Raw genomic sequence first — 55,030 nt, 5'->3', positions numbered from 1 at the left:
ATGCGTTGATGGATACGCCGTCGCCTCCCGGGCGGCTGCCCGAAGTACCCCGGGGCATTGTGCTGGTGTGGCCGAGGTAAAGGATGGCGGCTGTCGGGCGCGACGGTGGACTACGGCCGGGAACTGTGGCGTGGGTGTGGTCGTCGTGTTGCGAGTCGTCGAGGTCGCTGTGGTGGGCGCTTTCGCTGCGGAGCCAGTGCCCGAGTACCTCCACAGTGGGTGTGCCGGAGGAGCGCTCGCGAAAGCCTCTCTGTCAACCGTTGCACGGAGTCGTGGAAGTGAGCGAAAGCGACGTCCTGCTCGGAACGGAAGTGCAGCGTCACGGTACGGGGTGCCACCTCGGCTTCGGTTGCAATGTCGGCGATCGACGTCGCGCCGTAGCCTCGTTCGGCGAACAGACGGTATGCATCTCGGGTAATCACGTCCTTGCGTCCATGCCGACGACCTACCGCAGTTGCACGCCCTCACTGACCGACTCGAACACGACGGTTATGCCCTCCTGGTCTGCCTCGCCGTGTCGGCGGCCCGGTCGAAACCTTGGCTGAGTCCAACGAGAAGCCGGCTTCGTCCTGGTAGGGAGCCAGGTGCCGAGAGCCACCGCGTAACTCGGCCCCGGTGCCGCCGCCCCAGACCTCTTCCCAGGGTGTTCAGGGCGGCGGCGCCGGGATTCTTTCAGATGACGGTTCGGCCTCCGTCGAGGGCCAGGACGGAACCGGTGGCGTAGCTGGCCCTGTCCGACGCAAGGTAGAGGACCGCCTCGGCGACCTCGTCGGGTCCGACGGTGCGGCCCAGGGGGATCGACTTCCCGATCTCTCGGAGACCCGCTTCGCCGGCGTTACGGATCATCTTGGGGCCGTGCATGGGCCCTGGAGCGACGGCGTTGACGCGGACGTTGTGCGGGGCGAACTCCACCGCCCAGGACCGCGTGAGCGACTCGAGTGCGGCTTTGGTCGAGGCGTAGGCGGCGCGCCCGGCAGTTCCGAGCTTGGCTCCGATGGAACTGATGTTGATGATCTGTCCTTGGCCAGCGGCAATCATTCCGGGAACGAGTGCCCCGGTGAGGATGTGCGGCGCACGGATGTTCACCGCATACATTTCATCGAGACCATGCACGTCCAGTTCGGAGGTCGGCCCGGCTGCGATTGCGGCAGCGTTGTTCACGAGAATGCTGACAGCTCCCGAACTGGCGGCCAGTGCCTGCGCGGACTTCGGGTCTCGAAGGTCGGCCTGGATGAATGAAACACGTGTGCCGGTGGGATCAAGGAGCCTGGCGATGTCCTGGCCTCGCTCCTCCTGGCGACCGGAGGTGATGACAGTTGCATCGTTGGCTGCGAAGATCTTGGCGATCTCGAATCCCAGGCTTCCTTCGTCGCCCACGCCGGTTACCAATGCGACCTGCCCTGTTAGCTGCATAGCTATGCAATCTCCTTGTATCGACATGAGTAATGTGGCGGCTTGCATTCAAAGGTGGTTCGGGTGTGCGGTGAATGGCTAATTCGTGCCTCTGGATATGGCCCAAAGACCCCCACGGTTCAGCCCGGTGGCCTCGGCTGGGACGCCGGGGCTGATGTCGCGTAGCCGCCACGAAGAATGAACTGACGCTCGACAGCGGTCAGTACGTCATCTCGGCCGAAGTTCGCCGGGCATGCCGTACCGTCGACTGTACACGTTAATGACAGGTCGGTACAGAAACTCTGTGGCGGGGTGGCCGCGCCGGTCTGTCCGCTTCTTCGTCGCAGTCTTGAACCCTCTGTGGGTCACCTTCCAGGCTGTTGCACGGGATCGGCCGCCTTGGAATCAACGCGACAGCCGACTTCGGTCCTCGGCCCAGTTGGACTGCATTCCAGCGGAGTAGTGGCCCCGGAGCTTGGTCGCGCAGGCGTATGGGTCGTGTGGGGACACCTGGCAGGTCCGTTGAGTCGACTCGACATCGCTGGCTCCAGCTCGGTTGCGGTCGGGGGAACTGCGTCGGGCAGGGGCGCAAGTTGGGTAAGTGGTGACGCTTGGTTGGGCGCGCGGCCTCCTTTCGTCCCGCGCTGATTGCGGCGTTCGGCGCGCGTGAGGAGAGTGTCGGAGGGACCAGCTGCCAGGCCGGGCGCGAGTCGGTGTGAAGCGGGGAGCCGAAGGTGAAAGGCGTGTACGGCTTTTGAGCGGGTGCCCGGTGCTCATGGACCGGTTGCTGATTGAGCCAGTGGATGTGCCGCTGGGCCGGCCGCGCCGCCCGGGACCGCTCCACTGTTCCGGTGTGCTGAGCTTGGGTTCGGCCGTAGTCGGCGGCCCGAGATTGAATCGCCCCGAACCGACCGGGTCGCGGTGGCTGCGGCTGCCGCTGCCCTCCGAAGAGCGCTGCGGCCGAGGGCGTCAAAGTGCGACTTGGATGTCCAGGGGCGGGTCTGTAGCCCAAGTGCCCACCCGCGGTCGACGGGGAGTCTGTGCGAGGGTGGTTCAGTTCCTCATGTGCCTGACGGGGACGGGGGCAGTCGGTCTGCCTGGCCTGAGTGGCAGAACTCATCGATGAATGCTTCGGCGATGTCCATCATCTCGGTGACGGATGATGTCGTGGTCTGCACGTCGATGAAAGCTTCGTCCGCGCCTGCTTCACAGGCCTTGGCCAGGTACTCGCTGACCTGTGACACCGTACCTGCTGCCCAGTTGTGTGCAGGGTCCCCCGGCTTCTTGGTGATCGTGGGGTTGACTCGCAGGCAGACCCGCAGCTGCGACGGGTCTCGGCCTGCCTGTTCGGCGGCCTGCCGGGCGACATTCCACAAACCCGTCAGCTGCTCCAGGGGCATTGCCAGGCCGATCCATCCGTCCGCCCGCCGGCCAATGCGTTCCAAAGCGGGTGTGGAGAACCCGGCAAGGAGGATCGGGGGCCGTGGTTTTTGGACCGGCTTGGGCAGGATGCGGCTGGGTGGGATGGTCCACAGTGGCCCCTCGTGCCGGACGGTTTCGCAAGTCCAGACCGCGTCGAGCACGTCTAGGACTTCCTCCAGGCGCGCGCCGCGCCCACGCCAGGGCACGCCGACAGCCTGGTACTCGTCGCGCAGCCACCCCAGGCCCAGGCCGACGTCGACTCTTCCGTTGCTGATCAAGTCCAGCGAGGCCAGGGTTCGCGCCAGCAGTACTGGTGGCTGGAACATCGCGTTGAGGGTGCTGGTACCGAGCCGGATGTGCTCGGTGTGCGCGGCGGCCACGGTGAGCGCTGACAAAGGATCGATGCTGGTGACGAATTCTTCGGGCATCACTCCGTCGCGCGACGGATCCGGATAGGGGTCACTGGGGGAGAGGGGACCCAGTAGCCGGTCGCTGACCCAGAGGCTGTCGTAGCCCATGTCTTCCAGGCGCCGGCTGAGGTCAGCCGTCAGTGCCGGTTTCGCGAACACTCCGAACTGGGGCACTGAGAAACCCAGGCGCATACGGATGATTCTCCGCCCGGAGACGGCCTGCCGCGAACGGAGGTGGCACACCGGACGCGGGGATGGGCTCGGGCGGTGTTGCGCCCTGCCTGTGGCGCACGCCGTGTGGAGCGTGCGACCGTACCGTTTCCTTGAGGCGGCGCGTTCCGCGAACGCGCCTGCCGTTGGGGACGTAGCTGGCTCGGCGGCACGGGGCGGTGGTCCTGGTCAGGCGGTGGTCTCCTCCTTGTCCGGGATGGCGTTGGGGCCGTCCTGGGCGAAGGCGTCCTTCTTGAACAGCACGTACTCCTCGACGGTCATGGGTGTCTTGTTGCCGACCACATGCACGAGGTTGTTGGCTCCCGCGAAGATTCCGGCCTGGTAGTCCTGGGCGACCGCCGCCAAGTGCTGGATGACGTGGGGCTGCCATTCCTTGTCGGTGAGACCTTGCCGGAACTCTTCGATGGAAATGGGTTCGTACGTCACCGGGATGCCCAGTGCGCGGGACACGGCCTCGGCGATCTCGTAGTGATTCATCTCGACCGGTCCGGTCAGCGGGTAGATCTGGCGGTCATGCGGCTGCGGGTTCTGGAGAATGGCCGCGATGACATAGGCCTGGTCGCGGCCGGCGATGGGAGCGTGGCGACCGTCGCCGAAGGGGAGGCGGAGCACGCCCTGCTCGCCGCGGCGGGCCCAGAACCAATCGATCCACTCGGCGAAGAACGTGGGCCGCAGATGCGCGGTGAGCATGGTCGTGCGATCCAGGAGGCGTTCGCCGAGCCAGTGCTGTCGCGCGGCGTTACTGGCTGCTTCGCGTCGTGCGGAGATCTGCGACATGTTGACGACGGACCTGACGCCGGCCTCGCTCGCTGCCTGTGCGAAGTTCGCGGTGGCCTCGAGGAGCCCTGGGACGATCGGGTAGCAGAAGTATGCCGACGTCACCCCGTGCATCGTGTCACTGAGCGAGCGGAAGTCCAGCAGATCCGCCTTGGCGATCTCGGCGCCCGCCTGCTCCAGGGCCTCGGAGCGGGCGTCCTCGCGCCGGACCAGAGCCCGGACCCGGTATCCCCGGTCCAGCAGGATTTCCGCGGTGGAGGTACCGGTGTTCCCGGTTGATCCAGTGATCAAGATGAGCTTTTCCTCGGTAGTCGGCATCTGCACTCCAGCCATTCGGAAAAGTGAGTCTCAGCCGGCGGGGTTCGTGACGGTTGACGGGCTGGGGCCGGCCCCACTCCGCGCGCCGGGGATGAGCCGACCTGGACGGGTGGGCCGTTGACGGCGCGAGCGGTCGCTTTCCGCCCCAAAGTCCAATGGGCGAAGGTGACAGTGAGTAGAAGACCATCGTCACATTGCCTCGCAGGCCCCACCACCGGTGATGACACGGTGAACGCGGCATTCGTTCACCGTGCGGGGCGCCTGGCTGGCCCTGCTCCGCAGCACGGCATGACGGGCAGCGTGGCAGGAAGGCGGTGACGGCCGGAGGGTCTTGCCACCGTCGGGTGAGGCAGATCGCCGGACCGGGAGTCATCTGGACCGTAAGTTCCCTGAGCCGGAAGACAGGAGCCCTCCGTCGGGCTGCGCGCGCGGCGCTCCGGGAAGAAATTGTGTACTACTTTGGCTTAAATCTTTGTTCTGTACTGGACTGTCCGTACGAAGTAGGGTGAAGAAATGGCCAGGCCACGAAGCTTTGATGAGCAGGCTGTAGTAGGTGCGGCGGTCCTGCAGTTCCGTAAGACCGGCTACGCGGGCACCACCATGGACGATCTGTCGGATGCCACCGGCTTGGGGCGGGGAAGCCTGTACGCATCGTTCGGAGACAAGCACGTACTGTTCATCCGGGCTCTGCTGGAGTACGTTCGCGAGGCACTGGCCGGCACCGAGCGTGCGCTGGTCGGCCCCGATGAGACCGCGATCGACCGGTTGCGGGGCTTCCTGGCCAGCGGTGCCCGGTTCGTGGTGGACGACAAGGATCAGCTGGGGTGCATGGCCGGCAAGTTCTCCCACGAGCTGGGCGCACGGGACGAGGAAGCCCGCAAGGTCATCCATGAGGTCTTCACCAAGCAGCACCAGCTCCTTGCGGACTGCGTGCAAGCGGCCCAGCGCCATGGTGACCTGGATCCGGGCGCGGACCCCCTGGTCGTCGGCTGCACGATCTTGAGCATCAATCGCGGCTTTGACGTCATGGCCAAGGCCGGCATCGACCCGGCGCTCCTGGAGGCCGCAGCCGACCAGGCGTTCCACGGCCTTCCCCTCACCTTTGCGCACCGCTGACCCCCCAAGCCGCACTGGGAGTGCCGTGCGGCGGTGGTCCTCCTGGCGTCGTGCCTGAATGGCCGAGAATCCGTGCCATGAGCGCGGTCAGGTCGTGCCCACGGCCCCTTTTGCGGCATCGGTCAGTCGGCGGAGGCGCTTGTGGCTTCCTCGGCTTCTGCGGCAGCAGGTGAGTAATAGATGGATTTGCCCTGCCTGATGCGATGGATGAGGCCCTTGGCCACCTGGCCCTCCAGCGTTGCGCGAACAACCGTAGCCTTGGCCTTGCGTTCGGGGTGGTCGTGGGCGAGGGCTGTGGTGACTTCGGCGGCGGAACGTGGCTCGGCCTCGCGTGTGAGGTATTCACGGATGAGGTCGCCGAGCGTACGCAACCTGGTGCCCTTGGGCTCTCCACCGCTGCGCTTCGGCGCGGCCGCCTGAGTGCGTCGCGCGGTGGTCTTCTGGGGGCGCGTCTTCCGCGTCGTGGTGGTACGCGAAGGCGTTTCAGTTTTGGTGTCGGTGAGAGCCGTCGGTGCTTGCGTGCCCACCACGGTGCCGCCTAGAGCGTCCAGCATGCCGGCCAGCAGCGTACGGTTGCCCTTGAGCACATCCAACTGGTCCTGCAGGGAGCGGATTTCGGCAACGATGCGCTCTTGTTCCCTGGTATTTTGCTCGAGGTCGGCGCCAAGCCGAGCGGCGTACTCCGCTTTCAGACCCGCGGCCTCCCGCGGCGTGCTGGACATGGGTGTTCCTTTCGGACTGGTAGCGCTGTAGGCGGCGAATGCTACTCACTTCGGCTTGTACGGCGCCGTACGCATCCCCAGTCTTACGCCGCACCCGCGGTTCATGCCCCTGAAGTGGGCTGGGCGGAGTGAGTCACCCACCACCCAGCCCATGGGCACGGCGTGTCATGCGTGCCGGGTCGGGGCTGCGTACTGCCCGTACCGGCCGACCTGGCAGGAAAGCGGCTGCGGTCTTCCCGCCAGAGTCGGTTCGTATGCGAGGTCAGCGGCCCGCCCCCGGTGCTCGACCCATGTCCCTTGGCGCGCCGTGTGGCTTGTCGGGAGCCTGCCCAGTTGACGGGTTACCGCTGGTTACTGAGGGTTTCGGAATGAGGTTCCTAGGCATCTCAAGCAGATGATGCCGCAGGCGACCTGGAGTAGTGCGAGGTGGAGGTCGGCGCGCATCTCGTCGCGGATGTAGAGTCGTTTGAACCGGTGGAGCCAGGCGAGGATCCGCTCGACGACCCACCGTGTCATGCCCAGGCCGGATTCGTGCGGGGTGGCGCGGCGGGCGAACCTCGGTGTGATGCCGCGGGCTCGGAGCAACCGGCGGTAGGTGTCGTAGTCGTAGCCGCGGTCGGCGAACAGGCGGCGGGGCCGGTGACATGGCCGTCCACGGACCCCGCGGATGCGGGGGATCGCGTCCAGCCGAGCCATGAGCTGGGTGACATCGCGACGATTTCCGCTGGTCAGCGAGACGACTAGGGGAGTGTAGTGCCGGTCGGCGATCAGCTGGTGCTTGCTGCCGGGCCGGGCCCGGTCCACCGGCGAAGGTCCGGTGTGAGCCGCCTTTCGAGGCTCGGATGTGTGAGCCGTCGATCGCAGAGTCGTCCATGTCGAGCAGGCCAGCGGCCCGCAGGTCCGTCAGCAGCACCTCGTGCAGCTGCGGCCAGACGACTGCCTCGGTCCAGTCCAGAAGACGACGCCAGGCCGTCGCGTCGCTGCAGTCGACCTGTTCCGCAGGCACGTCCTGCCAGTTCTTCCGCCGGGCCGATGGGATGAGGGCCGGTGCGGGAGAACGCCTCCTTGTGTGCTTCGACGTACTCCTCCACGCTCAGGGGCGTGTGATTCCCGATGACCTCGACCAGTTGTTGGTCCCTGTGAAGATGCCGTTTTGGTAGTCGACGACGTTCTGCGGATGCTCGGTGACGTGGGCGGGGAAGCCGACCCGATCAAGGCCCTCACCGAACTCGTCGATACCGATGGGCTTGTAGCTGGCGGGTCTGCCCAGTGTGCTGGAGACGGCCTCGGCGATGCCGTGGTGGTCCATTTCCTTGGGCCCGTGCAGGAAACAGACCTGGCGGTCAAGGGCGGTGGGGTTCTCGAGGATGGCCGCGATCACGTCTGCCTGATCCTGGCCGGCGATCGGGGCGTGCCGGCCGTCGCCCACGGGGAGCCGAAGCCGGCCCTGGTCGTCCTTGCGGATGAAGTACCAGCCGATCCACTCGGCGAAGAACGTAGGGCGAAAGTGCGTGGTGATGAGGCTCGTGCGGTCCAGCAGCCGCCTGGCGAGCCAGTGCTGACGGGCCGAATTGCTAGCCGCCTCACGGCGCGCCGAGATCTGGGACATGTTCATGACGGCCCTGGCATTGGCCTCGACGGCAGCCGTAGGCCCTCGTGGCGATGCCGGACGGTGTCAGTGAGAGCATCCAAATTATTGACTACATAGTACAAAAGTAGGCCAAGGTCATCGGAGCCGCCACGGAAGATCATTAGGATACGTTTTCACGAAGCAGTACAGATGTGGGCTCACGTTGATCCTCAGGGCGCGCACATACGCTGGCCAGATTGCCGTGGCCCCGACCGCCCCCCGTATCGGGGCCACGGGCATGCCCTGCTACCGGCTGATCGCCGACAGGTACAGTGGGCCCATGGCTCGGCCCCGGCAGTTCGACGAAGAAGAGGTTGTGCAAGCGGCCCGCGACCAGTTCTGGTCGGTCGGGTACAACGGCACCTCTATGGATGACCTCAGCGCGGTGACAGGCCTGGGCCGGGGAAGCCTGTACGGGGCCTTCGGGGGCAAACACGACCTCTTCCTGCGTGCTCTCGACAGCTACAACAGCGACGCGCTGGGGGCATGGCGTACGGCGCTGGGAGGCCCCGGTCCTGCCCTGCCCAAGCTGGAGCGGCACGTACGCAACGTCGCCGAGGGTGTCACCTGGGACGTGGAGCGCCGCGGGTGCATGCTGGCCAAGAGCGCTGCCGAGCTGTCATCCGTTGACGACGACGTCGTGGAGCGGACCTCTGCGGTGATTCGCGGTCTGCACAACGCACTGCAGGGCTGCATCACACAGGCCCAGGCCGAAGGCTCCCTGAGTGCAGAGGCGGATGCGGACACCATGGCAAGCCTGCTGCTGGCCATGCTCCGCGGGCTCGATGCGTTGGGCAAGGCGGGAGCTGCCCCGGAGGTCATCAACGGTGCAGCAGAACAGGCCCTGGCACTCCTTCCCCGCCGTTCCCCGCAACGGGACGCAACTAATTCGACCCGCCACGGTGCCGTCGCGCAGTAATTTTCGCGGGCGCGTCCGCAAGTGACCGGCCTGCCGGACCCGTTGAGTGCGTGGGTACAGGTGGTTGTTGCGGGATAGGCAATCCCCCGGCCTCATCGATGCGATTGTGAGAAGGGGGACCTTCGTCAGTCTGACGCTGGGCATGGACCCTGGCGATGCCGTGCGGCCGCCCCAGAGCATGGCCGCAGCGACCATGACCGCGCATGTCAGCGGCGTCCTGAATGCCTACGGCAACCTGCACAAAAGCGGCGACAACGTCGTCATCGGGTCGGACGCCGGTATCGGGCCCTGGAAGCCTCATGACGTTTCTCCCCACGGCGCGGCAGACCCCGCACAGTTGGGCGTCACGTCGCTGGAGGCACTGATCTCCATGACCAGCCGTGCAGCCCGCCTGTGCCGTATGAAGGGCCGCAAGGGCAGGATCGCCCGCGGTGCCGACGCCGACCTGCTGATCGTCGACGGCGACGTCGAACACGACTCCGCAGCTGTCCTGGACGTACAGGCGGTCTTCCGCGCCGGCGTCCCAGTGCGCTGAACCAGGTACGGCAACTGGTGCGAGGGCGGCCGCGGAGAACCAGCCTCAACTCCCGGCCGGATGCGGTGGATGCCGCGTCCGGCGTTGGCTGCGGAGCGCGCCCGGGGGTCACCACGCTGTCCAGGGATCTGGCTGCGGACGAGGGCAGAGGCGTTCCACGTCTCAGGTGAGCGTGCCTTGAACGTGGTGACGTCGCCAGGGCCGACGGCTGCGACGCGCGTGAGGAAGGCGATGGTCGAGTGATGGGCGAGCGGAGCTGTCCCTCTGGGATGTGCGCTCTTCTCGGTCGGCTCGGATCGCTCGGGCGTGAACCAATTCGGGGAATCCGACCTTGCTCAAGAGCCGATACGAGCATTGCTCCTATGCGCCGTCCACGGCGCTTCGAAGGGCGCACTGGCCGGCGGACCAAAGTGCTGGCGCTGGACGGCGGTCCCCTAGGTATCCCAGTGAACCTTTTCGCTGCGGGTGTCATCGAAACCGACGTCCTTCGACACCTTCCACCTCGTCGACGTGGCTCGCCCGTGGGTCAGGAGCAAGATAAGAACACCCGTTCCTAACGTAGTGTACGTTTGTTCTTATGCGTGGAATGGAAACACCCGAAGAGCGAGGCACATCGGGCGGCGAGGGGCGACGTGCACGCCGACACGATCCGCGACGCAGGGAACGCGTCCTCGATGCCGCGCTGGACGTGCTCGTCGAGGACGGCGTCGCGGGAATCACGCACCGCAAAGTCGCCGCTCACGCGGACGTGCCGCTGGGCTCCGTCACCTACCACTTCGCCAGCCTGACCGAACTGTGCACGCAGGCGTTTGCCCGGTACACCGACCAGCGGAGCACCGAGTACGAGGCGCTCTTCACCGACGTGGCCTCGCGCGAGGACCTGATCGATGTTCTCGCGGAGCTGGTCCGGGCGGGGCCGTCCCGGCGCCGCAGCGCGATCCTCGGATTCGAACTGCATCTGGCCGCGTTGCGCGATCCAGCGCTGCGCGTGCTGACCCAGGAATGGACCAGGTCCAGCCGGACGACCCTGGCGCGCTTCACGGGGCCCGAGGCCGCCGCCCGCCTCGACGCCCTTCTGGAAGGGATGATCATGCAAACGCTGGTCTCAACGGAGCGGGAACCGCTTGAGGAGACCCGCGCAGCCATCGCGCAGACGCTCGGCCCGGCTACCGGAACAGGCGCGTGAACATCCACTCCGGAAGCCCCCGCGCGCGCGAGACGATGCGCGCCGTACGGTCGACCCACCTGGTCTTCGCGCTCCTTGGCCTGGCTGGGTCCTCGTGGGCGTCGCGCCTGCCGCAGATCCGGGAACGCATGGACCTGGACACCGCGTCGGTCGGCCTCCTACTCCTGCTCATCGCGGTCGGCGGCCTGGTGGCACTGCCTCTGGCCGGCCCCTTCGTCGCCTGTTTCGGACCGCGTCGCGCCGTCACCGCGGTGGCCGTCCTCGTCGGTGCCGGTCTCGGCGCCGTGGCGTCCGGGTTCGCTCTCTGGCCACCCTTGCTCATAGCCGGCCTCTTCGTGCTGGGCACCGCCACCGGCTTCTGGGACGTCGCGGTGACCGTGCACGCGGCAGCCCTCGAACGACGGCTCGACCGGGCCCTGATGCCCCGCTTCTTCGCGGGATTCAGCCTCGGTACTGTGGCCGGCGCCTGCCTCGGCGCGCTCATGGCTGTCCTGCGCGTACCAGTGAGCCTGCATGTCGGGGCGGTGGCCCTGCTCGTCGCCTTGCTGACACCCGCAGCCGTCCGGCACTTCCTCCCATGGCCCGCACCCATGTCAGCGCCCTCACGAGGCACGGTGCGTGAGTCTGGGGCACACGCCTGGCACGACCCGCGCACGATGCTCCTCGGCCTCGTCGCCCTGGCTTTCGCGCTGGCGGAAGGAGCGGGGAGCAACTGGATCAGCCTCGCCGTCATCGACCGCCACCACACCACGGCGGCCGTCGGCACCCTGGCCTATGCCGCCTTCCTCACGGCCGTCACCTTGGGCCGCTGGCTCGGACCGCTGATCGTCGATCGCCTGGGCAGGCCGGGAGCCCTGCGTGCCGCGGCCTGTGCCGCCTGCCTCGGGAACGTCCTGTTCGCGACCGGGCCCCGCCTCTGGACAGGCTTCGTCGGCGCACTGCTGTGGGGAGCGGGGGCCGCACTCGGCTTCCCCCTCGGCCTGAGCGCCGGTTCGGACGATCCCGGCCACGCGGCCGCTCGGGTCGGGGTGATCACCTCGATCGGGTACTGCGGCTACGTCTGCGGGCCGCCGCTGATCGGAGTCCTCGCCGACCGGACCGGCCTCGCACCGGCCCTGCTGGCGATCGCCGCGGTCATGGCCGCATCCCTCACCCTCACCAGCGCCGTCCGCGTCACGTCGAGGGCCCGTAAGCAGTCCGCGAACGCCGCAGCCGCAACACCCAACCCCATCCCCTGAGTACAAGCGGCAAGGAGCACATCGTGCCAACCACCACCCCCGTCATCGAGGTCAGCGACGCACACCTGGAGGATCTCCGCGCTCGACTGCGTGCCACCCGGTGGCCCGAACCCTGGCCGATCGACGGCTGGGAGGCGGGCACCGACGCGGCGGAACTACGCCGCCTCGTCGCGTACTGGGCCTCAGGCTACGACTGGCGGGCCCACGAAGCCGCCGTCAACGCCCTCCCCTCCCGCTTCGCCGACATCGACGGCACACCGGTGCACTACCTGCGCTATGACGCCGAGCACCCGGACGCCCTGCCGATCGTGCTCACCCACGGCTGGCCGAGCACCGTCCTCGAACTTACGGACCTCGCCGAACGACTGGCCACCCCGTCCCGTTACGGCGGCGACGCCCGGGACGCCTTCACCGTCATCGTCCCCTCACTGCCCGGCTTCGGCTTCTCCGCCCAGCGGCCCGCTCTTACCGGCACCGAGCAGACTCACGATCTCTGGCACCGGCTGATGCACGACCACCTCGGCTTCCGGCACTACGCGGCTCACGGTGGAGACCTGGGTGCCGGTGTCACCTCACGGCTCGCCGAAGCCCATCCCGAGTCCGTCGTCGGCATCCACCTGCTCGCCGCCGCGGCCCCGGTCGAGTACGACCCGGCCTTGCTCACCCCCGAGGAAGACGCGTATCTCGCCTCCGCCGCTACCTGGCAGGCGGAGGAGGGCGGGTACATGCACCAGCAGAACACCCGTCCCCTCACCCTCGCCCCGGCCCTGAACGACTCACCCGCCGGACTGCTCTCGTGGATTCTGGAGAAATACCGGGCGTGGAGCGACTGCGGAGGCGACCTGTCCACACACTTCAGCGACGACTTCCTCCTCACCCAGGCGTCCCTCTACTGGTTCACCGGCACGATCTCCACGTCCTTCCGCCCGTACTACGAGTACGCGCACCACCTGACCCGGCGCGTGCGGCGGGTCGAGGTCCCCACCGCCCTCGCTCTGTTCCCTGCGGACCTGTCCCAACCACCACGCCGCTGGGCTGAGCGCACCTACCACCTCACCCGCTACATTCGTATGCCCCACGGCGGACACTTCGCTGCCCACGAGGAACCCGCCCTGCTCGCGGATGACATCACCGCGTTCTTCCATGAGCTCCGCCTGCCCCACTCCCGGGCCGCCTCACGTCCGGGGGGATAGGCAGGCGGAACGGTGTCGGAGGAAACAGACCGGAACCGCGTCCGTCTGGAAGCCGTCCGCCCAGAGGCCGCCAGGCTGGTACGTCGGCGCTGGGTGGGCAGAGTGGAACGGGTGAAAGTCACCGCCCGTGCCGGCGGCGCGGTCCAGCTCAGCTTTGGAGGACGGCCGGCGCAACGTGTCGCTGGACAAGGTGTTCGCCCTGGCCGACGTGCTGTAGCTCGACGTGGGTGAGCGTTTCCGCGGTCTGAACAGCCTGATCACCCCTTCGCGGCAGCCAGGCGGCCGACACCGCGGCCGGCTGCTGTCAGGTGTCGCCGGTGAACAGGGCTGGCGTGGTGTCGAGTTCGTCGAGGCAGGCCAGGAGGCGGGGCAGGTCGGTGTCGGGCCCGAAGGCGAGGCAGGTGCCGTCCGCGGTCGCGCGTCCGAAAGCATCGGCGAGAGTGGACGGCGGCGGGAGTTGACGTAGCCCATATGCAGGCTGATGCCGCCCTCGCGTGCCCCAAGGGACGGGCGGTGGGCGGCCGGAGAGGTCTTCCACTGAGTGACCGGCATCGATCGATCGGCACAACGGCGTTGCGTCGGGCTGGTGCCTGTTGGTGTCTGGGCCGGATGGACCAGGGCGAGGGAGTGTCACCTCTCCGGCATTACCGCCGAGCCGGTCGAGGCGGTTGCCGGGGATGAACGTGGTTGGCGCGGTGCGTCGTAGCGTGAGCGGTCCTGGCCACCGCGAAGCGGATGCCGAGCTATTGTCACGAGGTCGCGAAAACCGATGTTCCGTGGTCCACCCGCCGGACATCGCTCGTACATCGATGCAGATGGTTCTGATCGGTGAGTGTCTCCTTGCCGAGATCGGGCATTCCGTCCGCTCTTGGCGCTGACCATCGCCGGCGCGTGTCGGCGCAGCAGAGGGGCGCAGCATGCAGAAGAGCATCGCCATTGTTGGAGCAGGACTGGGAGGGCTGACGCTCGCGCGGGTGCTTCAGGCTCACGGCGTCGCCGCGACGATCTACGAGGGTGAGGCTTCGGCGAAGACCCGTGCGCAAGGCGGCCTGCTCGACATCCAGGTAGAAACCGGGCAGGTCGCGCTTCGCGCAGCCGGTCTGTACGACGAGTTCCTCACTCTGGTCCGCCCGGGCGAGGATGCCAAGCGCGTGGTCGACCGCCACGGCACGATCCTGTTCGACATGCCTGCGGACCCCGGTTCGGCCCGTCCAGAAGTGGATCGTGGCGAACTGCGGCGCCTGCTCATCCAGTCGCTGGCGCCCGGAACGATCAGGTGGGGTCACAAGCTCGCCTCGATCCGGCACCGTGTTGAGGGCGGCTACGATCTCACCTTCGCGGAAGGTTCCGCCACGCGCGCCGACATCGTCATCGGCGCGGACGGTGCCTGGTCGAAGGTGCGTCCGCTGCTTACCCCCGCCAGGCCTGTCTACAGCGGAACCTGCTTCATCGAGATCGCCCTCGCCTCAGGCTGCAAGGACTGCCAGGACTATCGGGACTGTCGGGACTGTCGGGCGAGCGTGGCCGCGATCGGCAGCGGCACGCTGATGGCGGTCGCGCCGGGCAAAGGCATCATCGTGCATCGCTACGCCGACGGGCACGTGCGCGGATACGTGGCGCTGAACAAGCCCGAGGAGTGGATGAGGTCGATCGACTTCGGCGACCCGTCCGCCGGCCTCCGTCAACTTGCCGACGAGTTCGATGGCTGGTCGCCGCTGCTCACCGCCTTCGTGACACAGAGCGACGTGGAACCGCGGCTCCGACCCGTCTATGCCCTGCCCGTCGGGCTCGAATGGGACCGGGTGCCCGGCGTGACGCTCGTAGGCGACGCCGCGCATCTGATGTCGCCCTTCGCCGGCGAGGGTGCGAACCTTGCCGTGTACGACGGCGCGGACCTGGCGAGCAAGCTGGTTGAGCAACCCGACATCGAGGTCGCGCTCACCGCCTACGAAGAGCGGCTGTTCCTGCGTAGTGGCGATGCCGCCAGCCGCTCGGCGCAGAACCTGGAGATCTTCTTCGGCCAGGAAGCACCGCAGAGCGTAGTCACTCTGTTCGATCGCTCCTGACACCTCGGTCCGGGTTCGCGATCTTGTCGCGGACCCGGCAGGGAACGGGCACGACCATCGCATGATCATCGGTGATTGTGTCGACTCTGCCCTCCAGGGCCGCGCCAGCTCGCCCTTCGACCAGCCGCCGGTCACGATCGACATACGCCACCAAGACAACCGCCGAGAAGCGCCGGAGATCCGCTGAGTCCTCCGCGACGACGGGGTTACGGCTGCCAAGTGCAGGACGGAAAGATCGCGAAGAAGCCGTCCCAGCCCGCCTCGTCCAAGTTGACCACGCTGACATAGACATCCCGGTTCCCGGAATCGTCATCGGTGCGCAGCCAGTACACGCTGCCAGCCTCACTGTTGTGGTACAGCTGGCCCTTCGCCCAGCAGTAGAAGTAGTTCCGACCGGCGTAGAGCGTTCCCGCGTGCGAGTCGTTCCGCGGGTCCGGAGTCCAGTGCGTCCACTGCGTGATGGTGGTCCACAAGTACTTCTTCTCAAATGCAGCAGCCAATGCCGGCGAAGCACTGCCTGCTTTGCTGAGCCCATCCCGGTGTGGGGCGGCTTGGGCCCCGACGGCACCGATGAGCCCGCTTCCACCGACCAGCATCATCGCGGCCGCCACCCCCAGAGCCCTACGAAACGACTGCCGCTTGAGCAACATCTGTTCCCCCTGTGATGTGGTCGGAGATTCCTCAGGTCTGGGGCTCGCCACCGTCGAACGATCGGCGGCAGCTCGCGCGCCCGGCAGACGAACAGCTCACGTACCGTTCACCTTTGACCTGGTCCCATCTCGATGCTAGGGCCGGGTCCTCCTGGCGCGGATCGACTCGGGGGCCGACCTGGTGCTAGGAACCCAGGAGGACTGAGGGCCGTCCTCCTCCTTGAGGAGGAGACGCGGGCAGTGGGAAACCCTGCCCGTCCTCCCTATGGCTGATGCCGTCATACGGAGCACGTAGGGCGCCTCCAACTTGCAGTCCTCCACGCTTGGTTCCGCGCCCTGCACCTTGGTGAACCTGCGCGCTGAGAGCTGCCGGCCCGGGAGCGGAGGCCCTCGACTTGCCATGCCTGTGGTGCGCGGAGGAGGGGGCCCGAAAGCGAGGATTCCTCGGGCGGCCCCGCGCACGCGCGGGGAGCAGGCATCGGGGGTGTCCTGTGGATCGTGGTGCTCGGCGGCGAGTCCCAGGCCGGTGCCGACGCCACCGTTCAACCGTAGAAGGCGATCGACCGTCACCATGAGTCCGGTTCGGGGCGGCGCGCGCAGCCGCCCCGAACCGGACCAGGACTCAGGCCGGTAAGCCCGTCAGCACGTCTTGCGCACGTACCCACCGCTACCGGCGGGCGAGACGTCCACGTCACGCTGGACGATGCTCAATGTGCTGCCCCACCCCTTGCACGCCTTCGTCCGGCCGGTGGCGGTGTATTCGATCACGATGACGTTGTTGCCGAAGGCGCTGGTGTAGTCGCCGCACTCGTCGTACTGGCCGCACTCCTCGGCCACCGCGAAATCGAGACCGTTGGTGGTGCGGTTGCCGGCGAGTTCCGGGGTGTTCTTCTGGGCGATCGCCAAGTTGTCCGCGTGGGCGCGGGCGGAGAGCAGCTTGATGTAGGCCTGTGAGTCGGCCGCCGCGATCAGCTTGGCGGAACGCGTGTAGCTGTCGTAGTTGTCGGGTTCCACGGCCTGGAAGCCCTTGTCCCGGCAGCCGTCGATCTGAGCACCGATCTGGGCTGCGATTCGCTTCCGCTTGGCGTCCGTGTGGACGTCGAGGAGGGCCTCGCCCCAGTCCTTGTCGTAGACGATCTTGCCTGAGGAGTCGCGCAGCAGCAGGTCCGCGGCCCATTCGCCCTCGGCGCCCGGTTGCACCTGGAAGGCGTTCACGTAGCAGATGTTGTACAGGCCCGCCGCCGGGGAGGCGGTGTGGTCGCGGGTGACGACCTTGACGCCGGCCGGTGGGGTGTAGGCGCCGCCGATCTGGTAGTCGAACCCGGCGTGCGTGGGCGGCAGGGCCACCGCCGCCGCCTGCGTGGATGTCGCCGGTACCAGCAGCGTGGTGACCAGTGCGGCCGCGCCTACGGCGGCCGACATCAGCATGCGGGACGGGCTGTTGAGGTGGCTCATGGATGAGCTCCCGAGATGAAGCGGGCACGTCCCCGCCTCGGACATCAGTACTGTCCTGGCGACTTAGTCCGGGCTCGCGGCGCTTGGCCTGCATACCGGCTGGGCGTGCCTCTCGGCGCGGAGCGTCGCTCCGGCGCTGTTGGGGAGTAAAGCGAGCACCTGTGCGGATGTCAACGCCCCCGCCAACACCCACCTCGTCCGTGGCGAAAGTCGCCGAACTCATGTCTGAGATAAGGCCGTTGTGTCAGACCATTGCACCATCTGCTGCTGCTCGCCCGCGCCGGCATCCCGCCCGGCGAACGGTTTTCCCGTTGTGACACAGCCTCTACACGCCGACGGGCCGGGCCAGGTATCCACCGATCGTCGTGGTGTTCGAGCCCGGCACCCGGCTGGGAGAGCAGGCACTGAAGAACCGCATGAACCGGGTGCCGGACCTGACCCGCGCACACTGGTCGGGCGAGTATCAGAAGCTCAGCGGCTTCGGCGGCGAGCCGGACAGTTACTTCGACTACGGCGACGCCATCCCGGTCCTCTCCACCACCCTGGACCGCATCCAGCACTCCGGCCCGGTGGCTGCGGTGTGGTGGCGCTGCGAACACCGCTACTGGGCAACCCTCCAGGACGCATTGGGCAATCCCATGGACCACAGCGCCTGGTACCGGCGCGAGGACGAACGCAACGCAGTCCGCAAAGAACAGGAAGCCGGGCAGTGGGAAGAAGGATCGGAGCCCGCGGGGGACTGGTCCCAGCGGCGCATACCCGCGCAGCCCGCACCGGTACTCCCGCCCCGCCCTGCGAGACCTGCGGCGGGCCGCTCAGCGGACTGGACGGTGAGGATCCTTCCGCCCCGCCGCCGGACGGCCGCACCTGCGGGGCTTGCCGCAGCACCGAAGCCGCACGGCGACTGCACCCCGTCCCTCGACGGCTCACGCCGCATGCGACCATTCGGCCGGGGTGCCCTGCCCAAGTCAGGGCGCCTCGGGTCGTGCGCAGCCCAACGCCGCACGCGCTGCGGGCCGGTGCCACGATGCCGATGGGTGCCCCGGTGGGCACCGCACCGGGACACCCGACGCCGTGCGGGCCCCTCTCCCTCGACCCGGCCGCGCACGGCTCCCTCGCACGCGCGCATGCCCGCGGTCGCGGAAGCGGGCTGCCGGCCGCCCGCCAGGCTGGTGCGTGTGTCCAGCAGCCGGCCACGGCATGGCGAGAATCCCGGGCCGGCCGGTGCGGGCGCTGCAGTTGCGCAGGCTGCCGACAGGGCTCCAGATCACACTTGCGGGAGCGGACGACAAGCTCGCCCAGATCGACCGGCGGGTTCCGTGAACCGTTGCCCCCCATGCCTACTGCCACGACCGGCACCCGGAGTCGGCTGTCAGGGCCAGGTGAGGGGGTGCGGTCACGAACATGGACGCATTCTGGACCGTCATCGAAACGGCACGCACCGACGCCGCTTCGACCTCCGGAAACCCGGCCCAGGCGTTCGCATCGGCCCTGGTCGAGCGGCTCGCGGCGACCTCGAAGCAGACGATCCTCGAATACCAGCAGTGCTTCGATCAGCTCCACGGGGCGATCTACCGTTGGGACGTGTGGGCTGCCGGCTATCTGATCGGTGGAGGCTGATCCGACGACGCCTTCATTGACGTCCGCGCCGGCCTCATCGCCCAGGGCCGAGAGTGGTACGACCGGGCCGCTACCGCCTCCGATGCTCTCGCCCAGCATCCGGACGTCATCACTGCGGCGGCCGAACTCAGCGACGAGGCGCTGTTCCACGAAACCGTGAACTACGCGGCCTCATACGCCTACGAGCGCATCAACGAAGACGAGGACGACTGCACCTTCTACGACGACCACGATCAGTTCTGCGGCCCCCGGGCCAACCACGAGCCGGCCGACATGGGCGAGAGCTTCGATTTCGACAACGCCTCGGAGATGCATGCCCGCCTTCCCAGGCTGGCCCAGCTCTTCCTTGATCACGGAGACGACTGAGTTCGCGGAGCCTCCTCACCGCCAAGTTCACAGAACGAGACCCCAGACCTCTTCGGCCCGGGGTCTCTCTGCGCTCTGTGGGGATCTCCGGCCGGTTCAACGATCCGTCGGCCAGGAGCGTCACGCCCACTGGACATCGGGTTCCCGCAGAACATGGAAATTCTCCTCGCGAACCGGGCTTTTTAGATACGGCAGTTGAGGCCGTGCTTGTAGCCGGAGCCATCGGCGTTGACCATATGGCCTGCCGTCGAGGGGTCTGGGCCTCGTGGGGCGGGCGGACGCACCTGCGAGGCCTGCCGCATCACCGCAGCAGCACGGCGCCCACCGGACTGTTCAAAGCCCTCTTCGGCCACCAGGACACACAACCCCGTGACGAGCCCCCGGCACGGCTGTGACGGCTGCCAGGACGTGTAGCAAGACACGCAGCACCGGTGCCGTTACGACTGCATCACGAGCCCTGTTTTGGCTGTTCAGAGGGCACATATTCGCAGATTGCCCAGATCGTGGACCCGATCGTCCGAACGGCGGGGTCCGGCACGTGAGCGAGTGGAACGACAGCGAATGGCACGCAGCAGGATGACACGACGTCATGGGTGGGCGATGGTGGCGCTGACGTGCGCGGTGGTGCCGTCGGCGGCGGCCTGTACGGCAGCGCCCGCGAACCCCGCGGCGAGGAAGACGACCGAGGCCGAGACGAAGGCCACCGCGTCCACGCCGTCCTGCGCGGGCGGGGCCGTGCGGTGGACCTCGGTGCACCCGGAGCGACGGCTCACCGAAGTCTCGCCGGTCGTGAACGTCCTCATGAGCGACGGCTGGATCACGTTTCACCCGGGGCTCGTGCGCAACATCGTGGCCCAGGTCGGCACGAGCGACGACCGCGTGTCAGCCCACCAGGTCCTCGCCGCGCTCGCCAAGCGCCTCGAGCGAGGGGACGTTGAGGAACTGGCCATGCCGGGGAAGGAGTCCGCCGATCGCCGGCGCCACCCCGTCAAGGCCGACTTCCTCGGCACGAGGGGCGTTTCGTCGAGGCGGCGGGAGTCCAGGCCGTCGACGCGAGCTTCACCGTGACCTGCCCCGGCCGTGACGTCTACGGCAGTGTGACCACCTGGTCCGGCGACACAGGTGCGTCCCTGGCCTGCGGCGTGAACCCGGGCACCAAGGAGCTTTGGATCCAGGAGGCGTACCGGCTGACGTGCGGTCCGCTCTCACTGTGAGGAGCAGACCCGGCGGGCCGGCTTAATCAATCCACCTGAGGTACGGAAAAATTTGTTTAGCGTCTTCCTGTCAGCCCTCCGCCGGGTTCTTGTACTCAGCGCTTTGGCGGGCGGCCTGGTGAGCCGGGCCGTTCAGATGGCGAATCCTTGGAAGGCGCCCTGAGAGTCGTTCTCGGCCGCTTCCTTGAAATCGCCAAAGGACATATTGGCGATCATCAGGTTCGCGTGCATCTCATGAATGCCGGCGGGGACGGTGCGGAACTCGCCGCCGTCCGCATCGAATTCCTCGTCGCTGTCGCACTCTTCCCTGGCCAGAACCGCCACCGCAAGCAACGTGATGGGTCCGTCGCCCATTGAGTCGCGGTCGGCGAGGAACACCGCGCTCAGTTCCTCATCGGCGGACACCGCGGCGAGGATCTGAGCCGAGGTACATCCCGCCCACTTCGGATCATCGGCTATGTGGACGTACGGCTCGAAGTCCCCGTCACCCCAGGACCTCATCAGCTCCGCTCTCACCGCAGCCCATGCCTGTTCGTCGCTGTAATCGGTCCTGATGATCAGTGCCGCGTCCCGATCACGCCCCGCCAACCACTCCATAAGGTCACTCACGCCGCTGCCCACCCCTTCGCGCAGATCACAGCCCCCGCAATCCGCATGAACGTTACGCGACGCCACTGACACAGCCGTGAGCGCGGCAGTCACAGTTGTCATATGGGCAGGCTTGTTGTCACCTGCGAGGTTTGACGGCCGAAAGGTCGCCTTCGCAGCCGTTGACGGCCTCTGCGATTTGCTGGGCGGTCTGGGCGGGTGTGAGGTGTGTGGTGTCGACGACTTCGGCTTCGGCGTGCAGCCATGTGCGGGCCGCCTCGGCGTAGGGCTCGAGGTATTGGAGCCGAAACGGGGAGTTGGGGCCAAGGACGGTGTCGCCGGCGATGCGCGCGCGGAGGGTGTCCTGGTCGGCATGGAGGACGAAGTGCCGGACCGGAATGGTGTGCTGCGCGAGGCTTGAGCTGATCTCGCGCCAGTACTGCTCGACCAGGACCGTCATGGGCATCACCAGGGTGCCGCCGGTGTAGTCGAGAACGCGTCGGGCGGTCTCGACTACGAGCGGGCGCCATGGCGGCCAGTGCTGGAAGTTGTCCGTCGCGGGCAGCCCTGGTGTGATGTCCATGAGTGTCTCGCCGACCTTCTCGGCGTCGAATACCCGTGAGTCCGGGATCAGCCGCTGCACGAGCACACTGGTCGTCGTCTTTCCTGCGCCATGGGTGCCGTTGAGCCATACGATCATGGACCCGACGCTAACGTCGTGCGGGCCGTGAGGGACAGCTCCAGGTGACAGAAGCACTGGTGAAAGAGCGTGTGTGCAGGTCGGATGCCTCGCCTGTGGCAACCAGGACGCTTCGACTGATCCCCTGTAGAGGTCGTTTTCATATGTCTTGCCCTTAAACAGAGACTTTCTCGAAGTGCGGGACTGTGGTGCGGAAGAGACCCTCGGGGCGGTTGGGGCATGCAGGTCGGATGGGGTGACGGTTGGTGCGGGAGACGACTTGTGCCTGTCTCATTGCAGAAGGCCCACGTCGCTGCTCGCATGCTTCTGTCGGTATTGCGGCGCGCCTGGGCGCGTTCGGTCTGCGGCGATACATCACGAGTATGGCGAAGCGACGTCCGTATCCGAGCGATCTGTCCGATGCCCGCTGGGAGTTGATCGAGCCGGTCCTGGCTGCCTGGCGCTTCGAGTGCCGCCGCAGGGCCCTGGACTTCGGCCGGCCGCCCGAGCATGACCTGCGCGACACAGCCTGGAACTCCCAAGGATCGGCGGTCACCGGCTCCAGATCGAGTTTGTACCCGCGGGCGTGGGAGCGGGGGCGGCGCTGTGGCCGGACTCGGTGCCGCCGGTGATGGTGCAGCGGCTGGCCCTCTTGAGCGCGATGACTCCCTGGATGGTGCGGACGCCTACGTCCTTGAGGGAGGTGCGGCCCACGGGGCGCTGGATGTCGGCGGCGGCAATTCGTGCGAGGGCCTGCCGGTTGGTCAGTCGGGCATTGCTGGCGAGCGAGCCGGGGCCGTGGCGATGGTGCCTGCGGGCAGGCGCTTCAGAGGTGTTGCCGTGGCAGAAGCCGGCGAGACTCCGGGCAGGACGAACACGCCCGTGAGCACGACGCCGACCGTCAGGTTCTTGATCATGTTCCGCATGACTTGATCAACGACCTTGAGCCTGGACAAGTCGTGCTGAACCATGTTGGTCTACCCCAACGTTTGGCGTGAGGGCGTAGTACTCGGTGAGGCTTCGGGCGCCTCACCGAGTACTACGACGGAGTCTGCGAGACGCCTACGCGCCCACGGCAACGATCCCGACGCGTTGCTTCCGGCAGGGGAAGCATGAGTGCGGATGCGGTGCCGGGGCAGCCGCAGCGCACCCGATTTGATGCCACGACGACAGCAACTTCGGGCAATGAAGAGCGGCGACCGGGGTAGGCCGTGCAGGTGTCGATTGGCAGATGTCCGCAGGACTGGACCGTCGGCCGTTAGGTCAGGTGACTTACGTGACGCTCCTGAGCTCAGTCCGGATCTAAGTCATCTAGCAGATTACCGATGCTGCTGCTGCGCCCCATCATGAAATGGCACCGGGAAGCAGGGACGTCCGAAAGACTCTCTCTTCCGTTCTGCGGGAGAAACAGAGGCTCCTTCCGCAGATGGATTCCCGTAATTCTGATGCTGAGTTGCCTGTGGCATCTCAGAGTTCGTCCAAGAAGGAGAAGCAAGTGTCTGGCACGGCTGAGATCCGCCCGTTCACGTTCGAGTTCGACGAGGCGGATCTGGAGAACCTGCGTTCGCGTATCAAGGCGACGCGTTTCCCCGAGAAGGAGACTGTGACGGATCAGTCGCAGGGCACGCAGCTCGCGACGGTTCGCGAACTCGCCCGGTACTGGGCGGATGAGTACGACTGGCGCAAGGTCGAGGCGAAGGTGAACTCCTACCCTCAGTTCCTCACCGAGATCGACGGGCTGGACATCCACTTCATCCACGTCCGTTCCAAGCACGAGGACGCTCTGCCGCTGATCGTGACGCACGGCTGGCCGGGTTCGATCGTAGAGCAGCTGAAGATCATCGAGCCGCTCACCAACCCGACCGCCCACGGTGGTGAGGCATCGGACGCCTTCCACGTGGTGATCCCGTCCATGCCTGGCTACGGCTTCTCCGGCAAGCCGACCTCGGGCGGGTGGAACCCCGAGCGCATCGCCCGCGCCTGGGGAGAGCTGATGAGGCGTCTGGGCTACACGAAGTACGCCGCGCAGGGCGGCGACTGGGGGGCCATCGTCACCGATCTCATGGGCGCACAGGAGCCCGAGGGCTTGGTAGGCATTCACACCAACATGCCGGGTGTAATCCCGGCCGACATCGATGGCGCGCTTGCCAAGGGCAACCCGCTGCCCGAGGGGCTCTCCCTGTCCGACGAAGAGCAGGCCGCGGTCGGGCAGCTCGACTTCGTCTACCGGCACGTCTACTACGCCTACATGATGGGTTCGCGTCCGCAGTCCCTGACCGCGCTCGCGGACTCCCCGGTCGGTCTTGCGGCCTTCATGCTCGATCACGACGCGGCCAGCCTTGCCCTCATCAGTCGCGCCTTTGACGGTGTCAGCGAGGGCCTGAGTCGCGACGACGTCCTGGACAACATCACCCTCTTCTGGCTGACGAACAGCGGCGTCTCTGCGGCCCGCCTCTACGCCGAGAACACCACCCCGTTTTTCGGCGTCAACGGTGTCAAGCTCCCCGTTGCTGTCAGCGTCTTCCCCGACGAGCTCTACCAGGCTCCCAAGAGCTGGGCGCAGCAGGCTTACCCGAACCTCGTCCACTACAACCGACTCCCCAAGGGTGGCCACTTCGCCGCCTGGGAGCAGCCGGAGCTGTTCGTCAGCGAGGTTCGCACGGGCCTTCGTTCGCTCCGGTAAGGATTACCGCCCCACTGTGTGTGGCGTAGTGCGGTAGCGCGGGCCGAGCGGCTCTACTTCGAGCTGCTCGGCCCGCGCCGGGCCGTGGGTGGCACATTGGCAGTGGTCATCAAGAGTCGAAAGGGATGTGAGGAGTTATGGGCGTTACTGAGGGAAGGGCGTTGCTGGCGGGCGGCTGCTTCTGGGGGATGCAGGCCTTGATCCGGAAGCTCCCGGGTGTCCTGGCCGCGCGGGTCGGATACAGCGGTGGTGACGTCCCCAACGCGACCTACCGCCACCACGGGACGCACGCCGAGTCGATCGAGATCACCTTCGATCCCACCGTGACCGACTACCGCGCGATCCTGGAGTACTTCTTCCAGATTCACGATCCGACCACGAAGAACCGTCAGGGCAACGACATCGGCCTCGGCTACCGCTCGGCGATCTTCTATGTCGGCGACGAGCAGCGGCGGGTCGCCGAGGACACCATCGCGGACCTCGAGGCCTCGGGTCTGTGGCCCGGCAACGTCGTGACCGAGGTCGTCCCCGCCGGCGACTTCTGGGAGGCCGAGCCGGAGCACCAGGACTACCTGGAGAAGTTCCCCGAGGGCTATACCTGCCACTTCCCGCGGCCGAACTGGCGCCTGCCGAAGCGCGCGGAAGCGTGACTCGGGGCATCGAAACCACCGCCGCACGGCGTTTTTTGAGCTGGCGCCCGCGTGCCTGCCGCTCAGTCTTTGGCAATACGCCGGTGAGTCGACGAGGACGCAGGCCATACATGCCCCTCACGGCAAACCTATACGTACAAGCGAATCGGCGCCGCTCATTCGGCGGCCCGCCTGCATCCCCCGGTCCTGCTGGGACGGGGCCGGCCACCAGTGCGCTCACCCGTGATTGCTCGCGAGATCCCGTAGTGCTCTGGCTGTGGTCGGAAACAACGGTGATGCTGGGATACGGGCCCGTGGACTGGACCTTCGCGTCATGACGGCCAGCGCTCGACGCGGTGGCCCTGCGAACGCATTACGTAGCCACGTCGCGCCATGCGCCCAAGAACTCTTGCCTTGCCGCGTATTTAGTGGTGTATCGGCGGAACCGTGAGATACGCCTCCAGAGGAAAGCAATGAACAGCAGTAACCCTGTCTTCTCCCGACGCGGTTTCTTCCGCGACGTCAGCCGAGTTCCTCTCGATACCGGGTATCGAGACCCCTCAGCCTCCTACGTGGATCAGGTGAGAGCTCCTGACCTCAACGAGACCTGTCCCGCTTCTTCCGCGATGACGATCGACGACGTCGTTACCCGCACGGCAATAGCCTTCGGCACGGTGAGTCTCGCCGCGGTGCTCTCCTGGGTGATTCTGCCCGTCGATGGTGCCGAGATCGGCCGATCGTATGGCATAGCCGTCGGCTCCGCAGTGGCGGCTTTTGTCCTGGCGCTGACGCAGCTCGCCAAACGCAAGCCGTCACCGGTACTGATCCTGGCCTACGCCGCACTGGAGGGAGACTTCCTCGGTGTCGTCTCCAGCATCACATCCGCATTCATCTCGCCAGGCATAGTGATCCAGGCGGTACTAGGCACACTGGCTGTTTTCGCCGGCGTGTTGATCGCTTACAAGAAGCGGTGGATCCGAGTCACGCGACGCTTCCACGGGTTTACCATCGCTGCGGCCGCAGGGTTGGCGTTGCTTATGGTGGCGGATCTGCTGTTCAGCTCCTTCGGCGCAGGCAACGGCCTAGGGTTCAGCAGCGGCAGTCTCGGTGTCCTCTTCGGCGTCTTCGGGATCGTTCTCGGGGCCTGTTTCCTCGCGTTGGATTTCAGACAGGTCGAAGACGGCATCGCTTCTGGAGCTCCTCGTGACGAATCATGGACAGCAGCCTTCGGCCTCACCACAACGCTTGTCTGGATATACCTCGAAATGCTCCGCGTCCTGACGATCCTGCGAAGCGAGTAGCGATCACGCGACGTGGGCGGTCGTGAGGCGCATAGGGCGGGATGCGTGCGCAGTGTCCGTCTGGGCGACCGGACGAAAGCAGCGTCAGCCGTACCGCACGATGTGCTGCGGACGGACCGCTTCGGTGATGGCGTCGGCGAGCCCAGGCAGGTCCTGGAGGGAGAGCGGAGAGATCGTCACCCGGACGCCGGGCGCGCAGCGGAGGCGGAATCGTGCCCCGGGAGCAACGGCCCAGCCGGACTGCAGCAGCCGGGTCACGGTCGCCGTTTCGTCGAGGACCGGTATCCACACATTGATTCCGCTGCGTCCGTGGGCCAAGACGCCGCGGTCTGCCAGCATTTGTACGAGGCCGTCGCGGCGTGCGGCGTAGGACGCCGACACGGCCCGGGTGTCCAGCGACTGGGTGCGCCAGAGGTGCGTAACGGTGTTCTGCAGCAGATGGCTGATCCAGCCAGGACCGAGTCGGTGGCGCCCGCCTATCCGGTCGACCGTAACGGGGTCGCCTGTAAGGGCGGCCAGCCGAAGGTCGGGGCCGTAGGCCTTGGCCGTCGAGCGGACGACAATCCAGTGCCGGGTGCTGCCGCCGAGTGTGTGCAGTGGCAGCTCGGACAGGCCGAAGGCGTGGTCGTCCTCCACGACGAGGGTCTTCGGGTAATCAGACAGGACTGCTCGCAGTTCGTCGGCGCGGGTCGTCGAGAGGGCGGCGCCGGTCGGGTTTTGACCTCGGTTGGTGACGATGAGCGCTTGCGCCCCCTGTCTCAGGGCTGCCTCTACGTGATGGGGTACGGGGCCTTCGTCGTCGACAGGGACCGGCGTCGGTTGCAGCCCTAGCCCGGGAAGGAGGTCGAAGAGGCTGGCCCAGCCAGGGTCCTCCACAGCCACCGTGTCACCAGGGCGTAGATGGGCGACCAACGCACGCTCGATGGCATCGAGTGCGCCGGAGGTCAGTCCCACGGGACCCTCTGGGACCCCGTCCATGTCGAAGGAGTCGCGAGCGAGCTGTTCCAGTTCTCTGTTGAGCGGCGCCTGGCCGTAGAGCGCCGGCTGTGTCGCGTGGAGTGCGGCGGCACTGGCCAGTGCCGGGCCGAGAGCGGGGAGCAAGGCGGTGTCCGGATTACCGGTGGACACATCGCGCACCCCCGGGGGCATGTGGGGGAGAAGCGCGTCGCGCACGGTGGTGGCGGGGCGGGGACGTACCCAACTACCGCGCCGACCCCCTGTCTCGATCACGCCGCGGTCGCGTAGGCGCCGGTAGGCCGCGGCGACCGTGTTGGGGTTCACAGCGAGGTCGGCGGCAAGTTCTCGGTGCGGCGGAAGAGTAGTGCCGGGTGCCAGTACACCTTGCCCGATCGCCTGTTCAATACTTGCCGCGATCTCTACCGCGCCGTGTCCGGTGAACCCATACTTTTTTCCTACCACGTACCCAATTATGCGCTAGTGGCAATGTGCGGGCGTGTGGGCCGAACAGTCGGCGCGACCCGCAGCCGTCCGAGACGTGGAGTCCGACATGACCACACCGCAGGACCTGTTGATCATCGCCATGGAGGTCCCGTTCCGCCGCGACGTCGGGCAGGGCGACCTCTCGCTGGCCCTCGCCGGGGCCGAAGCGGTCGACCTGGCCGATGCCAGGGCCCTGCCCCTGGACGGCGACCGCATGGTGCCCGGCGCGCCGTGGACCACGGACGACGGACTGCTGTCCCGGGCGGCGTCCTCGCTCGTCCGCGAGGAGCCGTACGAGACCGTCGAGGACTGGCTCTGGCGCCGCGGCCGTGACTTGTACGAGGCCTATCGGGTCGCCGCCGAGGCGGGCGCGCCGGCGGCCCGGGAGCGCGCGCGGGAACGCTGGTCGCACGGCGATCCCGTCCTCGTCGGACTGGCGGCCTCCGTGGGCATCGAGCACCCGGGCGGGGCGGCCGCCGCTCCGGGGGGCGGGCCGGTCGGGACCGTTCTGGGCGCCGTGCACGACGCGGAGACGGAACTCGAAGCCGTACGGCAGCGCCGCGCCATCGAGAACGCGGCCTTCGACAACATCTGGCGGACGCCGTGACAGCGTGGCGCCGATGCGAAGCGCACCGGGCCGACCACCGAGCGGCCCGGGCGTCGGACACCGGTCGACGTTCGGCAACCGGGGTGGGTCCGACGGTCGGAAGGGTCCTCAGCGCACCGGCCGGACCGGTCCGGTGAGTGCCCGTCGACGCCTTCAGGCAGGAGTCTCGCCGGAGTCGGGGGAGCGGGGGCAAGTCATTGGCTTGCGGTCACGTTCGCCGTCAGGCGCTCCACGAGGACCTTGACTTGTGCCACCTCCGCGGCAGTGAGGCCTGTGGTCTTTCCGATGATGGCGGGGATGACACGAGCACGCTCGCGCAGCTCGGCGCCTTCTTCGGTGAGGCTGATCTGTACCGACCGTTCGTCAGCTGGCCGGCGTTCGCGCCGTACCAGCCCGTGCGTCTGCAGGCGCTTCAGCAGCGGGGTCAAAGTGCCGTAGTCGAGTTGCAGGTGCTTGCCCAGGTCTTTGATGGAGAGCGCGCCGTGCTCCCAGAGGACCAGCATCACCAGATACTGGGGATAGGTCAGATTGAACTCCTCCAGCAGAGGGCGATAGCGATTGGTCATGGCCCGCTGAGCCGCATACAGGGCGAAGCACATCTGGTCGTCCAGCAGCAGGCTGGCCTCCTCGGGCAGTGCCGGAGAATCCTTTGCTCCCGTTCCATCCGCCTTCATCGCAACTCCGTCCAGATGATTACCCTCCGGTAAAAATACACCCGCGGAGCCATGGGTGCAATTATCTTGTGTGCAACTAAATCGTTCATTCGAGGAGTTTCCCGCGCCGACGGCCGGCGGTCTCCTCTGGCGTTGCGGCCGAAAATGCGAGTCGGCATGGGTAAGGCGCCGCACGGGGGGCGGGTTGGGTCGGCCCTGTTCTGACCCCCTCGAGATGATCACGCGACGACCGTGATGGGCCGCAGGAATCGACGAACGGGAAGGTCCTGCCGGCCCCGGCCGATAATTTCCGCTCCCGCACGCGAGACGGGCAGTCGATCCATTCCTTCCGTGTGGGGACTCTCCGGCGGTGCATCTTGCCGCTTCCGACCGTGTCGCTATCGGGCGTAGGGGCGACACCGCTTCATCGAGCACCCAATCCGCCGTTGTCGGACGGTCACGCTTGCTTCACCAAAGGTATTCAGGGTGCTCCGGGCAACCGAATTCGACTGGGTGTAACCGGGCCGCGCAGGCATTCCGCTTCGGCGGATATCTTTGTCACACGTTCCTCGTGCAAACTTACCTTGTGCGCGAGGTAAGTCGCCCGTACGTTTTTTGGAACGAGCGAGGCGCGGGGCCGGACCATCCCGCCCAGATCGTCCGCAGACCTGGAAACCAGCCTCCCGCTCGCCGGTGTCACGTCGCCGCAAGAGGCGACTCGCCCATTCCCAACGGATCAAAGGAAACCTCGATGGACCTCAAACTCGAGATGATCGTGCTGCCCGTCTCCGACGTGGACCGCGCCAAGTCCTTCTACGAGAAGCTCGGCTTCCGCCTCGATGTTGACTACGCCGCAACCGACGACTTCCGCGCCGTGCATTTCACTCCCAACGGCTCTGAGTGCTCGATCATCTTCGGCGAGGGCATGACCACAGCCGCTCCCGGCTCGGCCCAGGCCCTCTACCTGATTGTTTCGGACATAGTTGAAGCGCATGCCGAGCTCACCGCCCGCGGAGTCGACGTCAGCGAGATCTTCCACGACGCGGGAGGCCTGCTCCATCACGGCCATGCTGACGGCGGCGTCAGCCACTCCGGCCAGGGACAGCAGCGGCTTCCCGGACTGCACCCTGAACGTGCCTCATACGGCTGCTACTTGACCTTCAGCGACCCCGACGGCAACGGCTGGGTTCTTCAGGAAGTCTCCCAGCGCCTTCCTGGCCGCTGACGCTGAATCCGAGGACTGCACTGGCAGTGTCCGATTCGCATCGCGGGCCGCCGGCAGCTCACCACGCCTTCCCGAACGACGGGATCCTCAAGCAGCAGCCGGGGCCGTCCCGAGCCCGCGAACATTCCCCGAAGGAACGGAATCCACGATGAGCGAAACCACCCGCACCTACGACGTCATCGTCATCGGGGCAGGGCCGGTCGGCGAGAACGTTGCCGAACGCACTCGCGCCGCGGGCCTTACCACCGTGATAGTCGAACGTGAACTGCTCGGCGGCGAATGCTCGTTCTGGGCCTGCGACCCGAGCAAGGCACTTCTGCGGCCGGTCATCGCACGAGCCGACGCCCGCCGCATACCCGGACTTGCGCACGCGGCCGCGGCACCACTGGACGTCGAAGCAGTCCTCGCGCACCGCGACAGAATGTCCTCCTACTGGAAAGACGACGATCAGGTCGACTGGCTGAACTCGGTCTCCGTCGATCTCGTCCGCGGCCACGGGCGCCTAGAGGGGCCTCGCACCGTACGCGTGCAGACCTCCGACGACGAGAGCGTCCTGCTCACCGCGCGGCATGCGGTAGCCGTGTCCACCGGCACCAGCGCGGCGCTGCCCGACATCCCCGGACTCGAGACCGTCCGGCCGTGGACCAGCCGAGAAGCCACCAGTTCCGAGAGGGTCCCTGCGCGTCTGGTCGTCGTCGGTGGCGGCGTCGTAGGCGTCGAAATGGCCACCGCCTGGCAGGCCCTCGGGTCCCAGGTGACCCTCCTCGTCCGCGAGGACGAAGTGCTACCGCGAATGGAGCCCTTCGCCGGGGAACTGGTCGCCGACGGACTACGCGAAACCGGAATCGATCTCCGCTTCGGGACATCCGTCTCCCGCCTGACCCGCAAGGACGGCGATGTTCACATCACGCTCGCAGACGGCGACCGTCTGGCCGCCGACGAGATCCTCTTCGCCATCGGTCGCACACCGCGCACCGGAGACCTGGGTCTGGAGACCATCGGTTTGACGCCGGGCGACTGGCTGAGGGTGGACAACACCTTCCGTGTGACCGACGTCCCCGACGGCTGGCTCTACGCAGTCGGCGACGTCAACCATCGCGCCCTCATGACCCACCAGGGCAAATACCAGGCCCGTATCGCCGGCGCGGTCATCTCTGCACGGATCGCGGGAGAGCCGATCGATGACGCCCGGTGGGGCGCACATGTCGCCACCGCCGACAACACCGCCGTACCGCAGGTCGTCTTCACGCATCCCGAAGTCGCATCCGTCGGTCTGACGACCCGCGAGGCGCAACGGTACGGACACCGCATCAAGGTCGTCGACTATGACCTCGCGCACGTAGCGGGCGCGCACCAGTACATCGAGGGGTATCGCGGCCAAGCACGCCTACTCATCGACACTGAGCGGGGCACTGTCGCGGGAGCCACCTTCGCCGGCCCCGGCGTCGCCGAACTCCTGCACTCTGCAACCATCGCCATCACAGGCGAAGTGCCCATCGACAGGCTCTGGCACGCCGTACCCGCGTTCCCCACCCTCAGCGAAGTCTGGCTGCGACTCCTCGAAACGCACCGCAGTCGACTGTCTCTGCAGATCAGACCAGCCCACCCGATAGGACTCGCCCCAGCCACATCATCGGCGCCCTCTCCGTGGACATCCGGATCACCAACTCTGGCCACATGCCAGCGCCCGGGGATGCCGTTTGACCCGTCCCTTCGGCACGCCTGCCTATAGGCGTGCCCTCACGGATGCCCGTCCCGCCGGACGACCAACAGGGCTCCGGCGGGACGCGGCCACCAGGACGTGCCCGATACTCCTACTGGTACACGGCCTGGCACGGTACTTGGTGCCGGCAGCCACGGGTCGACCATCTCACCGACCTCGACGTCCGGACCGTGGCCCTGCCCGCCGCCGCGCCGGCCAGTCGTAGTCCCAACGTGCGCACGGACAGCACAGCGCTCGTCGGCGAATGCCGCAAGCATCGGGGTCCGGACGACCCCCACCACGTTCACGGCCGAGGCCAAGACCTTCGGCTTGCCCCCCAGTGCGGACATGGCGGTCCGTCGGGCGCCTGCGCACACCCCGGCCCCGTCATACGCCTCAGGCAAGTACCAGCAATCACATACCCAAGCACTACAGCGGAGAACAGTCATGAGTACTCAGCGCACCCCACACAGCGATACGACGACTCCCCCCACGCAGTCGCCCGCCCGCTTCAGCCTCGAAGTCGTCGTTCTCCCGGTGGCCGACGTGGACCGGTCCCTGAACTTCTACCAAAGCCTGGGTTGGCGCCTCGATGCGGACTACGAAGCCGGCCCTCAGTTCCGGATCGTGCAACTGACACCCCCCGGGTCACCGTGCTCCGTCCACATCGGCCGCGGCACCACCCCCTCACCGCCCGGCTCCGCGCACAACCACTACCTGGTGGTCCCCGACCTCGATGAAGCCCGCATCGACCTCATCAGCAGAGGCGCCGACGTGAGCGAGATCTTCCACCACGTCTACGACGCAGGCTTTCAAGAGCGCGTACCAGGGCCCGCGCCCGACCGGCGAAGCTATGCGTCCTTCACGACTTTCAGTGACCCCGACGGAAACACCTGGCTCCTGCAGGAGGTCCAGGTTCGCCAGCCCGGACGCTGATGAACATCGCCTGAGCGGTGCCGATCCGTGCGCTCGCATGTCGTTGGCCCGCAGTGGCGCACAAAGACGTCGCCACCCCGCAGCTCGCAGACAAGGAGGCTGCTCATGGCCGACGCCTCGCCTCCCTGCGACGAGAACCCCGTTTGCCGGCTCCCATGCCGCCACCCACCACGTGAGGTCGAGAACTATGCCGTACGAATTCGAAAAGACAGATGCCCAGTGGCGCGCCGAGTTGACATCGTCCGAGTATCAGGTGTTGCGCCGAGCAGCCACTGAAATGCCCTTCACCGGCGAGTACACCGACGCCCGGACGGAAGGCGTCTACTCCTGTCGCGCCTGCGGAGCCGAACTCTTCACGTCTGCCGAGAAGTTCGACTCCGGCTGCGGGTGGCCTGCCTTCTTCGACCCTAAGGAAGCCGACGCAGTCGAACTAGCCGAGGACCGCTCGTATGGAACGGTCCAGACGGAAGTCCGCTGCGCCCGTTGCGGATCCCATCTGGGGCATGTCTTCGAGGGGGAGGGCTTCCCCACCCCAACCGACCAGCGGTACTGCATCAACAGCATCTCCCTGCGGTTGAATCCTGAGGCGTGCTGACCAACTGTTGGCGCTGCCCAAGGACGCACAACCGAGTCGGGCGGAGGTCAGGAGAAGTGGGAGCAGGCCCCGGCTTTCGCCTGTCGCGCGAGCCTGTGGGGCAGGTGTCGTCGGTCCTGACGTACTCCTGGCCGTTTGCTTCGCAGGGCCGGGTCAAGCTGCGAGGGCGAGGGGGCGTCCGCCCCTGCGGATGCCCCTTTTCGCTGTGGATGCGAGCACGTTCTCGGCGTTGTGCGCCGAGTGCCTCGGGGTGATGGGCGTGAGCGTTGCGCCATCGCAGGTAGCGGTGCAGGGCCCAGGTCTGCACCGGGTGGTTGGTGGGAGTTGGCCTGGGTGAACTGCCGCAGCGGGCCGAAGTGGGCCTCGATCGGGTTGGCCCGGGTGGCGTAGGTCGGGGTGACGCACAGCTCGACCTTGTTCGTCTTCGCCCAGCGGCGGATGTCCTGGCCGGTGTGGGCGGAGAGGTTGTGAAGAATGATGGAGATCGGCGTGCAGTGGCGGGATCTACCCGAGCGGTTCGCGCCGTGGGAAACGGTCGACGAACGACATCGCCGCTGGTCAGCCGATGGAACCTGGCAGATGCTGCTATCCCGTATCCAGGCAGTCGAGGACGCAGCGGACGGTGTCGACTGGGGCGTGTCGGTGGACTCGACAGCAGTGCGAACTCACCAGCACGCGGCCGGCGCGAAGAAGGCGTTTCCGGCCGGCGTTCCTCAAATAGGGGGCCAGACTAGGGACGAACCAAGTCGATCCGGTACTGCTGAAATTGGCCGGCCGTCTGGAGGAGGTGGTCAGCTCGGCGAATGTCTGGGACGGTCCCGCGGAGGATTCACCACCAAGATCCACCTCGTCGCCGATGGGCGATGCAGGCCCCTCGCCTTCGTCCCGACACCCGGAGACTACGGTGACGGATCCCAACTCGAGCGGGTCCTGTAGCCCCCGCTACGAGAAACGCGCCTATACCCACCTCGGCACCGTCACCTTCGCGGCCCTCATGACCTGGCTTCGGACATGAGCCGGGGACCATAGCCTGGCTCCAGCTCTGCGTGCAACGAAGGTACATTTTCGTACCAACAAGGGTGATCACCCTAGAGGAAGGGCCATGACGACAACGGATCCAGTGACCGCCAAGCAGGTAACGGCGGATTGGGCGCGAGTCTTCGACGGCTTCGACATTTGGCGTCCTTTGCGGCTGTTGCGCCGGGTCGGACCCCTGGTCCAGGGGATCACTCTAGATCGTTCAACTTCCGGTGACGCCTATCTCCCGACAGCACACATTCACGCATTGGTACGGCCATTCCCGGTCGTCTCTCTGGCACTTGGTCAACGCCTGGCGTCAACATCAGGAGTGCAGGAAGCCATCAAGTTCACCGACCATGCGGAGTACTATCTCGACGCCGCCCGGCGCCTCGCCGGCCAGGCCCGGTTGAGTCTCGATGTTCCGCCTACCGTCGCAGACGTCGTCACCGAATTGCGCGCGTTCGCGATAGACCAGAATTATTTGGGCGGGATGCCCGCTGTAATGGCGGTTGAAGACAGCATCCTCATCCCGTCGGCGAGTGGGGACAGGGACCTGGCGGAGGAGGGGCTGCAACTTGCTCGGGATCTGGTGAAGAAGTGGCCCAAGCACAGGCTGCCGCTGGCCTGGGTCGGCGAAGGGGTATGGATTTCTTCCTTGCGCAAGAGCCTGGACAACGCCGAGGACCTGCTCGCCATCGTTGAAAGCCAGGTCAGGGCCCACAAATTGGCGAAGATCCGACAGAACTAACGTGTCCGCACAGGGGCCTTGTGCCGTTGTGGCTCCATCGCAGACCCGAAGGGGTATCGCCGCCGACCAGATGATGAATGCTTGATCCGAGAAACAGGGCCTGGACGGGAGAGCCCGCCGCTGGCCTACACCCTTGAACTCTGCGTGGAGCAGGGACGGTTCGGAACCTAAGGGCAGGATGAACCGCCCTTTCCGTCGGTGAGAACCTCCAGAACCAGGTCCCAGTCCATCTGGCCGAACTCCGTTCCTGGGTGCACCATTGCGAAGGTCTCCACCAGCCAGTCCTGCAGTCGCCTCAGGTCGATCTCGAAGAGACATGAAAGTCCACCTGCCTCCAGTCGCATGCACACCACACGGTGAGACTGCGCGAGTGATGGCCACAGCCGGACGTCCCCCATGCCGCTCGGCTCCTCGGTGCCGTCGTAGAGGAGGTCTCGTGAAACGGCCCACCTGACGACCGGCCCCTCCGGCGTGTGCAGTTCCACCCGTACGGCAAGAGGATCCGCTTCGGTGTAGTGGAAAGAGGCACCCAGCGGAATGCGGACTGACGGGCCAAGGATTCTGTGGATCTGCAAGCGCAGCGAGTGCGTGTGGTAGGCGGAACCCTTGTGAGCCGAAAGGTCCGACTGCTGGTATGGCATGAGGAGGCGCCTCTTTCGTGGTGCGGGAACTGCGTCTACCTTCGCGTCCAGCACACTGTCTGGGCATCAGTCAGCTGACTGGGATGACGCCTTGCTTGCCAGGACAGACAGGGCTCGATCATGGGAGGAGTGACTGGGCGGATCACCTGAACGACCTACAGCTCTCCGTTTCCGGCATACGCAGGACCGCGGAGTCGGCGCCGCGAGCAGAGGCATCCTTGCTGGGGGCCACGGCCACAACTTCGAAAGGGGCGACAGTTGTTGTGGAAGAGCGGTGTCGAGCTCCGGGTCCGCCTGGCGGGGCATCCCCATGGATCGGCCCGGTGAGGACCCGATGGTTGATCAAGTGCCCGATGGCTCTGTGGCGCATGCAGGGAGCCGATCGCGGGTGCGCGGGGCAAGCATCCGCAAGGCCTGCCGGTCACTCTGAAAGCGATGGGGTTTCCAGCGCATCTCGCAGCATGGCTCGCGACGTTATGCCCAGCTTCGGGTAGATCTGATAGAGGTGGGCGCCGACGGTCCGGTGGGAGAGGAACAAACGTTCTGCCACCTGCTTGTTGGTCAGGCCTGACGCGGCCAGCCGTGCAATCTCGAGCTCCTGCGGAGTGAGAGTATGCGCTTTTGCCGCGCCAGGCCGCCGCTTGCTCCAGCCGGCGGCCCGCAGTTCCGCCTCAGCGCGCTCCGTCCAGGGACGAGCCCCGAGGTGCTCGAACGTGGACAAGGCGGCACTGAGGGGGCCTCTGGATTCCGTGGTCGCCCGGACACGCCGCAACCGCTCACCGTAGGCCAGCTGGATGCGAGCAAAATCGAAGGGCCACCGCTCCGCCCCCGGTATGGCCAGAGCCTGGCCAAAGATTTCGAGGGCCTCCTCGTCGTCGGCAGTACCGAGAGCGGCGCAAGCCCGCTCTATCAACGCCTGCCGAGGGGATATCCCGGCCACCCCGGCCTCCTGCATCGCGCGCACGTGGTCGGCGGCCTGCGTCTGGCGGTTCGTCCGGACCGCAGCCTCCACCAAGTCCATCGTCACCCATAGAGCATGTGGCACGTGTGAAGCGAGGCTTCCCGCCGGGCTGACGGCGATGGCATGCTCATAGGCGCCTGCGAAGTCACCGCGTCCCAGGGCCGCTACAGCTGCCGCATGGTGGGCGTAGTGCGCGGCACAGAAGGCTCTCTGGCGTACCGCCCAGTGGATGATTCCCTCAGAAGCCGCCTCGGCCTTGGCTGACTCACCGCGTGCGGCATCAAGGATGGCCTGCACATACAGGAAGTACCAGGCAAAGGCGCTGTAGCCGTGGGCTTCGCACAGCTGGATTCCCTCGTCGGCCAGTTGTGCTGCCTCATCCCACATTCCTGTGAGGTAGTCGTCGAGGCAGAGATGGATCAGTCCGGACAGATAGCGGCGGGCGGGGCCGCCGTCGCGCCCCATCCGGACGACGCGCCACGCTGCTTCGCGGACATCTCCGAGCCGATCGAGATAGAGGGCTGCGGTGCCGGCCCGTGTGATCTGAACGGGGTCGGTCACGCCTGCCAGTTCCGCTACGAGCTCGTCGAGTTCCTCCGCTGCCGCAGCGCCCGTGCGTGCCGGGTCGGAGAACGTCTTGCCCAGCGCGGACAGCACCACGGGTGCCTTCGGCGACAACCTCTCCAGGGCCCGGTAGTAGGGCTGCCACAAGTCGTGCCGGGCACCGAAAAAGCAGATCAGTGCGAGTGTGTGCAGTGCGTCTACGAGCGTTTGGTCCCCAGCGTCATAGGCGTGGTCTCCGGATTCGATGGCGGACACGAGCAACCGGTGGGCAGTGTCGACATCGCCGTCGCCGTTGAGAAGCAGCAGGGCCGCAGCCGCGGCCGAGTGCAGGGAGCTCTTCGGGCTGTGAGCCGTGTGCCGGGCGTTGTCCAGGAGCTCTTGGGCGTGTGGCAGAGCTCCGGTGGATTCCGCGCCGACGTACGCAGCCTCCGCGAGGCGGCGGGCGCGGTCGGGACCCTGCGGGGTGAGATCTGCCGACCGGATCAACGTGCGCATCCCGGCGACAGCGTCACCGCGGCGCAGAGTGATTCGGGCCGCCTGCTCCAGGAGAGCAGCCACGTTCTCGTCCGGCTCCAAAGTCGCTTCCCCCAGATGCCAAGCCCGCCGCTCGGGCTGATCCACCAGGACGTGGGCCAGTGCGGCGTGCACCGCACGCCGTTCGGCGCTGGTTGAGTTCTCCACTACCGCGGAACGGATGAGGGGGTGGCGAAACCGCAGGCGCCGCGCTCCCTCGTCGATGTGAACCAGCTGGTCCCGTTCCGCGGGAGCCAGGTCGTCCAGGTCGTAGTCGTCGCCGGCCTGCCGCGACGCTGCTTGCAGCACCCCGAGGTCTCCGACACCTTCCAATGCTGCCAGGAGCAAGAGACGCTGCGAAGGCTGCGGCAGGCCGGTGACCCGGGAACCGAAGACCGTCTCCAGACGCTGACTGAGCGGTAGGACGGCAGGGACCTCACCGAGTAGCCGCCCCGCTACCACAGACAGCGCGGACGGCAGCTCCAGCAAGGCCAGCGGATTGCCGTGCGCCACGGTCAGCAAGCGCTGCCGGGCACCGGCCACCAGACCTGGAAACTTCGTTGTGACCAAGTGGTTCGCCGACGCCTCGTCCAGTGGCTCCAGGCGAAACTCGGGCAGCGCGCCGCCGTCGTACAGGCTCCGTGCACCCGAACGTGCCGCGGCGAGGAAACTCACACGGATCCCAGCGGCTCGTCGCGCGACGAAGCCCAGCACGGCCGCACTTGCCTGATCGAGCCAGGGCAGGTCATCGACGACCAACAACAAGGGGCCACCTGCCGCGACCGTCTGAAGCAGGAGGAGAACGGCGTTGGAGACCAGGAGGCGCTCCGGCGGGAGCCCGCTCTCGAAACCGAGCGCGACACGCAAAGCGTCACGGAAGGGTGTCTCCAGCGCGCCGAGTGCGTCCTGGAAGGGGAAGAGAACCTGGTTGAGCCCTGAGTAGCTGCAGTTCGCCTCGAACTCCACACCAGCAGCACGCAGGACCCGGGTCCCTTCGGCCTGGGCCATCTCCGCAAGCGATTCCAGTACCGCCGTCTTCCCGACGCCCGCTTCTCCTGACAGCAACAGGGCTCCGCCGGCGGTCCCGATACCCAGGAGGCCATGGATCCGCTGAAGATCGTGATCCCTGCCGATCAGAGAACTGACCGTGCCGTGTCGTGAGATGTCACTGTCGGTCATCGCAGGCTCTCATTGATGTTCAGGGGGGCGGTGGAAGCGGTGGAACGGTGCGGGCAATGCCGTTCACCGACACGGGCACACATGGCCGGCAGCACCGTCGAGACAGCGTCCCGACGAAACCCGAGGGGGCGGGGCTCCACGTCGAGGATCACGTGCACCAGGGTGCGGTCGTAGGGGGCGTGCTCTCGGATGCCTGCCGGGACAGTGCGGTCCGTGCGATCCGTAGGCACGTAGGCCTCGCTGGGGAAGAGCGGGGAAGGTATAGCAGAATCCTTTTGAACTAGTGCAAACTCATATTCGTGATAGGAGGGTACACGTCATCTGGGCAGCAGGATTCCGAGAGCCCTGCGACCTCGCGCCGGGCGGTCGGCGCCGAGCATTCGGCGGCCGTCGGCAGAAAGCCGGCAAGTCATGCTGCCTTGACTCAGCGAGGCATGGGAGCGATCAAGAACAGAAAGATGACCTTGCTGAGGAGCGACGCCGATCTGGCGGTCGCTCCTCCACCGGCAGTTCTTGGTGAGGGCGACACTCGCGTGGCTCCACTCGGCCATTCTGCGAAGGCGTAGGAAGATCCATAGGCCAGACCGAAGGCGACCCCGAAGTTGGTCAACGACTCACCGGCTATGTGACACCTTGATCGAAACCATCGCGGTCAAGCACGTCTCGGAGAGTCGGAGCAAAGACGGGATCAATGTCAGGAGGCTCCAGGCTTTCGCGCGGGCTGTCTGTGTGTGTGGGGGAGCGGCTCCTCTGCACACACAAGCGCCTGTGGTGCCCGCCCAAGCAGGTATTCAAAGTGGCCAAGGCCCGGACGGATCGCGTTCAAGGGAGAGGTCGAACCTGCAGGTCAGGTGTCGTGGTAACGCCCAACCTCTCTGCTGGCTACTACCACAGACGATCACGCCACTCGTCGAACTGCGGGCATCTGCAGCTAAACGATCGCCGCGCATGGGGATTCGACGATCTGCCACGGCTACCGGTTCGTCGACGCCAACGCCAACGCCAACGCCAACGCCGACGCCGATGCCCCAGAAAGCTTCCCCGCACCGGACTGTCGTCAGACGTGGCGAACTATGCGCACGGTCCATCGTGCTCGCTATGACGAGGAAGGAGATGGTCAACTACCGCTAAGAAGTTACGACGTGCTGTGTTGAGAACCCCACCCAAAACTCCGCTGGTGGCGAGAGGCTGTCGCGTTTGGCGGACCTGCAACATCCTCAAGAAGCAGGGAAGATGAAGAACCGGCGGGTCGACCGAGACGTTCCCGAAAGATGGACGTTCATTGATGTCTTGCAGGATGTGACGGGCAGAGCCCCGTTGAGGAGTTGGAGACCTGAGAGCATGAAGTACCGTCCACCTCCAGGAGCCCATCTTCGAGAAGTTCCGAGTGAAGGCCTGATCGTGAAAGGCATCCGCGACGATCGCAGGATGCGCAAAGACCACGTGTCCCTGGAACTTTCGCGGCGGAGAATGCGGCCCACCGCCACCAGCTTCGTCAGGTGTCAGTGCCGAACGCTCGCCTCAGAGTGGCAACGGTCTGGGCGACCGCCCCTCGGGCTGCCGGCGTCGACGACAGGGCGTTGAGCACGACGAAGTCGTGAATGGTACCGCCGTACCGCGTTGCAGTGACCGCCACGCCCGCAGTACGAAGTTTCGCGGCATAGGCCTCTCCTTCGTCCCTCACGACGTCGGCCTCCGCGGTGATCACGAGCGCCGCCGGCAGATCGGTCAACTGCTCCGGCGTGGCCCGCAGTGGACTGGCAGTGACCTTTGCGCGCTGTGCCTCGTCAGTCGTGTACTGGTCCCAGAACCACTGCATCGTGTCGCGCCGCAGGTGGTAGCCCTTGGCGAACTGGCGGTACGAGGGAGTCTCGAAGCTCGCATCGGTGACGGGATAGAACAGCACTTGCTGGATGAACGAGACGTCGCCGCGGTCCTTGGCCAACAGGGTCAGGGCAGCGGCAATGTTGCCGCCCGCCGAATCACCAGCAATCGCCAGCCGTGTGGAGTCGATCCCGTGAGCGCCTCCCTGCCGCGTCATCCACTGCGCCACCGCGTAGCACTCCTCCAGCGCCACGGGATAGGGGGCGGCGGGAGACAGCGCGTACTCGGGAAAGACCAGAGTCGCCTGCGCGCGCACCGCCAGCTCGCGTACCAGCCGGTCGTGTGTGCGGGCGCTTCCCAGGACCCACCCGCCGCCGTGGATGTACAGGATGGACGGCAGCGGACCGACCAGTCCTCTGGGACGCACGATGCGTACCGCCACACTGCCTTTCGGGCCGCCGGAGACCGCGGCCCAGCCCTCGTCCACGTCGAAGCCGTCACGCGTCGGGGACTGGGTCTTCTCCAGAGCCGCCCGGCCCTGCACCGGCCCCAGATCGAGCGGGTACGGCGGAAACGCGGCTGCTCGGGCGAAGTCGCGGGCTGCCGGCTCCAGGACCGTTTCCTCCGAGGCGAAGACATAGTCAGACATCACACATTCCTTGACGGGCGGCGGGGACCGTGCAGGCACGGGGGTTCAACGCCAGCGAGCCACAACCGTCACATGGTGCAGTTCTACGCAGACGCGGAACTACTGATGTAACCCCCGCCGGAGTGTTCGTGCATCAGTCAAGTGACTGGGTCCCTGGCAATCAGATGCCCTGGACTGTCCTGCCCAGGTCGGCATGCTCCTGCGCCGCGCTTTGATCTCCATGGTCGTCACCTTCGTTCTTACCGTTGTCATCCAGGTGACCTGGCATTTTCAGCGCCTGAACCCCGGCCACGGAATCACGATCACCACCCGCAAGGGAATCGGTGCTGAGGCGTTCCCGCAGCTGCGTGAAGCCGCCCTGGAGATCGATCGCAGGCCCATCTCGGACTCCGAACGGACCTACGGCTCGGGCACCTGCGCGCATGAGGCGTCGACGAAGATCTGTGCTCACACGTTCGGCCTCGCGGGCTCGTCGGTGGACCATCTGCCGATCTCGCAGACGAGCAGCATGCGACGGTTCGGCGCACCAATCTCGCCACGACCGCAGCCGTCACCGTGTTCATCTTCGTCCGGGGCCGCAAGCGCATCTTCTGACGACCACGAGTCGGTCTCCGTCCTCGATCCCGAGCCGCTCTGTTGTCGGTCGCCTGGGTTGCGCGGAGAGTCCGGGCACTGGTTCGTCAGGGCCAAGCCGCGGGAATCGGCTGCGCGGCGGCGGGCCACCGCTCCTGCGTGATGGTCCTGGCCGGGAAGCGATCATCTCCGTCTGAGCCCGATTACCGCCGCGCGGATCACGGCTTCGGCACGGTGGCAGGGGCGGGTCGCGTATCAGTGGTGTCGCGATCGTGGAGCTTCACCAGTTGAAGGACGGCCCCGTGGAAGCGGCGCAGGCCCTATCAGCGATCATCAGGCCGCAGGTTCAAGGAAGCGTTCGACAGGGGAGCAGTGTGATTTCTGAGCCGGAGATGACCGGAGAGCTCGACGCGGTGAAATCCCGCGAGGTTCTGGGAGACATCATCAGTGAGCCCGTCGCGCGGCGCCGGTTGAGCAAGCCGTGGTGGTGGGCTCTGGGAGGCGTGTTGGCGGCATCGGCCCTGTGGGCGCCGGCGGTGTTCGTCTACGGACTGGGCATGCAGAAGCCCAGCGCGCATGGATACCGGCTCGAGAAGGACCCGTGCCCCTCCGTACGACTGGCGTCGATCAGCGCTGCCGTCGCACCGCAGGTGTCGTCCGACGTCGTCCACTCAGGGCTGCTGAAGCACGCCGCAGTCGACCAGGCCCAGTGCTCCATCACGGTTCGACCGCATACCAGGTCAAAGCAGCTCAAGGTCGGGTGGTCTCTGGATTACTACGTCGACATCACTGTGACACTGCACAAGGAAACCGACCCTGGTGTCGAGTTCGAAGCACAGCAACGGATGACCGACCAGGGCATCGTGCCGGCGGACAACGTCAGGACTGTTCCGGACCTCGGCGACACGGCCTACGTGATCACCCGAGACATCAGCAATACCGAGTTGCGGGTCCTGGACGGCGGAGTGGTCCTCACCTTGAGTCTGGCAGCCAGCACCAGCTACCAGACCGAGGACGCCGACGACGAGATCGGTGAGGGTCCGGAGATGCCCGATGTGTCTTCCTACCAGCCGGCCATGGTCAACGACATGCGTGACCTGATGGCCAGTCTCAAGCACTGAACCTGAACCCCGCCTCTTCAAGAATCAACCGGACCTGCCTTCGAGGTGCAGAGTCCGCAATCCTTGCAGTGCTTTGGCCGGCGCTCCTGACCCACGCACGACCGTGCAGGGCGGTAGGTGGGGGCCGGCCAGGGGCCGAGGAGCTGGCGCAAGTCGAGGTAGCGGCGCAGTCGTACACCGGGTTGTCGGGGGCCGTGGGTCGTGTGTTCCATCGAGGTCGCCGCCCACATCGTGGCCGGAGCCGTCCGGAAGGCGGAGGCCGGCGGGTCGTCGGCGGGAGCGCAACGGTCGTCTCGCACGCCCAGAGTCCTCCGCATGGGAGATCGGGGACCGCTCCCCGCGGTGGGCGCGTCTGGCTGGTCGGACAGGCTCCCCGACGGTGTCGACATCCCTGTAGGCATCGGGGTGTGCAGCTGACCGCACGGCAGGTCCAGCAAGTCGGCCTCGTTCGCGGCCTGTTGCTTGACCCGGGGGTGGTGGTGCCGGACGAGGCGACCGCCGAGGGCGGAAGCGACGCCGCGCAGGTCCTCGCCCGGCGGCCCTGGCCGTGACCGAGGTGCGCACGATTGCTCGACCCACGGTTGCAGGCGGGCGCAGGCCACCAGTGCGCTGCCGTCTTCGGCGAAAGTAGAACAGGAAGGTCCATTTCTGATCGGCAGAATCGATCAGCCCTCCGCGCGCAGGCCGGCCATGCTCGCGGAGGAGCTGCACCATTCGTTCCAGCCCAAGAGGTGCGACTCCGTGCAGGCGCATGCTCCGACGTCGGCGTGCAAAAACCCCAATCGGCTTGCAAAGACCCCGGCATGCTTTTCGGCGGTGGTCCGGCCCTCTCCTCGTACCGGCGGACGAGTCGCAGCTGCCCGTCCGGCCGGACCGGCCCCCATGGGTGATCCGGGCCGCCCCATGCCGTCGGCCAGCGTGTGGAGGAGGGCGGGTCGGGGCTCGGCGCACCCGCTACCGGGCGTGCCACTCCCTGGCGCTGGCCGCGTAGACCGTGCGGCGGGCGCGGTTGAGGTTGCCGAGGGGGCGGAACTCCGCCGGGGCGTGCCAGGGGTTGAAGGCGAGGGTGTCGACGCGCTCGCGGGTGGCCCGGCCGTTCGGGTCGAGGGTGTTCTGGGCGGGAATCGTCAGGGTGGCCACGGCGAGCCAGGGCGAGTCGCTTTCCTTCCATTCGACCGCCCCGTCCTCGATCGGTGTCAGCCTCTCGCTGACGTACTTCTGGATGTGCAGGGCGAACCGGACCGGCGAACCGCTCAGCCGGGCGGCGAAGTCGGTCCGGAGACCGTCGGCCGAGTCGGACATCGGGGCGGGTGCCTGGGCGGGACCGCCGAGTGGGCCGAGTGGGCTGAGGCGGAACCTGACGGGGCCTGTGTCGCCCCACAGGACGGCTCCGCGGCTCCAGTAGGACTCCAGGGCCAGTCCGGGCGACGGACGGTTGGCCTGCCTGAGATTACGGAGAACGCGGGCGGTCTCCGATGGGCCCAACTTGGCCAGCATCCGTGTCAGGACCACGAGTTTGGGACCGGTGCCGATCCTGGCGATCTCCACGAACTGGGTGGCGTCGCGGGCGTGGGAGACCGGGTAGCTGGTCATGAGGAGGTCGTGTTCGCCGCCACCGGGAAGAGTCAGCTTCACTGCCGCGCCACGGAGGTCGGGGCTGCCGTCGGGCCGGACTGTGCCGCTGGCGTTGGACAGCCGGACGACGGCCGGCAGCCGGGCTCCGGCGGTGAAGTCTCCGGCCCAAAGGTCGGAGGGCAGATCGGTCCGGAAGGCGAGTTCGGCGTTGTCCACTCCGACGACGATCTTGGCGTGGAATGTGCGACGGGATACCTGCGAGCCGGATCTCAGCTTGTTCGTCCGCTGGACGCCGACGACGATGTCTGCCAGGTCACGGAAGTGGGCCTCTTCGGCCTCTGGCGAGCCGCCGTGGTAGATCTCGCGCCAGCCGCCGGGCATCGCGTCCGGTGCGTCCGGCGGGGAGTCGTGGCTGTCGGTCATGGTGTGTCTTCCTCCGTCGACTGGGCGCCCGTTCAGACGATCCGGGCGTTGTGCGTGGTGGTGTCGATGACGTCGTCGAGGCGGCCGGCGAGGATCTGCCGTGCCGCGCTGAGTGTGAATCCGGCGGCTGTGCCGACGGGGACGTGGGCGGGGACGGCCAGCGCGTAGGGGTCGACGAGGACGTCGACGACGACCGGGCCGCCGGTGTGGGCCAGCGCGGACGCGAGGCCGTCCGGCACGTCACCGGGGTCTTCGATGCGGATGCCTTTGGCGCCCATGGCCTCGGCGACGGCGGCGAAGTCCGGGTTGGCGAAGTCGGTCCCGAACGGGACGAAGCCGGCTTCCTGTTGCTCGATCTTGACGAAGTCCAGGCCGCTGTTGTTCAGCACGATGTGCACGACGGGCAGTCGGCGCTGTACCTCCGTGAGGAGGTCGCCGAGCGCGAGCATGGTGAACCCGCCGTCGCCGCACAGTGCGATCGTCTGCCGTCCGGGGAAAGCCAGTTGCGCCCCGAACGCGCCGGGCGAGGCGGTGGCCATCGACGCCCACGAGAACGATCCGAACAGCCGCCGCTTCTGCCCGTACCTGATGTGCCGGGCCGCCCAGATGACGGGGGTGCCGGTGTCGGCGAAGAACAGCGCGTCGTCGGCGGCGAGGTCGCTGAGGACCGTGGTGAGGTACTCCGGCCTGATCGGCCTGATCCGCGGCCCCTTCTCCGCGTAATGCCGCATCCTGCGGTGGAACCGCTCGGTCTCCTCCACACAGCGGGCGAGGAACCCGCCGTCGGACTTGGGCTCGACCAGTGGCAGCAGCGCGGCCACGGTGGACCGTACGTTGCCGGTGACGGCCAGGTCCACCGGTACGCGCCGGCCCAGCCGTTCCGGGTCGTGGTCCACCTGGATGATCCTGGTCCCGCCGTGCGGCAGGAAGCTGCTGAACGGGAAGTCGGTGCCGAGCATCAGCAGCACGTCCGCGTGCTGGAGCGCGTGATGGCAGCCGCCATAACCGAGGAGACCGGTCATCCCGACGGCGTTCGCGTTGTCGTGTTCGAGGAACTGCTTGCCCTTGAGGGAGTAGCCAACAGGCGCGCCCAGCTTTCCGGCCAGCGCCGTCACCTCCGCGTGCGCCCCGGCACAGCCCTGGCCGCCGAAGACCGCCACCGTGCCCGCCTCGTTGATCAGCCCGGCCATGGCGGCGAGGTCCTCCGCTCCGGCCGGCGCGCGCACCGGTCGGGGCAGCCGGACCTCGTAGCGGTCCTTCGGCGCGTGCGCCGCCGCGATGTCACCGGGCAGTGCGACGACCGCGGGGCCGCCCCGGGTCACAGCGGCCGTCACCGCGGAGGTCACGACGGTGCGCAGCTGGCCGGGATTGACCAGCCGGCCCACGTACACCGCCGCGGACGCGAAGAAGCGGTACGGGTTCAGCTCCTCGACGGTCTCGCTGTCCATCAGTCCGGTTTCGGTGTCGCCGGCCAGGACGATGACGGGCACCTTCTCCTTCAAGGCGTCCAGCATGCCGTTGATCAGGTGTGCCACTCCTGGGCCTGCCGTCCCGCACACGGCGACCGGATGCCCCGTCAGCTTCGCCTCGGCGACCGCGGCGAAGACGCCGAACTCCTCGTTGCGCACGTGCACGAAGTCGACCCGGCCGTTGCGGCGCATCGCGTCGACCACCGGGTTCAGTGCGTCGCCGACGATGCCGTAGCAGCGTCGTACGCCCGCGCTGACCAGCATCTCCCACAGGCCGTCGGCCACCGTTTTCGACATGACGGGTGTCTCCGTTCTCAGCCGGTGTCAGCCGTTCTCGGCCGGTGTCAGCCGTTCTCGTCGGGCTCGGGTTCGGGCTCGGGTTCGGGCTCGGGTTCGGACCCCGACCCGGATCCGGGTCCGGTCAGCGGGTTTCGCCGGGCGTGGCGTCGAGGACTCCGGCACGCGGGCTCAGTGCCCAGTCGAGGGCGAAGTCGGCGACGGCCTCCCAGCCGGGCTCGCCGCAGGTGAAGTGGTCGCGGCCGTCGAAGACGGTGTGGGCGGTGACCGCCGTCGAGTGCTTCGCGTTCTTCTCGTAGTTCTGCCGCTGGACGACCGGGGGCAGGATGTGGTCGCTGCCGCCGGAGACGAGCAGCAGCGGCGCCCGGTCACCGTCGGCGAAGTCGAAGGTCGTGGCCGCGTGCGGGGTGACGGCCGCGAGGCCGCCCTGGAAGAGGATGCGGGCGGGCGTCGGCACGGCGTAACGGTCGTAGGCCCGCCGGGAGGCTTCCTCGTCCAGGGTGTTGGTGAAGGCGTAGTGGAACTGCTCGGCCGTCAGGGGGACGGCCCGGCGTGCGTTCGCCGGGTCCTTCAGGACCGGCAGTACCGAGCGGAGCTCCGAGAGCGGCATCGCGTTCACGCCCTTGACCGCGGCGCCGTCGATCGACACTCCCGCCGCCCCGAGCCCGGCGCCCACCAGGAGCTGGGCGAAAGTCCCTCCGAACGAGTGCCCCATGATGATCGGCGGGGTGTCGAGTTTCCCGATGACGGCGGTGAGGTGATCCAGCACCTCGCGTACCCCGACACCGGCGATCGCCGAGGCGTCCTCGCGGAGCGCCGACACCCCGGCCTCCCCCGGCTCGATCCCGGGGTATCCGGGCGTGAGCACGGTGAAGCCCCGCTCCTCGTACCGGGCCGCCCAGTGCTCCCAGGCGAGCGGCGTCATCCAAAGGCCGTGGATCAGGACGATCGTGTTCGGTGCAGAAGTCATGCCCGCATCCCTCCGTCGCTACGGCAGTCGTCGGGGCGGATGCCCGGCCGGTTCTGTCCTGCCGCCGTCAGCGTGACACCGCTCGCACTGTGCACGGGGCCAAGGAATCGACCGGCTGTTGTGCACGGCAACAAGCCCTGACGGGGGCGAAGTCGAAGATGTCGACCGCGAGGGGTGCCGGGGCGCGTCTTCGTCCGACACCGGCCGTCCGGAACCCCTCCCGAGGGCCAGGCCCCGTCGGCGCACCCGGCGGCCCCCGCCGACTCTCACTCTGGCCGGGCCAGAGTGTCGCCGCCCGTCGTGTCCCTCCAGACGACGGCCGGCCGGGCCAGTTCTCGGTGGGCGTGCCGGTCGAGGTCGAGGCCGGTCAGCTTCTCGATCCGGTTCATGCGGTAGAGCGGAGTGTCGCGGTGCGCCGGGAGCGCTGCCGCTGCCGCTGCCGCGGTCTGGTTGAAGCCGTGCGCGGCCAGGCACCGCAGCGTCTGCGACAACGTCCCGGAGGGGTCTTCGGTGTCCAGCTGGCCGAGGACCCGCCACACGATGTCCTCGGCCGGCCGGGGGAGTTCGCCAGGATGAGCTCTGTCAGGAAGTCGTCAGGGCGGATCCGTCCCCGGTGTCCGGTTCGGCCCGGCCCGGCCCGCCAGGGTGACCGGGTCGTGCAGGTTGCCGACCGCTTCCGCGAGCCAGCCCGGCGGCGCCGGTGGCCGACTCGGCGGCGAGGATCAGCGCGCTGACGGCGAGGTAGCCTGCCCAGTCGAAACCCGGACCGGTCAGCCCGGCGACGCGTCGCCCCTGTGTGCAGGTGAGTGCGCCCGCGGACCGCGGACGCGCCGCCGGGCCGGCGTGCGCGGCGGCCGAGCCGCCGTCGATCGCGGCGACGAACGGGCAGTGGGGGCCGCCGAGTTCGAAGCCCAGCCGCTCCACCCGGTCGAGGTCCTCGATGGTCGTCGCCGACGGGCGCAGATCCGGGCGAACAGCGCTGCCGCCCGGGAGCCGCCGTCGGCGGACGGCAGGTTCCGCTGGTCGACGAACGCCCGCGTGAGGGTCGTCAAGGCGATGTCGAGGAACGCCCACGGCACCTCCAGGTGAGGCGGCGGCAGGGCACCACCCTCGGGCGGGCCGGCCTCAGTCACGCTGCTCCGCACCGCCCGCGCCGCGCCGCGACAGGCACGGATCGCGTCCTCGGCGTCGAGGCTGTGCCGCGCCGCCTCGTACAGGTCCGCCAGCACGTCCCCCCATGGGCTCCTGTCCGCTCAGCAGCCAGTTCCTGACCAGTTCCAGGCTGCGGCGGATGATGTCCTCCATGGCTCCCGCCTGGGATACATGGCCAGGTACTCGTCCGGCCGGTGTGTCACTACAGATCGCGGGCCAACTGCCGTGCAGCGCCTTGCTGTCCAGGTCGTGGAGTACGCCGCGCAGTCGCCCGGCCGCCGCGAGCCCGGGGCGTGGCGAACATGGCTGTTACCTTCCAGATGCTCGGTGCTGACCGGTGGTGGCCGGTATACGGGGGAGAAACCCACGCATGGCAGCCGGCGCCAGCCGACGCGTGTGCAGCCGGTGGCGGCCGGCACACAGGGATGTCCGGTACGGCCGGTGCGTCGGGGTGGCCGACGACGACCGGTGACGGTGGTGGCCGCTGCCGTGGTCACCGTCGGCCCCGGTGCTGTCGGCACGCGTCGGTCACGGGCGGTCGGAGCGAGACCGCTACAGCATGTCCGGCGGCGGGAGCAGGAAGTTCCATGCGCTCAGCACCCCGCTGACGAACGCCACGAGCGAGGCGGGCAGCAGCAGGTAGAGCCCAGCGTGCCTGCCGGACGCCAGGACGGCTCCGCCGGCCACGAACAGCAGCATGACGACGATGCTGGTGTCACGGCGGTCGAAGAGGCCGGTCAATCGCTTGTCGGCGGTGACCGGAGCGCTCCTGTGTCGCCCGATGGCCAGCAGGCTCAGGCCCCCGGCCAGCCCGGCGGTCATGAGCTCGGCGCCCAGGGCCCAGTCGCCCTGGCGGGGCACCAGCAGAATCGTCGCCATGACCAGCGGCGCGAGGAACAGCACGAGGGTCTGCGCCGCGATCGCGCGAAGCACCGGGTGTCTGGCGATCCGGTTGGCGTTGAGGGACACCGCGACGAACAACAGGCCGGTGAGCGCACCACTGGCGCCTCCGGTCATCACGGCGAAGCTCTCCCAGTCACCGGGACCGGCCATGTCCTCTCACTCCCCGCGTAGACAACTGGAACAGATTTTTCCGGACAGCTTCCGCGACGCTCGGACACCGCCCCGGCGGCCACTTCCTGCGGGGCCGCGCCGGGACCGCGGCCGGGTGTCCGGCGCGTGACGAACACCGGCACAGGATCCCTTCCGAATGCGCGTTCTATCCGCTCCATTCAACGCCCTTCCGCCCTGTGCGAGGGCACGAAGGCCCGGCGGGTTTTCGGGAGTTCGCCCAACGGGAGCGCCGATAGCTTCGCGGCATGAACAAAAGCCCCGTCGCCCGCCTGGGCGGTTCCTGGACCTGGCATCTGCTCTACGGGCTGGTCTCGATCGTCATCGGTGTCATATCCGTGGCGTGGCCCGGTCCGACCCTCGTCGTACTCGCGGTGGTCCTCGGCGCTCAGCTGATCGCCACCGGGGTCTTCCGGCTGGTGGGATCCGCGAGCCTGGGGGAGACCGGTACCGCCCGCACCGTCACCGCGGTCCTCGGCGTGGTGAGCCTGTTGCTCGGGCTGTACGCGATCCGGCACGTTCTGATCACGGTGCTCGCGCTGGGGCTGCTGCTCGGCGTCTACTGGATCGTGGACGGTTTCACCGCTGTGTTCGCGGCGGTCGACCATCCCGGCCTGCCCGGACGAGCATGGAACGTCTTCATCGGGCTGCTCGGTGTCCTGGCCGGCCTGACGCTGCTGGTCTGGCCGGGGCTGTCGCTGCTGACGCTGTCCTTCCTGGCCGGGCTGTGGCTGATCATGCTCGGTGCCATGCAGCTCGGCCTGGCACGCCGGATCCGAGGCATCGCCCGACCGGCCTGACTCCATCCTCCGCGGGGTCGGTCCGCCGCGCGGCCTCCGACTTCGGTAGCGGTCCTGAACCGGTCGCGCCATGGCGGGTTCTGCGACTCGGAACCCGCACTGATCAGCGGCCGGCTCACTTCGATCGGTCGGCCTTCCCGGACGGGTACCCCGTGGAGAGGCAGGACCTAGTCGAAGGCGTCCGACCGCCCGGAGGGCGACTGTACGGCCGGGGCGACGGTCTCCCAGGTGACGGCGAGCAGCACGAGGGTGCGGTCCCGCTGGTCCTTGAGCGACAGACCGGTCAGCCTCTCTATCCGACCCACCCGGTACAGCAGCGTGTTGCGGTGCACCGGCAGCGCGGCCGCTGCCGCAGTGCTGTCGAAGCCGTGGACGGCGAGGCACCGCAGGGTGTCCGCCAGATCCACGGCTTCGGCACGCTCCAGCGGACCGAAGACCCGTCGGACGATCCGGCCGGAGGCTTCCGGGGAGTCGGCCAGCAGCAGTTCGGGCAGGTAGTCGTCGGCGCGTACCCGGCCCCGGCGTCCGGACCGGGCCGCGATCGCGAGCAACGCGCGCAGGCCGTCGACCGCCGCGCCGAGCCGGTCGCGGGCGAGTGGCGGGTCCTGGGCCAGGATCAGCCGCGGGTCGTCGAGAAACGCCCCCCAGCCGAACCCGGACGGTGTCAGCCCGGTCACCCGGACCCCCTCGGTGAACGCGAGGGCCTCTGCCGTGCGCAGCCGCGACGCGAGGTCGGCGTGCGAGGCGACCGTGGCCCCGGCCAGCCGGGCGGCGAACGGACGGTACGGTTCCGTCAGATCGAACCCGAGCCGGGCGGCCCGGTCCCGGTCCTCGATCGTGACCGGCAGCCGCGCGCACAACCGGTCGAACAAGGCTCGGGCGCGCCGGTCTCCGGCTGTGGACGGCGCGTCCTGCTGGTCGGCGTAGGCCCGCGCGAACACGTCCACCACCAGGTCGAGGTAGTCCTCCAGACAGCCCCAGACCGTGTCCCACTCCGCGACGAGCACCGCCCGGTCCTCGTCACCCGCCAGGTCGAGCAGCGCCTCCCAGAACATCCGCGCACCACGGCGGTAGACCAGGATGCTGCCCTCGATCGGCTGGCCGGCGACGGCTCGGGCGCGCAGGAACTCGTGCAGTTCGGAACGGAGATAACTGTCCGGCGGGATCCCGTTGACCATCCAGCGCATTACGAGGTCGACGTTCCAGCGCACCACGGCCGTCCGGTCCACCGGCCACTCGAACCCGGTGTAGGCCGGCAACCGGCTGAACCCGGCCTCCATCCGACGCACCACGACGCCGACGTCGAAGCGCTCCAGAACACGCCGCAGTTCACCACCGCCTGCCGCACTCGCACCGGACGGGGGAAGCACATTCACGGACCCGATCCTTCCACATCCGTGCGCCCGTCCGGGCCCTCGATACCTGAGCACTCCGGGACCCGTCGAGCCCCTGACGCCCTCGAACGTCTCCCCAACCAGTTCGTGGTTCACGATGCCATCGACTCCCCTGCCGACGACCCAGCCGCCGAGCACTTGTCGGGGATGGGCCCGCCGGCACGGATTCAGCACACATGAGGCCGGGAAGCGCCGTGAGAACTACGGAGGAGCGTTTCCCCAGGTCGGACGCCTCAACGTCGAAGTTTCCGCAGGTCACAGCACCGCCCAGGGAAAACTCCCAAAGCGGGTGTCGCGGATTGGCATCCCGCCGGGGGCGCCAGGCAAAAGGCCCCGGACCGATCATGGTCCGGGGCCTTTGACATCCGGTTTTGACATCAACGGGGACGGTCACTGACGACCGCGGTGCCTCCTGAGCGTCGTGGCGAACGGTCCGCGAAGCGGTGTGATCGCCTACTTGCTGGCGCGCGCCATGAGCAGCGGCTGGAAGAAACCCGTCTCGTGCGGCATTCGCCACTCGGGGTCGACGAACCCCGCGTCGGTCACGAGGCCGGCCAGCCGGTCCCGGCCGAGCGCCCAGTAGACGGTCCGACGGACCCTGACGCGCCATTCTCCGCCGGTCGGCAGCAGTTGGAAGTGCTCCACGTCGTAGTGCTCGCCGTCCTCGTGCCAGTGCCAGAGTTGGAAGGTGACGGTCCGTTCTCCCCCGTCCGTGGCCTGGTGGACCTGTGGAGACGCCGAAGCAGGTCGGTTGCGCAGCAGGTCATCGTAGGAACGAGTGCTGAGCAACAGCAGGCCGGCTGGACGCAGCACGCGGCGCATCTCCGCCAGGGCGGCGCGGACGTCCTGCTCCGTCAGCAGATGGGGCAGGGCGTTGTCGGCACAGACGACGGTGTCGAACCGGCCGTCGGGAAACGGCAGGCGTCGCATGTCGGCAACGCCCGTGCGCAGCGTCACACCGCGGTGGGCGGCCTCACGGACGGCGCGGGCGGCGGCGCGGGCGCTGAGGTCCGTGCCGGTGACACGGTGGCCGCGCAGCGCCAGGCCGATGGCCTGCGTGCCGATGCCGCAGGAGCAGTCGAGCACTGACGCGTTGTCCTGGCCCATCAGGCCGTCCAGGGCGTCTCCCTGCCGACGAATGCTTGCGTCCCAGTCTGCGTAGATCAGGTGGTAGTCATCGGCCAGCTCGTCGTAGAAATGTGCCACCGAGGTCTCAGGCATGACCCGAGGCTACTGTGCGTAACGCCCGGCGCAAGGCCCCGGACCGATCACGGGTCCGGGGCCCTTGACGCGACCGACGTCGGCAACTCCCCACCCGGTCGCCGGCCGATGGCCGTCTGACCGACCGCGTCGGCTTCCACGCGGTCAGCGGCCCTGGGCCGGAGGACAGCGCACGGTCTTCACGGATGTGGCGGTGGGCGTCGTACCGCAGCGGGGGCGACCATGGTTGCGTGGACGCGTCAAAGCTCGGCGTGATGTTCCTCGTCGAGCTGGGCGAGCCGGTTTGCGAAGATTCGGGCGCCGCCCTGTGCCGGATGGCGTAGGGGGATCGCCGTCACGCCGTTGCGGGCGAGCGCGCCCTGGGCCTTGCGGCCGACCGCGACGACGGTCGTGATCCGGAATGCGGCCGCCAGTGCGAGGGCGACGGGTGTGCCCGCCGCTATCTCGGCGGCGCGCGGCGGGCGGTTGGTGGCGGGGCGGCCGGGCTCGTGCGGGTGGTTTGGGTACACGGGCCAGAACATCGGCAGCGGACCCCGCAGCGCGGCCACGGTACGCCAGACCACGGTAGATGAAGCCTCCGACAGGGCGGGCGGATCGACGGGAATCTCGAAGCCGTCCCCGTCTGGGTCGCCGGTGATCAGCCCGGGTCTGGCGCGTAGTTGGGCCACGCTCATGAACGGGAGCCCGGTGACGGCGTGTCCGCGGTAGCCAGGCGCTTCACCGATGAGGAGCATTCGAGGACGAATGCGGTCCATCAGCTCCAGGTACCGTCGGAGGTTCCGCTCTCGGAGTCTGCCGGCGGCCCCCCGCCCGTACAAGAACTGTGCGTCGTCTCCCTGGGGCAGCGCGTGCAGCAACTTCCAGAACCGGTCGATGTCTGCCTTCTTCATCGCCGCTCCCTCCAGCAGCTTCACCGGCGGCCGGCGGGGACGCATGGGCGCGACACTGCATCTGAGCACCGACGATACCGTCGTTCAGATCGCCATCGCCATCGCCGCGCCATAGGCGCACTTGCGCTGGGCGGGGCGACCTGGAGGCATTCTCAACTTCCGTCTGCTCCGCGGTTATCCGCCGGTCTGCTGAAACCATTCGCGAAGGCGTTCCAGGAGTTTCTCAGGCTGCTCCTCGGCCATCCAGTGTCCCGAATCTTCGACGGGTCGGACGGTGACGTTCTCGGCGACCTCCGAGAGCATCTTCTCGGCTATGGGGAGGAAGAAGCTCGCGGTACCTCCCAGTCCGAGCACGGGCATTTTGAGTTTCCCTTTTTCCGCCAGGATGCGCCGGTTGTCTTCTGCGTCCTTCTCGAAGGCTCTGAAGAGCTCGATGCCCGCTCGCATGGCTCCGGGCTGCGTGTAGTCGGCGACGTA

At 67.4% G+C, this 55,030-nt stretch carries 52 protein-coding genes and 5 pseudogenes (1 of these 57 cut by a window edge); 26 read left to right on the top strand and 31 right to left on the bottom strand.

Features of this window, described 5'->3' with window-relative positions; genetic code table 11:
* Nucleotides 1–110: 110 nt before the first annotated feature.
* The 4 genes from ACFVTC_RS19115 to ACFVTC_RS19100 all read right to left on the bottom strand — a co-directional run bounded on the left by ACFVTC_RS19115 (nucleotide 111) and on the right by ACFVTC_RS19100 (nucleotide 4,523).
* Nucleotides 111–422: a helix-turn-helix domain-containing protein gene (locus ACFVTC_RS19115; RefSeq protein WP_390128366.1), complete on the bottom strand. Its 312-nt coding sequence runs from the start codon at nucleotides 420–422 to the stop codon at nucleotides 111–113.
* A 250-nt stretch (nucleotides 423–672) separates the two neighbouring features.
* The gene (locus ACFVTC_RS19110) at nucleotides 673–1,413 is read right to left on the bottom strand and encodes an SDR family NAD(P)-dependent oxidoreductase (protein WP_390128364.1); all 741 of its coding nucleotides are present in this window, start codon (nucleotides 1,411–1,413) and stop codon (nucleotides 673–675) included.
* A 1,040-nt stretch (nucleotides 1,414–2,453) separates the two neighbouring features.
* Nucleotides 2,454–3,416, bottom strand: a complete 963-nt coding sequence (locus ACFVTC_RS19105) for a TIGR03619 family F420-dependent LLM class oxidoreductase (RefSeq protein ID WP_390128362.1) — start codon at nucleotides 3,414–3,416, stop codon at nucleotides 2,454–2,456.
* A gap of 207 nt (nucleotides 3,417–3,623) precedes the next feature.
* Entirely contained in the window at nucleotides 3,624–4,523 is a 900-nt protein-coding gene (locus ACFVTC_RS19100) for an NmrA family NAD(P)-binding protein (RefSeq protein ID WP_390128360.1), read from the bottom strand.
* A gap of 540 nt (nucleotides 4,524–5,063) precedes the next feature.
* Between ACFVTC_RS19100 and ACFVTC_RS19095 the strand changes: the two genes are divergently transcribed.
* Nucleotides 5,064–5,666, top strand: coding sequence for a TetR/AcrR family transcriptional regulator (locus ACFVTC_RS19095; protein ID WP_390128358.1), 603 nt, complete (start codon nucleotides 5,064–5,066; stop codon nucleotides 5,664–5,666).
* Between the two features lie 122 nt (nucleotides 5,667–5,788).
* Here ACFVTC_RS19095 and ACFVTC_RS19090 read toward each other — a convergent pair whose 3' ends face one another.
* From ACFVTC_RS19090 to ACFVTC_RS19080, 3 genes and pseudogenes are all read right to left on the bottom strand, one after another.
* Nucleotides 5,789–6,388 (bottom strand): hypothetical protein, encoded by a 600-nt coding sequence (locus ACFVTC_RS19090; protein ID WP_390128356.1) that lies wholly within the window; start codon nucleotides 6,386–6,388, stop codon nucleotides 5,789–5,791.
* Nucleotides 6,389–6,739: 351 nt separating this feature from the next.
* Nucleotides 6,740–7,382 (bottom strand): annotated as a pseudogene (locus tag ACFVTC_RS19085) (IS5 family transposase); the annotation flags it as partial.
* 99 nt (nucleotides 7,383–7,481) lie between these two features.
* Entirely contained in the window at nucleotides 7,482–7,997 is a 516-nt protein-coding gene (locus ACFVTC_RS19080; RefSeq protein ID WP_390128354.1) for a hypothetical protein, read from the bottom strand.
* 301 nt (nucleotides 7,998–8,298) lie between these two features.
* Between ACFVTC_RS19080 and ACFVTC_RS19075 the strand changes: the two genes are divergently transcribed.
* From ACFVTC_RS19075 to ACFVTC_RS19050, 6 genes are all read left to right on the top strand, one after another.
* Nucleotides 8,299–8,937: a TetR/AcrR family transcriptional regulator gene (locus ACFVTC_RS19075; RefSeq protein ID WP_390128352.1), complete on the top strand. Its 639-nt coding sequence runs from the start codon at nucleotides 8,299–8,301 to the stop codon at nucleotides 8,935–8,937.
* 46 nt (nucleotides 8,938–8,983) lie between these two features.
* Complete coding sequence (locus tag ACFVTC_RS19070; protein ID WP_390128350.1) at nucleotides 8,984–9,472, top strand: amidohydrolase family protein; 489 nt, start codon at nucleotides 8,984–8,986, stop codon at nucleotides 9,470–9,472.
* A gap of 586 nt (nucleotides 9,473–10,058) precedes the next feature.
* The gene (locus ACFVTC_RS19065) at nucleotides 10,059–10,658 is read left to right on the top strand and encodes a TetR/AcrR family transcriptional regulator (RefSeq protein ID WP_390128348.1); all 600 of its coding nucleotides are present in this window, start codon (nucleotides 10,059–10,061) and stop codon (nucleotides 10,656–10,658) included.
* The gene (locus ACFVTC_RS19060) at nucleotides 10,655–11,896 is read left to right on the top strand and encodes an MFS transporter (RefSeq protein ID WP_390128346.1); all 1,242 of its coding nucleotides are present in this window, start codon (nucleotides 10,655–10,657) and stop codon (nucleotides 11,894–11,896) included. Before ACFVTC_RS19065 ends, ACFVTC_RS19060 begins: the two co-directional genes overlap by 4 nt.
* A gap of 23 nt (nucleotides 11,897–11,919) precedes the next feature.
* Nucleotides 11,920–13,089 carry an epoxide hydrolase family protein gene (locus ACFVTC_RS19055; protein WP_390128344.1) on the top strand — a complete coding sequence of 390 codons (1,170 nt, stop codon included), beginning with the start codon at nucleotides 11,920–11,922 and terminating at the stop codon, nucleotides 13,087–13,089.
* A 917-nt stretch (nucleotides 13,090–14,006) separates the two neighbouring features.
* Nucleotides 14,007–15,155, top strand: a complete 1,149-nt coding sequence (locus ACFVTC_RS19050; RefSeq protein WP_390128342.1) for an FAD-dependent oxidoreductase — start codon at nucleotides 14,007–14,009, stop codon at nucleotides 15,153–15,155.
* 206 nt (nucleotides 15,156–15,361) lie between these two features.
* Here ACFVTC_RS19050 and ACFVTC_RS19045 read toward each other — a convergent pair whose 3' ends face one another.
* Both ACFVTC_RS19045 and ACFVTC_RS19040 read right to left on the bottom strand, forming a co-directional pair.
* Entirely contained in the window at nucleotides 15,362–15,628 is a 267-nt protein-coding gene (locus tag ACFVTC_RS19045; RefSeq protein WP_390128340.1) for a hypothetical protein, read from the bottom strand.
* Nucleotides 15,629–16,444: 816 nt separating this feature from the next.
* Entirely contained in the window at nucleotides 16,445–17,260 is an 816-nt protein-coding gene (locus ACFVTC_RS19040) for an endo alpha-1,4 polygalactosaminidase (RefSeq protein WP_390128339.1), read from the bottom strand.
* 1,200 nt (nucleotides 17,261–18,460) lie between these two features.
* Between ACFVTC_RS19040 and ACFVTC_RS19035 the strand changes: the two genes are divergently transcribed.
* Both ACFVTC_RS19035 and ACFVTC_RS19030 read left to right on the top strand, forming a co-directional pair.
* Entirely contained in the window at nucleotides 18,461–18,583 is a 123-nt protein-coding gene (locus ACFVTC_RS19035; RefSeq protein ID WP_390128337.1) for a hypothetical protein, read from the top strand.
* 81 nt (nucleotides 18,584–18,664) lie between these two features.
* Nucleotides 18,665–19,246: pseudogene (locus tag ACFVTC_RS19030) on the top strand (DUF4240 domain-containing protein).
* A 587-nt stretch (nucleotides 19,247–19,833) separates the two neighbouring features.
* On the opposite strand, the gene ACFVTC_RS19025 reads toward ACFVTC_RS19030, so the two are convergent.
* On the bottom strand, nucleotides 19,834–20,049 hold the full coding sequence (locus tag ACFVTC_RS19025) for a hypothetical protein (protein ID WP_390128335.1): 216 nt from the start codon (nucleotides 20,047–20,049) through the stop codon (nucleotides 19,834–19,836).
* Here ACFVTC_RS19025 and ACFVTC_RS19020 point away from each other — a divergent pair.
* Nucleotides 20,036–20,314, top strand: a complete 279-nt coding sequence (locus tag ACFVTC_RS19020) for a hypothetical protein (RefSeq protein ID WP_390128332.1) — start codon at nucleotides 20,036–20,038, stop codon at nucleotides 20,312–20,314. The genes ACFVTC_RS19025 and ACFVTC_RS19020 overlap by 14 nt on opposite strands.
* A gap of 278 nt (nucleotides 20,315–20,592) precedes the next feature.
* Here the strand turns inward: ACFVTC_RS19020 and ACFVTC_RS19015 are convergent, their stop codons facing one another.
* Nucleotides 20,593–21,171 (bottom strand): DUF6924 domain-containing protein, encoded by a 579-nt coding sequence (locus ACFVTC_RS19015; protein ID WP_390128330.1) that lies wholly within the window; start codon nucleotides 21,169–21,171, stop codon nucleotides 20,593–20,595.
* Between the two features lie 16 nt (nucleotides 21,172–21,187).
* Nucleotides 21,188–21,748 (bottom strand): ATP-binding protein, encoded by a 561-nt coding sequence (locus ACFVTC_RS19010; protein WP_390128329.1) that lies wholly within the window; start codon nucleotides 21,746–21,748, stop codon nucleotides 21,188–21,190.
* A gap of 362 nt (nucleotides 21,749–22,110) precedes the next feature.
* Between ACFVTC_RS19010 and ACFVTC_RS19005 the strand changes: the two are divergent.
* Nucleotides 22,111–22,251, top strand: a pseudogene (locus ACFVTC_RS19005) (IS5/IS1182 family transposase); the annotation flags it as partial.
* Nucleotides 22,252–22,279: 28 nt separating this feature from the next.
* On the opposite strand, the gene ACFVTC_RS19000 reads toward ACFVTC_RS19005, so the two are convergent.
* Together ACFVTC_RS19000 and ACFVTC_RS18995 are read right to left on the bottom strand one after the other, a co-directional pair.
* Nucleotides 22,280–22,441, bottom strand: a complete 162-nt coding sequence (locus ACFVTC_RS19000) for a hypothetical protein (RefSeq protein ID WP_390128419.1) — start codon at nucleotides 22,439–22,441, stop codon at nucleotides 22,280–22,282.
* Between the two features lie 50 nt (nucleotides 22,442–22,491).
* A complete protein-coding gene (locus ACFVTC_RS18995) occupies nucleotides 22,492–22,698 on the bottom strand; it encodes a hypothetical protein (protein ID WP_390128327.1) in 207 nt (68 codons plus the stop codon).
* Nucleotides 22,699–23,222: 524 nt separating this feature from the next.
* Here ACFVTC_RS18995 and ACFVTC_RS18990 point away from each other — a divergent pair.
* The 3 genes from ACFVTC_RS18990 (at nucleotide 23,223) to ACFVTC_RS18980 (ending at nucleotide 26,340) form a co-directional block, all read left to right on the top strand.
* A complete protein-coding gene (locus tag ACFVTC_RS18990) occupies nucleotides 23,223–24,410 on the top strand; it encodes an epoxide hydrolase family protein (RefSeq protein ID WP_390128325.1) in 1,188 nt (395 codons plus the stop codon).
* 137 nt (nucleotides 24,411–24,547) lie between these two features.
* A complete protein-coding gene (msrA, locus tag ACFVTC_RS18985) occupies nucleotides 24,548–25,060 on the top strand; it encodes a peptide-methionine (S)-S-oxide reductase MsrA (RefSeq protein WP_390128322.1) in 513 nt (170 codons plus the stop codon).
* Between the two features lie 452 nt (nucleotides 25,061–25,512).
* Nucleotides 25,513–26,340, top strand: a complete 828-nt coding sequence (locus ACFVTC_RS18980) for a Bax inhibitor-1/YccA family protein (RefSeq protein ID WP_390128319.1) — start codon at nucleotides 25,513–25,515, stop codon at nucleotides 26,338–26,340.
* An 84-nt stretch (nucleotides 26,341–26,424) separates the two neighbouring features.
* On the opposite strand, the gene ACFVTC_RS18975 is transcribed toward ACFVTC_RS18980, so the two are convergent.
* Nucleotides 26,425–27,768, bottom strand: coding sequence for an aminotransferase class I/II-fold pyridoxal phosphate-dependent enzyme (locus tag ACFVTC_RS18975; protein WP_390128417.1), 1,344 nt, complete (start codon nucleotides 27,766–27,768; stop codon nucleotides 26,425–26,427).
* A gap of 79 nt (nucleotides 27,769–27,847) precedes the next feature.
* Between ACFVTC_RS18975 and ACFVTC_RS18970 the strand changes: the two genes are divergently transcribed.
* Entirely contained in the window at nucleotides 27,848–28,387 is a 540-nt protein-coding gene (locus ACFVTC_RS18970; RefSeq protein ID WP_390128317.1) for a GPP34 family phosphoprotein, read from the top strand.
* Nucleotides 28,388–28,581: 194 nt separating this feature from the next.
* On the opposite strand, the gene ACFVTC_RS18965 is transcribed toward ACFVTC_RS18970, so the two are convergent.
* Nucleotides 28,582–29,061 carry a MarR family winged helix-turn-helix transcriptional regulator gene (locus ACFVTC_RS18965; RefSeq protein ID WP_390128314.1) on the bottom strand — a complete coding sequence of 160 codons (480 nt, stop codon included), beginning with the start codon at nucleotides 29,059–29,061 and terminating at the stop codon, nucleotides 28,582–28,584.
* A 730-nt stretch (nucleotides 29,062–29,791) separates the two neighbouring features.
* Between ACFVTC_RS18965 and ACFVTC_RS18960 the strand changes: the two genes are divergently transcribed.
* The 4 genes from ACFVTC_RS18960 to msrB all read left to right on the top strand — a co-directional run bounded on the left by ACFVTC_RS18960 (nucleotide 29,792) and on the right by msrB (nucleotide 33,498).
* A complete protein-coding gene (locus tag ACFVTC_RS18960) occupies nucleotides 29,792–30,265 on the top strand; it encodes a VOC family protein (protein WP_390128311.1) in 474 nt (157 codons plus the stop codon).
* Nucleotides 30,266–30,413: 148 nt separating this feature from the next.
* Nucleotides 30,414–31,997, top strand: a complete 1,584-nt coding sequence (locus ACFVTC_RS18955; RefSeq protein ID WP_390128309.1) for a dihydrolipoyl dehydrogenase family protein — start codon at nucleotides 30,414–30,416, stop codon at nucleotides 31,995–31,997.
* Nucleotides 31,998–32,414: 417 nt separating this feature from the next.
* Nucleotides 32,415–32,903 carry a VOC family protein gene (locus ACFVTC_RS18950; protein WP_390128308.1) on the top strand — a complete coding sequence of 163 codons (489 nt, stop codon included), beginning with the start codon at nucleotides 32,415–32,417 and terminating at the stop codon, nucleotides 32,901–32,903.
* A gap of 187 nt (nucleotides 32,904–33,090) precedes the next feature.
* Entirely contained in the window at nucleotides 33,091–33,498 is a 408-nt protein-coding gene (gene msrB, locus ACFVTC_RS18945; RefSeq protein ID WP_390128305.1) for a peptide-methionine (R)-S-oxide reductase MsrB, read from the top strand.
* A 153-nt stretch (nucleotides 33,499–33,651) separates the two neighbouring features.
* Here msrB and ACFVTC_RS18940 read toward each other — a convergent pair.
* Nucleotides 33,652–33,986, bottom strand: a pseudogene (locus ACFVTC_RS18940) (transposase); the annotation flags it as partial.
* Here ACFVTC_RS18940 and ACFVTC_RS18935 point away from each other — a divergent pair.
* Nucleotides 33,976–34,431: pseudogene (locus ACFVTC_RS18935) on the top strand (transposase); the annotation flags it as partial. The pseudogenes ACFVTC_RS18940 and ACFVTC_RS18935 sit on opposite strands and share 11 nt — an antisense overlap.
* A gap of 169 nt (nucleotides 34,432–34,600) precedes the next feature.
* A complete protein-coding gene (locus ACFVTC_RS18930; RefSeq protein ID WP_390128303.1) occupies nucleotides 34,601–35,266 on the top strand; it encodes a hypothetical protein in 666 nt (221 codons plus the stop codon).
* 167 nt (nucleotides 35,267–35,433) lie between these two features.
* On the opposite strand, the gene ACFVTC_RS18925 is transcribed toward ACFVTC_RS18930, so the two are convergent.
* The 3 genes from ACFVTC_RS18925 to ACFVTC_RS18915 all read right to left on the bottom strand — a co-directional run bounded on the left by ACFVTC_RS18925 (nucleotide 35,434) and on the right by ACFVTC_RS18915 (nucleotide 41,597).
* Nucleotides 35,434–35,907, bottom strand: a complete 474-nt coding sequence (locus ACFVTC_RS18925) for an SsgA family sporulation/cell division regulator (protein WP_390128301.1) — start codon at nucleotides 35,905–35,907, stop codon at nucleotides 35,434–35,436.
* Between the two features lie 421 nt (nucleotides 35,908–36,328).
* Complete coding sequence (locus ACFVTC_RS18920; protein WP_390128299.1) at nucleotides 36,329–39,124, bottom strand: helix-turn-helix transcriptional regulator; 2,796 nt, start codon at nucleotides 39,122–39,124, stop codon at nucleotides 36,329–36,331.
* A gap of 1,495 nt (nucleotides 39,125–40,619) precedes the next feature.
* Nucleotides 40,620–41,597, bottom strand: a complete 978-nt coding sequence (locus tag ACFVTC_RS18915) for an alpha/beta hydrolase (protein ID WP_390128296.1) — start codon at nucleotides 41,595–41,597, stop codon at nucleotides 40,620–40,622.
* 193 nt (nucleotides 41,598–41,790) lie between these two features.
* Between ACFVTC_RS18915 and ACFVTC_RS18910 the strand changes: the two genes are divergently transcribed.
* Nucleotides 41,791–42,333 carry a hypothetical protein gene (locus tag ACFVTC_RS18910; protein WP_390128294.1) on the top strand — a complete coding sequence of 181 codons (543 nt, stop codon included), beginning with the start codon at nucleotides 41,791–41,793 and terminating at the stop codon, nucleotides 42,331–42,333.
* A 109-nt stretch (nucleotides 42,334–42,442) separates the two neighbouring features.
* Entirely contained in the window at nucleotides 42,443–43,291 is an 849-nt protein-coding gene (locus ACFVTC_RS18905) for a hypothetical protein (protein WP_390128292.1), read from the top strand.
* A 17-nt stretch (nucleotides 43,292–43,308) separates the two neighbouring features.
* Here ACFVTC_RS18905 and ACFVTC_RS18900 read toward each other — a convergent pair whose 3' ends face one another.
* Nucleotides 43,309–43,608, bottom strand: a complete 300-nt coding sequence (locus ACFVTC_RS18900) for a DUF6207 family protein (protein WP_390128290.1) — start codon at nucleotides 43,606–43,608, stop codon at nucleotides 43,309–43,311.
* A gap of 90 nt (nucleotides 43,609–43,698) precedes the next feature.
* Between ACFVTC_RS18900 and ACFVTC_RS18895 the strand changes: the two genes are divergently transcribed.
* Entirely contained in the window at nucleotides 43,699–43,842 is a 144-nt protein-coding gene (locus ACFVTC_RS18895) for a hypothetical protein (RefSeq protein ID WP_390128288.1), read from the top strand.
* Between the two features lie 403 nt (nucleotides 43,843–44,245).
* Here ACFVTC_RS18895 and ACFVTC_RS18890 read toward each other — a convergent pair whose 3' ends face one another.
* From ACFVTC_RS18890 to ACFVTC_RS18865, 6 genes are all read right to left on the bottom strand, one after another.
* Nucleotides 44,246–45,289: a hypothetical protein gene (locus ACFVTC_RS18890; RefSeq protein ID WP_390128286.1), complete on the bottom strand. Its 1,044-nt coding sequence runs from the start codon at nucleotides 45,287–45,289 to the stop codon at nucleotides 44,246–44,248.
* A 32-nt stretch (nucleotides 45,290–45,321) separates the two neighbouring features.
* Nucleotides 45,322–47,055 carry a thiamine pyrophosphate-dependent enzyme gene (locus ACFVTC_RS18885; RefSeq protein WP_390128284.1) on the bottom strand — a complete coding sequence of 578 codons (1,734 nt, stop codon included), beginning with the start codon at nucleotides 47,053–47,055 and terminating at the stop codon, nucleotides 45,322–45,324.
* A 124-nt stretch (nucleotides 47,056–47,179) separates the two neighbouring features.
* Nucleotides 47,180–48,025 (bottom strand): alpha/beta hydrolase, encoded by an 846-nt coding sequence (locus ACFVTC_RS18880; protein ID WP_390128282.1) that lies wholly within the window; start codon nucleotides 48,023–48,025, stop codon nucleotides 47,180–47,182.
* A 266-nt stretch (nucleotides 48,026–48,291) separates the two neighbouring features.
* On the bottom strand, nucleotides 48,292–48,564 hold the full coding sequence (locus ACFVTC_RS18875; RefSeq protein WP_390128280.1) for a helix-turn-helix domain-containing protein: 273 nt from the start codon (nucleotides 48,562–48,564) through the stop codon (nucleotides 48,292–48,294).
* 43 nt (nucleotides 48,565–48,607) lie between these two features.
* Nucleotides 48,608–48,949 carry a hypothetical protein gene (locus ACFVTC_RS18870; RefSeq protein ID WP_390128279.1) on the bottom strand — a complete coding sequence of 114 codons (342 nt, stop codon included), beginning with the start codon at nucleotides 48,947–48,949 and terminating at the stop codon, nucleotides 48,608–48,610.
* Nucleotides 48,950–49,729: 780 nt separating this feature from the next.
* Nucleotides 49,730–50,230 (bottom strand): hypothetical protein, encoded by a 501-nt coding sequence (locus ACFVTC_RS18865; protein ID WP_390128277.1) that lies wholly within the window; start codon nucleotides 50,228–50,230, stop codon nucleotides 49,730–49,732.
* Between the two features lie 266 nt (nucleotides 50,231–50,496).
* Here ACFVTC_RS18865 and ACFVTC_RS18860 point away from each other — a divergent pair, with 266 nt between their 5' ends.
* Complete coding sequence (locus tag ACFVTC_RS18860) at nucleotides 50,497–51,048, top strand: HdeD family acid-resistance protein (protein WP_390128275.1); 552 nt, start codon at nucleotides 50,497–50,499, stop codon at nucleotides 51,046–51,048.
* A 167-nt stretch (nucleotides 51,049–51,215) separates the two neighbouring features.
* Here ACFVTC_RS18860 and ACFVTC_RS18855 read toward each other — a convergent pair whose 3' ends face one another.
* The 3 genes from ACFVTC_RS18855 to ACFVTC_RS18845 form a co-directional block, all read right to left on the bottom strand.
* Nucleotides 51,216–52,424: a PucR family transcriptional regulator gene (locus ACFVTC_RS18855; protein WP_390128273.1), complete on the bottom strand. Its 1,209-nt coding sequence runs from the start codon at nucleotides 52,422–52,424 to the stop codon at nucleotides 51,216–51,218.
* A gap of 471 nt (nucleotides 52,425–52,895) precedes the next feature.
* Complete coding sequence (locus ACFVTC_RS18850; RefSeq protein WP_390128271.1) at nucleotides 52,896–53,663, bottom strand: class I SAM-dependent methyltransferase; 768 nt, start codon at nucleotides 53,661–53,663, stop codon at nucleotides 52,896–52,898.
* A 239-nt stretch (nucleotides 53,664–53,902) separates the two neighbouring features.
* Nucleotides 53,903–54,553 carry a uracil-DNA glycosylase gene (locus tag ACFVTC_RS18845; RefSeq protein ID WP_390128269.1) on the bottom strand — a complete coding sequence of 217 codons (651 nt, stop codon included), beginning with the start codon at nucleotides 54,551–54,553 and terminating at the stop codon, nucleotides 53,903–53,905.
* Between ACFVTC_RS18845 and ACFVTC_RS18840 the strand changes: the two genes are divergently transcribed.
* Nucleotides 54,537–54,668, top strand: coding sequence for a hypothetical protein (locus tag ACFVTC_RS18840; protein WP_390128267.1), 132 nt, complete (start codon nucleotides 54,537–54,539; stop codon nucleotides 54,666–54,668). The two genes, ACFVTC_RS18845 and ACFVTC_RS18840, sit on opposite strands and share 17 nt — an antisense overlap.
* 59 nt (nucleotides 54,669–54,727) lie before the next feature.
* Here ACFVTC_RS18840 and ACFVTC_RS18835 read toward each other — a convergent pair whose 3' ends face one another.
* A protein-coding gene (locus tag ACFVTC_RS18835) for an alpha/beta fold hydrolase (RefSeq protein WP_390128265.1) crosses the window boundary here: on the bottom strand, nucleotides 54,728–55,030 show its end. It continues 600 nt past the right edge of the window; 303 of the gene's 903 nt are visible here — the last part of the coding sequence; its start codon lies beyond the right edge, outside the window; its stop codon occupies nucleotides 54,728–54,730.

It is taken from the genome of Streptomyces sp. NPDC057950, from assembly GCF_042887295.1.
In the GTDB taxonomy this organism is placed as follows: Bacteria; Actinomycetota; Actinomycetes; order Streptomycetales; family Streptomycetaceae; genus Streptomyces; species Streptomyces kaempferi.
Note: the sequence above shows the minus strand (reverse complement) of the source record. Positions and strands in the feature narration are given on the sequence as shown.

What these genes read in the sequence shown, in the direction of transcription:
- ACFVTC_RS19110 (WP_390128364.1), bottom strand. Translation starts at nt 1,413, where the DNA reads ATGCAGCTAACAGGGCAGGTCGCATTGGTAACCGGCGTGGGCGACGAA.
- ACFVTC_RS19105 (WP_390128362.1), bottom strand. Translation starts at nt 3,416, where the DNA reads ATGCGCCTGGGTTTCTCAGTGCCCCAGTTCGGAGTGTTCGCGAAACCG.
- ACFVTC_RS19095 (WP_390128358.1), top strand. Translation starts at nt 5,064, where the DNA reads ATGGCCAGGCCACGAAGCTTTGATGAGCAGGCTGTAGTAGGTGCGGCG.
- ACFVTC_RS19090 (WP_390128356.1), bottom strand. Translation starts at nt 6,388, where the DNA reads ATGTCCAGCACGCCGCGGGAGGCCGCGGGTCTGAAAGCGGAGTACGCC.
- ACFVTC_RS19080 (WP_390128354.1), bottom strand. Translation starts at nt 7,997, where the DNA reads ATGTCCCAGATCTCGGCGCGCCGTGAGGCGGCTAGCAATTCGGCCCGT.
- ACFVTC_RS19075 (WP_390128352.1), top strand. Translation starts at nt 8,299, where the DNA reads ATGGCTCGGCCCCGGCAGTTCGACGAAGAAGAGGTTGTGCAAGCGGCC.
- ACFVTC_RS19065 (WP_390128348.1), top strand. Translation starts at nt 10,059, where the DNA reads ATGGAAACACCCGAAGAGCGAGGCACATCGGGCGGCGAGGGGCGACGT.
- ACFVTC_RS19050 (WP_390128342.1), top strand. Translation starts at nt 14,007, where the DNA reads ATGCAGAAGAGCATCGCCATTGTTGGAGCAGGACTGGGAGGGCTGACG.
- ACFVTC_RS19040 (WP_390128339.1), bottom strand. Translation starts at nt 17,260, where the DNA reads ATGAGCCACCTCAACAGCCCGTCCCGCATGCTGATGTCGGCCGCCGTA.
- ACFVTC_RS19035 (WP_390128337.1), top strand. Translation starts at nt 18,461, where the DNA reads ATGGCGAGAATCCCGGGCCGGCCGGTGCGGGCGCTGCAGTTGCGCAGG.
- ACFVTC_RS19025 (WP_390128335.1), bottom strand. Translation starts at nt 20,049, where the DNA reads ATGAGGACGTTCACGACCGGCGAGACTTCGGTGAGCCGTCGCTCCGGG.
- ACFVTC_RS19015 (WP_390128330.1), bottom strand. Translation starts at nt 21,171, where the DNA reads ATGACAACTGTGACTGCCGCGCTCACGGCTGTGTCAGTGGCGTCGCGT.
- ACFVTC_RS19010 (WP_390128329.1), bottom strand. Translation starts at nt 21,748, where the DNA reads ATGATCGTATGGCTCAACGGCACCCATGGCGCAGGAAAGACGACGACC.
- ACFVTC_RS18995 (WP_390128327.1), bottom strand. Translation starts at nt 22,698, where the DNA reads ATGGTTCAGCACGACTTGTCCAGGCTCAAGGTCGTTGATCAAGTCATG.
- msrA (WP_390128322.1), top strand. Translation starts at nt 24,548, where the DNA reads ATGGGCGTTACTGAGGGAAGGGCGTTGCTGGCGGGCGGCTGCTTCTGG.
- ACFVTC_RS18980 (WP_390128319.1), top strand. Translation starts at nt 25,513, where the DNA reads ATGAACAGCAGTAACCCTGTCTTCTCCCGACGCGGTTTCTTCCGCGAC.
- ACFVTC_RS18970 (WP_390128317.1), top strand. Translation starts at nt 27,848, where the DNA reads ATGACCACACCGCAGGACCTGTTGATCATCGCCATGGAGGTCCCGTTC.
- ACFVTC_RS18965 (WP_390128314.1), bottom strand. Translation starts at nt 29,061, where the DNA reads ATGAAGGCGGATGGAACGGGAGCAAAGGATTCTCCGGCACTGCCCGAG.
- ACFVTC_RS18960 (WP_390128311.1), top strand. Translation starts at nt 29,792, where the DNA reads ATGGACCTCAAACTCGAGATGATCGTGCTGCCCGTCTCCGACGTGGAC.
- ACFVTC_RS18955 (WP_390128309.1), top strand. Translation starts at nt 30,414, where the DNA reads ATGAGCGAAACCACCCGCACCTACGACGTCATCGTCATCGGGGCAGGG.
- ACFVTC_RS18950 (WP_390128308.1), top strand. Translation starts at nt 32,415, where the DNA reads ATGAGTACTCAGCGCACCCCACACAGCGATACGACGACTCCCCCCACG.
- msrB (WP_390128305.1), top strand. Translation starts at nt 33,091, where the DNA reads ATGCCGTACGAATTCGAAAAGACAGATGCCCAGTGGCGCGCCGAGTTG.
- ACFVTC_RS18930 (WP_390128303.1), top strand. Translation starts at nt 34,601, where the DNA reads ATGACGACAACGGATCCAGTGACCGCCAAGCAGGTAACGGCGGATTGG.
- ACFVTC_RS18925 (WP_390128301.1), bottom strand. Translation starts at nt 35,907, where the DNA reads ATGCCATACCAGCAGTCGGACCTTTCGGCTCACAAGGGTTCCGCCTAC.
- ACFVTC_RS18920 (WP_390128299.1), bottom strand. Translation starts at nt 39,124, where the DNA reads ATGACCGACAGTGACATCTCACGACACGGCACGGTCAGTTCTCTGATC.
- ACFVTC_RS18915 (WP_390128296.1), bottom strand. Translation starts at nt 41,597, where the DNA reads ATGTCTGACTATGTCTTCGCCTCGGAGGAAACGGTCCTGGAGCCGGCA.
- ACFVTC_RS18910 (WP_390128294.1), top strand. Translation starts at nt 41,791, where the DNA reads ATGCTCCTGCGCCGCGCTTTGATCTCCATGGTCGTCACCTTCGTTCTT.
- ACFVTC_RS18900 (WP_390128290.1), bottom strand. Translation starts at nt 43,608, where the DNA reads ATGCGGAGGACTCTGGGCGTGCGAGACGACCGTTGCGCTCCCGCCGAC.
- ACFVTC_RS18890 (WP_390128286.1), bottom strand. Translation starts at nt 45,289, where the DNA reads ATGACCGACAGCCACGACTCCCCGCCGGACGCACCGGACGCGATGCCC.
- ACFVTC_RS18885 (WP_390128284.1), bottom strand. Translation starts at nt 47,055, where the DNA reads ATGTCGAAAACGGTGGCCGACGGCCTGTGGGAGATGCTGGTCAGCGCG.
- ACFVTC_RS18880 (WP_390128282.1), bottom strand. Translation starts at nt 48,025, where the DNA reads ATGACTTCTGCACCGAACACGATCGTCCTGATCCACGGCCTTTGGATG.
- ACFVTC_RS18865 (WP_390128277.1), bottom strand. Translation starts at nt 50,230, where the DNA reads ATGGCCGGTCCCGGTGACTGGGAGAGCTTCGCCGTGATGACCGGAGGC.
- ACFVTC_RS18860 (WP_390128275.1), top strand. Translation starts at nt 50,497, where the DNA reads ATGAACAAAAGCCCCGTCGCCCGCCTGGGCGGTTCCTGGACCTGGCAT.
- ACFVTC_RS18850 (WP_390128271.1), bottom strand. Translation starts at nt 53,663, where the DNA reads ATGCCTGAGACCTCGGTGGCACATTTCTACGACGAGCTGGCCGATGAC.
- ACFVTC_RS18840 (WP_390128267.1), top strand. Translation starts at nt 54,537, where the DNA reads ATGTCTGCCTTCTTCATCGCCGCTCCCTCCAGCAGCTTCACCGGCGGC.
- ACFVTC_RS18845 (WP_390128269.1), bottom strand. Translation starts at nt 54,553, where the DNA reads ATGAAGAAGGCAGACATCGACCGGTTCTGGAAGTTGCTGCACGCGCTG.